This window comes from Pseudomonas sp., from assembly GCF_030690725.1.
Lineage (GTDB): Bacteria > Pseudomonadota > Gammaproteobacteria > Pseudomonadales > Pseudomonadaceae > Aquipseudomonas.
Window position 1 is genome coordinate 169907 of sequence record NZ_JAUYGD010000004.1, and the last position, 42505, is coordinate 212411.

Consider the following 42505-nt stretch of genomic DNA (forward strand, 5'->3'; position numbering starts at 1 on the left):
CGCTGCATGACCTGGCTGCCAAGTACAACGTGTCGGCCGAGCGCATCCGTCAGCTGGAAAAGAACGCGATGAATAAGCTCAAGGGCTCAATCGCCGCGTAAATCGCGCTACTGTCAGAAGCCGCACCCAGGTGCGGCTTTTTTCTGCCTAAGGAAAAGCCCGTGAAATTACCGCCCATACGCCCGCAGCACTGGCTGATCTTTGCCGTGGTCGCCGCCTTGTTCTTTGCCTGGGGGGCGTGGTTGATGCGCCCGCAGCCGGCTGCGCAGCCTCTGCCCTGGCTGGCGCAATGGCAAACCAAGGTGCTCACGCCTCTGGCCGATGATCGCTTGAGTCTGGTGCATCTGCATGACGCTCTGGATGGCGAGCTATGGCTGCAGCCTAATCTGGAAGGCGCACGCCTGCTGTATCGCGGCGACTTGCAGGATGCTGATGGCAATTGGTCGTTGGAGGCGGAAGTCGGTCTGGATAAGGCCGAGCGCGAGAGCCTGCTGGCCGCCGCTGGGCTAAAGCCGACGGACAAGGAGCAGCCGCTGGGCAGCCAGTTGCTGGTGCCATTGGCCAATCGCCCGATTATTGCGCTGACCTTGCTACCACCGGCGCCGCTTGATGTTGCGCGACTGGCCGCGAGCATCGGTCAACCGCGTCTGACCTTGGAGCTGGCCGAGGGGCAGGCCTGGGTCTATCCCGAGCTGGGCATGACCGCGCACCTGCAGGATGAAGAGCTGTACTTCCTTTATGCCGTGCCGCGGCATCTGCTTAAACAGCGCTGAACTAAACGCCTTTTAACCAGCTCGGCCACCATTCGGGGCGGCTGGGTTGCAGGCGGTTGAGGTAGTGACTGCCGCCCAGTTGCAACATCTGCTGGCGAATCCAGTTGGCCCGCCGGCTGATGCGCGCGCTCGGACGGCTGGCGCTCCACTCGCGCGGGTTAGGCAGTACGGCGGCCAGCAGACTGCTCTGCTGACGTGACAGGTAGGGCGCGCCGACCTTGAAGTGATGCCGCGCCGCCGCTTCGGCGCCGAACACGCCGTCGCCCCACTCGACGCTGTTGAGGTACACCTCAAGAATCCGCTGCTTGGACCAGAGCAGTTCGATTAGGCCGGTGAACCACACTTCCATGCCTTTACGCAGCCAGCTGCGCCCAGACCAGAGAAACAGATTCTTCGCCACTTGCTGGCTGAGGGTGCTGGCGCCGCGTAGCGAGCCGCCTTGCTGATTGTGCTCCAGGGCTGCCTGGATGGCCGCGACATCAAAGCCCCAGTGTTCGGCGAACTTCTGATCCTCGGCGGCAATTACCGCCATCTTCAGATCGTCAGGCAGTTCACTCCAGGGCCGCCAGCTGCGCTGCAGGTTGATGGGTTGATCGTTAAGCCAGGATTCGACCTTGCGCTCGACCATCAGCGCCGTGCCGGGTGGCGGCACCCAACGAAACAGTAACACCAGCAATACCGAGCCGAGGATCAGCCAGAGCAGGAGCTTGAGCAGGCGACGGGCGATGGATCGAAACATGCGTGCTTGGCCGGGATGATTTTGCCGGCCATTATAGCCAGCCCTGTCTTTATAGCTGGAGTGATGCATGGCTCGTCTGTGGTTATTGCTGTCTGCCTGCGCCGGTTTTACCGGTGTCGCCCTGGGTGCCTTTGCCGCGCATGGCCTGAAGAGTCAGCTGACACCGGCTTATCTCGCGGTATTCCAGACCGGCACCCACTACCAGCTGATTCACGCGCTGGCGCTGTTCGGCGTTGGCCTGTTAGCCGTGCTGCGACCGGCACCGTTGGTCAATTGTGCGGGCGCGCTGTTTGCCCTGGGTATAGTGCTGTTCTCCGGTAGCCTGTATGCGCTGACCTTGAGCGGTATCAGTGCCTTGGGCATGGTCACCCCCTTCGGTGGTCTGGCGTTTCTCGCGGGCTGGTTGTGCCTGGGCATGGCGGCCTGGAAGCTCGGCGCGCGCAACACCGCCTGACCCGTAAGTCAGAAAGCAGGACGAGCGGCAGCCTTCAGCCTTGGTCAACGCCCATGATCAGGCTAGAATGCCGGCCCTTTTCCCAGTTGTGACCGACCCGTCATGCATATTCAGTTAAACGGTGAAACATTCGAATTGCCCGACGGCGCCACCGTCGCCGGGTTGATCGACCGTCTGGATCTGGCCGGACGCCGCGTGGCGGTTGAGCTCAATCTGGATATCGTGCCGCGGAGCCAGCACGCCACCACCGCCTTGCGCGAGGGTGACCAGGTGGAAGTGGTACATGCGATTGGTGGCGGTTGAAACCAGTGTTAGCCCGCTGACTGCTCGAACACTTTACGAGGATTACCCATGAGCCACGTTCCCAGCGACAAGCCTTTTACCCTGGCCGGCCGTACTTACCAGTCGCGTCTGTTGGTCGGTACCGGCAAGTACAAGGATCTTGAGGAAACCCGCCTGGCCATCGAGGCTTCGGGTGCCGAGATCGTCACCGTGGCGGTGCGCCGGACCAATATCGGGCAGAACCCGGGCGAGCCGAACCTGCTGGATGTGATTTCGCCGGACAAGTACACCATCCTGCCGAACACCGCTGGTTGCTACGACGCCGTTGAGGCGGTGCGCACCTGTCGCCTGGCCCGTGAGCTGCTCGACGGTCACAAGCTGGTCAAGCTGGAAGTGCTGGCCGATCAGAAGACCCTGTTCCCCAATGTGATCGAAACCCTCAAGGCCGCCGAAGTGCTGGTCAAGGACGGCTTCGACGTGATGGTGTACACCAGCGATGACCCGATCATTGCCCGCGAACTGGCGGCCATGGGTTGCATCGCGGTGATGCCGCTGGCCGGTCTGATCGGTACTGGCCTGGGCATCTGCAATCCGTACAACCTGCGCATCATCCTCGAAGAGGCTACCGTTCCGGTATTGGTCGATGCCGGCGTCGGCACCGCGTCCGATGCCACCATTGCCATGGAGCTGGGCTGTGAGGCGGTGCTGATGAACAGCGCGATTGCCCATGCGCAGAACCCGATTCTGATGGGCGAGGCGATGAAGCACGCGATCATCGCCGGACGCATGGCCTACCTGGCCGGGCGCATGCCGAAAAAACTCTATGCCAGCGCTTCTTCGCCGCTGGATGGCCTAATCAAGTAAGGACTACGATTTGCTGCGCGTCGGCCCTGCTGCGTTAGAAACAGGCTCGGAATGCTCATGTACAAAAGTACACTCCGCTTCCTCTCCTGTTTCTGCCTTGCATAGCTCTAGCTCGCGAAATCGTAAAAGCACTTTAAGAGCACAGCATGACTGATTTGCCACAACAGCCTGAACCGGCTGAGGACACCTCCAAGCACCGCGCGATCAAGAGTTTCGTGATGCGTGCCGGGCGCATGACAGAAGGTCAGCAACGCGGCCTCGATCAGGGCTGGCCGAAGTTCGGCTTGCAACTGGAGGACGGCCTGCGTGATTTTGATCAGGTGTTCGGCCGCAGCGCGCCGCGCACCTTCGAAATCGGCTTCGGCATGGGCCATTCCACCCTGGAAATGGCCGCCGCATCGCCCGAGCAGGACTTTATCGGCGTGGAAGTACACCGTCCGGGTGTCGGCGCGCTGCTTAACGGCCTGATGACGCAGAACCTCAACAATATGCGCGTCTACAGCTGCGATGCGCTGGACGTACTGCGCAACTGTGTGGCCGACGCCAGCCTGGATCGGCTGCTGCTATTCTTCCCAGACCCGTGGCATAAGGCCAAGCACAACAAGCGGCGTATCGTGCAGCCGGCGTTTGCCGAGCTGGTGCGGCAGAAGCTCAAGGTTGGCGGTGTACTGCACATGGCCACCGATTGGCAGCCTTATGCCGAGTACATGCTGGAAGTAATGAATGTTGCGCCCGGTTACCAGAATCAGGCCGAGGACGGCCAGTATGTGCCGCGCCCGACGGAGCGCCCTACCACCAAGTTCGAGCGCCGCGGCGAGCGTCTGGGGCATGGCGTATGGGACCTGAAGTTCCAGCGCATCGACTGATTGATTCACGCGCTGAGGTATCGGCGCAGCAAGACCATAAGCACAGGGACGATTGCACAAGATCGGAATAATCCGACGCCCGCCAGGACGGCTCCTCACCAAGACGGCACATAAACCCGGGCAGCACTGCCCCGGTCATAAAAACAGCAGCCCTGCCTCAGGCCAGGCTGCGAGGAGATCGCTGTGTTGAGAACGCTTTCAATTCTGCTGCTGGCTACGTGCGCGTTACAGGCACAGGCCAAAGTCGACAGTACCCAGGCTGCACGTCTGGGCCAAGACCTGACCCCGCTGGGCGGTGAGCGCGCGGGCAATGCCGCCGGCACCATCCCGGCCTGGGACGGTGGCCTGGCGCAACCGCCGGCCAACTACCAGCCGGGCATGCATCACCCTGACCCCTACAGTGCCGACGCGCCGCTGTATCAGGTCAATAACCAGAACCTGGCGCAGTACCAGGCTCAGCTGCCGGCGGGCCTCAAGGCATTGCTGGAGAAGAACCCGGATTACTTCCTACGGGTATTCCCGACCCGTCGCAGCGCCGCCGCGCCGCAGCGTATCTATGACGCCACGCGCTTCAATGCGCAGACTGCCGAGCTGATTTCCGGCGGTAATGGTGTCGACGGTGCCGCCGCCGGTATTCCCTTCCCGCTGCCGAAAACCGGCCAGGAAGTTATCTGGAACCACATCATGCGTTACCGCGGTGACCAGATCAGCTTTGTCACCAACCAGGCGGCGGTACTGAGCAACGGCGCCTACAACCTGCTCAAGCTGGAGCGCGACATCTACTTCCTCTACGGTCGCGAAGGCGTCAGCCCGCAGGATCTGGACAACACCCTGTTCTACTACAAGTACAAGGTGGTCGCGCCGGCCAAGCTCGCCGGTTCGGCGCTGGTGGTGCAGGAAACCCTCGACCAGGTACTGGCGATCCGCAAGGCCTGGCGCTTCAACCGTGGCGAGCGCCGCGTGCGCCGCTTGCCGATGCTGGCCTACGACACCCTGCAGCCGGACAGCAACGGCATGGCTACTGCCGATCAGGTTGACTCCTACAATGGTGCGCCGGATCGTTACGACTGGCAGTTGGTCGGCAAGCAGGAAATGCTGGTGCCCTACAACAGCTACGCCGTGCACCAGAAGGGCATCCCCTACGACAACATCCTGCGCAGCAACACCGTCAACCCGGATCTGTTGCGTTACGAACTGCACCGTGTGTGGGTGGTCGAGGCCGAGCTGCGCAAAGGCTTTAGTCATCCGTATGCCAAGCGGCGCTTCTATATCGATGAAGACAGCTGGCAGATCCTCGCCGCCGATCTTTACGACAAGAGTGGCGAGCTGAGCGGCGTGCAGGAAAGTCACCCGATCAGTTACTACGACGTACCGATGTTCGGCAGCACCCTGGAAACCATCTACGACTTCAAAGGCAAGCGCTACTTTGTCGACGGCCTGGATAACAACGAGCCGATGTACAACTTCAACGCCAAGCTGGGCCCGCGAGATTTCACCCCGCAGGCGCTGCGCCGCGAAGGCAACTGAGCCTCGGTAGCACTGAAAAAACCGCCTCTTCGCAGGCGGTTTTTTTATGGCTGGAGATCCACAAGGGCTGTTCTGTGGGCAGCGCTTTGCCTGCGTCGGGCGTTGATACAGGACAAGTATGCAGGGTTGTCATCCAGCTACAGTCAGGGCTCTGTGCTAGCGCATACAAGGAGCCTGACCATGAGCATGATGAAAGCGGCAGTATTTATCGAGCCTGGGCGCATCGAACTGGTGGACAAGCCCATTCCGCCAGTGGGGCCCAATGATGCGCTGGTGCGGATCACCACCACGACCATCTGCGGCACCGATGTGCATATCCTCAAGGGTGAGTATCCGGTAGCCAAGGGGCTGACCATCGGCCATGAACCGGTCGGCATCATCGAGAAACTGGGCAGCAACGTGCAGGGTTACCACGAAGGGCAGCGGGTGATTGCCGGGGCCATCTGCCCAAGCTTCAGTTCTTACGCCAGCCAGGACGGTTATTCCTCCCAGGATGGCGGTTGCAGCTGTCATGGCTACAAACCCATGGGAGGCTGGCGCTTCGGCAACAGCATCGACGGCACCCAGGCCGAATATGTGCTGGTGCCCGATGCTCAGGGCAACCTGGCCCCGGTGCCGGATGGCCTGACTGATGAGCAGGTGCTGATGTGCCCGGACATCATGTCCACCGGGTTTGCCGGCGCGGAAGCGGCCAAGATCAAGATCGGCGATGTGGTGGCGATCTTCGCGCAAGGGCCGATTGGCTTGTGCGCCACGGCCGGCGCCAAGCTGCGCGGTGCGAGCACCATCATTGTGGTCGATGGTGTCGAGCAGCGCCTGCAGATCGCCCGCAAGATGGGAGCCGACGTCACCCTCAACTTCAATCAGGTGGATGTGGTCGAGGAGATTCTGCGCCTGACCGGTGGCCGCGGTGTGGATGCGGCCATCGAGGCGCTGGGCCTGCAGTCCACCTTCGAAAGCGCACTGCGGGTACTCAAGCCTGGCGGCACGCTGTCCAGTCTTGGAGTGTATTCGACGGATCTGGTAATCCCGCTGGGTGCTTTCCATGCCGGCTTGGGCGACCACAAGATCGTCACCTCGCTGTGTCCAGGCGGCAAGGAGCGCATGCGTCGGCTGATCAATGTGGTGGCTTCCGGGAGAGTCGACTTCGGCGCGCTGGTGACCCACCAGTATTCGCTGGATGACATCGTCGCAGCCTATGATCTATTTGCGAATCAGCGCGACGGTGTGCTCAAGGTGGCGATCAAACCGTTCCAATAGATTTTTAGTGGAAGATGCCAGGGAGGTGTTATGCGACGACTAAAACGCTATCTGCTGCTGGGGGTTGCACTGCTGGTCGGTTGCAGCACCCAGGGCGAGCGCAGCATTCAGGAGGTGGCCGGCAGTTGGTCGATCCGCCAATTCAATCAAAGCAGTTTTGCCTTGGGCAAGAGCAGCCATTACCGGGTCTATCACCGTGGTCAGCTGGTGCGCCTGACGCCGCCGCTGGTGCAGCGCGAAACCAGCGAGCTGCTGGCGGTCGGCCACTTCAATGCTGGGGTGTTTCCCTATCCGGACCTGATCGTCCTGGTGCATGACCGCTTTACCAATGCGCAAGGCTATGGCGATGCCAAGCTGCGGGCGTTTCAGCTGATCTCCAAGCAGGATCGGTTCGAGATCGTGCCGATCGAGATATCAGCGGCGGGTTTTTAGTTGCGGCTGCTGGCCTGACTAAGCAACCCGGTCGCGATGGGGTTGGCTGCAGGTGTAAGTGGCTGGCTGGGTTTGTCCGGGAAATGCAGGCTCTCGCGGCGACCCTGACGGAGCAGGGTGACATGCTGGCGCTGTACGCTCTCCAGAGTGACGCCTGGGGCGATGGTGGCACCGACCATAAAGCGCGCCGGGGGCAGGCCGGCCTGGCCAATAATGGCGCTGGAGCGGCTGCTTTGTGGATGGTTGAAGGCGGCCATCAAGGTCAGTTGCAAGGAGGTAGCCGGAGCCGGGCCGCCGCTGTCGAGTAGAGGGAGGCCGAACAGTCCCGCCAGTTGCTGCTGATCGATAACCGGCTGCACGGGGGCGTGCTGCACGGGCGCCAGGTTGATTGGGCTGTGCAGTAAGCGCCAGAACGCCGCGCCCTGATAGGCCAGGCTGAGGCTGCCAGCGAGCAGAAGCAGCAGGCACAGGCCCGTGATCAGATGCTCCGAGGCGACGGGCTGGGCTGGTTTATTGGGCTGCAGCATAAAAAATCCTTAATGAAAAAGCCCATGACTGCTAAGGCAGCCATGGGCTTGGGTACTACTGGGTGTTTACAGCTTGCCGATGCTGACGTTGTCGATAAACAGCGACTCGCTGCGTTGGGTGCCCAGGATCAGCAGGTCGACGCGGCGCAGCGTACCGGCTGGCAGCTGCACCTCGTGCTGCAGCTTGCTCCAACTGCCACCACGGGTGGAGCGCTGGCCAAGCGGCAGGTACTGGCCACGGCCATTGCTGTCTTCGACATACAGGTAGGCGTAGGCGATGGCGCTGACCGCGCTGCTGCGGCCAATGCTCAGGTCGGCCGAAACGCGGTAACGATTACCCGCCTGGACATTGCCGAGCAGGCTGACGCTGGCACCGGCGCCTTCGTACTGACGCTGATAGGCTTCCAAGGCCTGGCGGCTGCCGCTGGCAAAGGTGCTGGCGCGGGCGCTGCCATGGAAACCAGACCAGCCACCAATGCCGTTCTCGAAGTTCCAGCCGAACTGGGTTGGTGCAGGTGGTACAGGAGGCGCGGCGGCCTGGACTTCCTGCAGTTCGACTTCATCAACCAGCAGGCTGCTGCCGCTGTCGCTCCAGATCGCCACATACAGATTGCGCACGTTGCTTGGCGTTGTGTAGGTGAAGGCTTTTTCCAGGCGGCTGAACTCGTTGCCAGTTACGGACAGGCTGACCGTCTGCTCGGCGCTGTAGGTAAAGCGGCCGTCGGTGCTTTCCTGGAGGATCGCCACGCGCACGTTTTCACGGCTGTCGCGGGCCTTGAGCATGGCCTTGGCTTTCAGGCGATATTGCGTGCCAGCAGTCAGGCCAGTGACCGGTGTGGCCAGTACGTCGAAGGACTGCGCGTCCATTTGCAGCGCATTGTCGCGGCAGTTCAGTGCCACATTCACAAGGCTCAGCTGCGCCTGACCGAACAGCGCACGCCAGCCTTCGTTGCTGTTGAACTCGCCGTTGCTGACCAGGCCCTTGAGCGCTGGCTTGCTGCACCAGGGCAGCTCGGTCGGCGGCGTGGTTGGGTTGCCGGTACCGGGGTTAGTGGTGACTGGCACCTGGGTGGCGCGGAAGGCGGCAATCTGCCCGGCCATGGCGTTGAGCGCGCGCACGGCATCGGAGCGATCCGGCATGCCGCAGGGCTGGTTGGCGCAGTCGGCGTCATTCAGCCGTGGGTTGGAAAATACCGGCGCCTGACGGCGAGCATTGAAGACCTGCGGGTACGCCATGATGGTGCTGAACTGACCCTGGACACCGTAGCCACGGCTCCATTCGTGGGTGCCGTTGTGGCCGTTGGCGTTGTAGTAGCCTTCCTGCTGGTCCTGCTCATAGGAGTGGCGCAGGCCCATATTGTGGCCGGCTTCGTGGGCGAAGGTGCTGAGGCTGCAGTCGACGCCAGTCAGGCCATAGGCCATTTCCTTGGCACCGCTGTTGAAGCGGTCGCTGTTCTTCGCGCCAGTGCCCATCCAGGCGATACCGCAGATGCCATAACCCTGGCCTTGGGTGGTGCGATTGATCAGCTGTACCACGTCGGCGCCGTATTGCTCACGCAGGCGCTTTACCTGGGCGTCGTCGGTGAACTTGTTGAGGTTGGCGCCGGACACGTCGTAGTAGTTAGCCCAGTCGAGCAGCTGTTTGTGCACCAGGCGCAGGCGGATATTCACGCCGCTTTTGGCGTAGGCCGTGTTGGTGTATTCGATATAGCTGGCGATGCGTGCGTCGATATCACGGCCGTTGGGCAGGCTCTGCGCGTCTTTGGTGTAGAGCACCATGATGTCGACGGTTTGCGGGTTGGCCTGGGCGCTATGGGCGGTCAGGGCCAGTGCGAGGGCAGAGAGCCATTGCACTTTCTTCATATCAGCGTTCCTTGTGCGATTTGAGTAAGAAGGCGATCAGCCCTGGGTGGGCGGTGGCAGCGGGGCCAGTTCTTTATGGTCGTAGTGCAGGTGGTCATTGGGATCGGCGCGCAGTACCAGTTGGTTCTCATCGGTGATCACCGTCTTGCCCGTGGCGTTATCGATGATGATCGACAGGCTGCCGTCGAGCGTGGCGACGGTGATATGGGTCTCCAGCGCGCCCTTGACCAGGGTCATGCTTTCCACCTCGTCGCCATCGATCAGGCTGCCTTGCCATACGGCGCTGCCGGCGGTGTTGCGGGTTTCGCCGAGGCTGGCGCGAGTCGGGCTGCTGCGCCCCGGTAGTGCCAGGGAAACCACCTGACCGAGCGCCAGGTTGTTGAGTTGCTCAGGGTCGACCTGGGTCAGGTGCTGGGTAATGCCGTTGCTCTCGGTTTCCTGCAGTGAGCCGGCATCCCAGAGCGTGGCCTGCGCGGCGCTGCTGGTGGCCACGGGCGGTTTGGCCTGCAGGGTGGAGACGCTGCTGGCGCCTTGGCTGGCTGCTGGGCTGGCGGATGCGGCCGTGCTTGCGCTGGGCGCGGACGATTTGCTGTCGGGATTGTTATTCGATGCCGCTTGGCTTGGCTTTGGCTCAAGGTCAGCCGAGAGCACGACCCCCAGGACGCCGCCGACAATGGCGGTGGCGACTGCGGCTGTAATCCAGCGTTTTGACATGCGACTGCTCCATTAGTCTGGAAAGTTGAAGTCGCGCAGTCTAGGTAGAGCCTCTGTGGTTATTCGCTATGCAGTTCACAGGCAGAGGGTATGGGCAGGGCCAGCTTGTTTAATTTGAACGTTGGTCTCATATCCAGGGTGTGCCACGTCTCGCTCGGAATGGGGCACAGTTCCACGCCGCTCGGCCATGCCGTTGCGGCGTGGTGCCGCAACGCCTGGTTGCTTACTCGGGCAGGGCGCTGGCGCCGCGTTTGGGCAGCTGTTCGGGCAGGGCGGCCAGGGCTTTAAGCGCGGTCTCGCGGCTCGGGTAACTGCCATAGAGCACGACGTAGCGGGTTTCCCCGTCCTGCTCGCGCTCGGCCAGGCGCAGCGGTTGTTTGGGGTGGCGCTCCAGCAGAGCCTGCATAAATTCGCGGTTGCTGCCCTCGACCAGCTGGATGGTGTGGCGGCGCGCTGCAACCTGGGGTTTGCTCTCGCCGCCACGACCATCGCCGAGGGTGGCGGGGTCGACAGGCTTGGGCGTCTCGATCAGGGTCTTGCTCGGTTTTGCCGGGATGGCTTTGGCCGGCTGGCGCAGGTCGGTCGCGGGTGCCTCAATGCCCTGGTCGAACAAGGCGTGGGCCTGCTGCGGCAGATGGTCGTAACCGTTGGCCTGGCCGAGCAGGCGCAGGTCACGGTATTTGCCCAGGCTCAGGTTGGCCAGGCCGACACCGTCACGCGCCACGGTGGGACGCAGGAACACCATCAGGTTGCGTTTCTGCCGGGCTTCGCGGGTTGAACGGAATAGCCGGCCGACGCCGGGAATATCGCCAAGCAGCGGCACCTTGCTCTCACTGCTGGTGATGTCGTCCTGAATCAGGCCGCCGAGCACGATCACCTGGCCGTCATCGGCCAACACAGTGCTCTTGATCGAGCGTTTGTTGGTGACCAGATCCACCGCCTGGGCATTCAGTCCGGTGCTCGGGGCGATGGAGGAGATTTCCTGCTCGATCACCAGGCGCAGGGTGGCGCCTTCATTGATATGCGGGGTGACCTTGAGGGTCACGCCGATGTCCTTGCGTTCGATGGTGGTGAAGGGGTTGCTCGAGCCGGCGGCGTCGGTGGTGTAGGAGCCGGTCTGGAACGGCACATTCTGCCCGACCAGAATCTCGGCGGCCTGGTTGTCCAGGGTCAGCAGGGTGGGGGTGGAGATCAGGTTGCTTTTGCCGGTCGAGGACAGTGCGGTGATCAGCGCGCCGAAGTTGTCGTTGCCGACCCCGAAAATCGCCCCGTTGGGCAGCGCCTTGGCCAGCTCGGCGGGGTTCTCGCTGGCGATGGCGCCAAGCAGGGTGCCGACCGACAGCCCAGCATTGCTGAAATTGACGCCGCCCAGACCACCGCCGTTGCGGCCATCGATGGCCCATTGCACGCCGAGGGCGTCATTGATGTCGCCGGACATCTCGACGATGGCCGCTTCCACCAGCACCTGGGCGCGGGGTATATCCAGCTGGCGTACCAGGTCCTCGAACATATTGACGATATCGGCTTCGGCCATGATGACGATGGCGTTAAGGCTCTCGTCGGCGCGAATCATCAGCTTCAGCGGTGCGGCGTTTTCACTGCCCTGGCTTTGGCTCAGGTTGTCGCCGAAGTCGCCGAGGGTCTTCGCCATCTCCTTGGCATCACCATGGCGCAGGCGGATAACCCGGGTATTGGTCGAGCGCGAGCTGGGCGTGTCGAGGCTCTGCGCCAGCTTCAACAGGCGCGCGCGGGCGTCGCTGGGGCCGAGCAGCAGCAGGCGATTGGCGCGGGTGTCGGCGATCACCTGGGCGCCGCTGGCCTGAGCGTTTTTCAGTGAGCTGTTGATCACCGCCGCCAGCTCGTGGACCCAGGCGTGGCGCAGGTCATAAACGCTGAAGTCGTCCTGATTCTGGCTGTCCAGCTGGCGGATGATTTCGTCGATACGGGCGATATTGGCCGGGGTGTCGCTGATGATCAGGCTGTTGGATGAAGGCACGGCAGCCAGGTGGCCGTGGTTGGCCACCAGCGGACGGATCAGCGGCAGCAGGTCGTTGGCGGCGCCATGCTGCACCTGCAGCACGCGGGTTTCCAGGTTGCCGTGGCTACCGGCGGTGGTCTTGGCCTCGCTGCTGGGGATGATGCTCAGCTGATTGCCCTGCGGCATCACGGCGAAACCGTGGGTGCTCATCACCGAGAGGAACAGCTTGTAGATCTCGGCGATATTCATCGGCTGCTGGGCGATCACCGTGACCTGACCTTTTACCCGCGGGTCGATGATAAAGGTCTGCCCGCTGATGCTGGAAATCTGCTCGATAAAGTCGCGAATTTCCGCGTTCTGCATATTGATGGTCCAGCTGTCCTCGCTCTGCGCAGATGCTTCGGTTGAGGCATTGGCCTGGCTGGCGATGCTTAGCAACAGGGCTGTGTGCAGCAGTAGCAGGCGGAACAGATGGCGCAGGGCAGGCGTGATCATGGCAAGGGCATCAATATGTGTGGCCGTAATGCACTGCCGCAGCTGACGCGAAGTCGGGCAAGGGAAGGCTGGAGGCGCTGTTCGGACGGGAGAAACGGCTGCAACCAGTACTGCGAGCAGTGTTGGGGGCGCAAGGCTAATGAAAAAAGCCGGCGTATGTTGAGGCGTGATGGCGATCTGCGATGATCGTCACAGTCAGTCGGCGATTTGTTGCCAGGGCGTGATGCGCGCTTCAGTTGGCAACTGCAGTCGAGAGCCCGTGACCGGGCTGTCGATCAGTGGGCGCAGCTTAGCTGCGGTCGGCGAGGATGCCGATGATAAAGAACACCAAAATCAGCACCGGGGCCAGGGTGAAATTGTTGAAGAAACCCAGGCCCTTGGCCAGGTACGGCGTGGCGAAGACGATCAGCAGGCCGTAGCCGACCGCGCAGAGCAGCACGAAGATCAGCGTACGCAAGATGAAATTCATGCTGCTGGTATTGCGCTGCACCCAGGCATTGACCCCTGGCCCGAACAGCACCAACAGCGTCGCGATAATCGCCAGAGAGATGTCGTAGAGGTGGCTGCGGCTCCAGCGCGACAGGGTGACGATCAGGTCGAGTAGCAGGTCCATCAGGTTTCCTTAGCCGGGTGGGCGCATGCGTCAGGGTAGAAAGTGTTGCAGCAGATCATTGAGAAACAGCTGGCCTTCGCGGGTAGCGCTCAGGCGTGTCGGGTCGCTGTGCAGCAGGCCGCGTTGCTGGGCTTCGGCGCGCGCGGCAGCGAGCTGGCTGAGCGGCAGACCGGTGCGCTGAGTGAACAGCTCGCTGGCGACGCCGTCCGTGAGGCGCAGCACATTCATCAGAAATTCGAAGGGCAATTCATCGGCGCTAAGGGCGCGCTCGCCAGCGTTGAAGCGCTTGCTGCGGTCCAGGTAGTCCTTGGGCAGGCGGGTTTTCCAGCTGCGGCTGATGCGCCCGTCCGGCGCACTAAGCTTGGCGTGGGCGCCGGCGCCTATGCCGAGAAAATCGCCAAAGGTCCAGTAATTCAGGTTGTGCCGCGCCGCCTTGCCAGGCTGGGCGTAGGCTGAAACTTCATACTGCGCGTAACCTTCGGCGGCCAGCAGAGCCTGCCCGGCTTCCTGAATGTCCCAGAGAATATCGTCCTCGGGCATCACCGGCGGCTGGTTCCAGAACACCGTGTTCGGCTCAACCGTCAGCTGATACCACGACAGGTGCGTCGGCCCCTGGGCGATGGCGATGCGCAAGTCGCTGAGGGCATCCTCGATGGATTGATCCGGCAGGCCGTGCATCAGGTCCAGGTTGAAATTGTCGAAGCCGGCGGCGCGCGCCATATCCGCTGCGTGCACCGCTTCATCGCCGTCGTGGATGCGCCCCAGGGCGATCAGCTTGGGCGCCTGGAAACTCTGTACGCCAATCGACAGGCGATTGATGCCCAGGCTGCGGTAGTCCTTGAACTTGGCCTGCTCGAAGGTGCCGGGGTTGGCTTCCAGGGTGATTTCGATATCGGCGGCAAACGGCACACGCCGCTCCACGCCCTCAAGCAGGCGACCGAGGGCTTTGGCCGAAAACAGGCTGGGCGTGCCGCCGCCAAAGAAGATCGAACTCAGCGGCCGCTTATGCACCTGCGCCAGATCGGCATCCAGATCCGCCAGCAGGGCGTCGACGTACTCTTCTTCCGGCAGGGTTGGCCCGGCGGCATGGGAGTTGAAGTCGCAATACGGGCACTTCTTCACGCACCAGGGGATGTGCACGTAGAGTGCAAGTGGCGGCAGCTCGAAGCCGACGCCGGACGCCGTGGTCATGCCAGGCCCAGCCGCTGTTTCAACAGGGCCATGGCGCGGGCGCGGTGGCTGATCTGGTTTTTCTCGGCCGCTGGCAGCTCGGCGCTGGAGCAGTCGCGCTCGGGCACCCAGAACAGCGGGTCGTAGCCGAAACCTTCCACGCCCTGTGCGGCGTGCAGGATGCGCCCATGCCAGAGACCTTCGCAGATGATTGGCAATGGGTCGTCGGCATGTCGCACCAGCGCCAGGCAGCAGACGAACTGTGCGCCGCGCTCGGCATCTGGAACATCTTTCAGCGCGTCGAGCAGCTTGGCGTTATTCGCCGCATCACCCTGGCCATCGGCATAGCGCGCCGAGTAGATGCCCGGCGCACCGCCGAGAAAATCCACCGCCAGGCCGGAGTCATCGGCCAGCGCCGGCAAACCCGATAGTCGCGCGGCATTGCGCGCCTTGAGAATGGCGTTTTCGATAAACGACAGGCCGGTTTCTTCCGGCTCGACCATGGAAAATTCGCCGACCGAGCGCACGCGCACGCTGCTGCCGAGCATGGCTTGCAGCTCTTTAAGTTTGCCGGCGTTATGGCTGGCGAGTACAAGCTCGTTGAAATGCATCATGTATTCAGGGCCATCATTCGTCTGGGAAGAATTCCTGGTTGAAATTGAAGCTGTGCGCCACGCCATCGGCAGCGCGCACGTTGATGGTGAAGCGCAGCAGTTCCCGCTGGGTAAAGGGGAACTGGGCCAGGTAATAGATGGCTGCGCCTTCGTTGATCTGCTTGAAGGTCAGCGGCTGGCTGCGGCCGACCAGGTCCTTCACTTCACCACTGACACTGGCGCTGCTGGCGGTGCCGGCCTTGAGCACGGAAATGTTCACCACGCCCTGGGTCTTGCTGCGCACCAGGCCATTGGCTGCGGCGATATCCGGTTGCAGAAAGCCGGAATTGAAGGCGATGTAGTGCACGTCGAGATCGCCGAAGGTCTGCTTGCGTTCAGCCAGCGCCGGCAGGCTCAGGCACAGGGCGATAAACAGTAGTGCAATGCGACGCATAAGGTTCTCCTAGTAGCTAATCGTGCAGTGCAGCCGCCTAGTTGGCGATCTGCAGGTCTTCGGCCGTAGGCCCGCTGATCCGGTAAATGCCGATTTCACCTAACAGATTAGGCCAGATCCGGCTGGCCCAGCCGTGCCGGTGGTCGCGGTCTACGGCCAGGCGATCCATGACTTTCGCGCCCTGGTCGTGGCACAGGTTTTCGAAGTCTTCGAAGGTGCAGAAGTGGATGTTCGGCGTATTGAACCAGGTGTACGGGAGAAAGTCCGACACCGGCATACGGCCCTTGGTAGTGAGGTACCAGCGGCAGTGCCAGTGGCCGAAGTTGGGGAAGGTGATGATGCAGGTCTTGCCGACCCGCAGCATCTCCGCCAGCACCTTGTCCGGGTAATGCAGGGCTTGCAGCGACTGGGTCATGACCACCACGTCGAAGCTGTTGCTGGCGAAGTTGCCCAGACCCTTGTCGAGGTTTTGCTCGATCACGTTGACGCCCTTGCTCACGCACTGGGCGATATTCTCCGCATCGATTTCCAGGCCGTAGCCGCTGACCTGCTTGTGCTCGGCCAGCCAGGCGAGCAGCTCGCCATTGCCGCAACCCAGATCGAGCACCCGGCTACCCGCAGGAATCCACTCTTGGATGATTTCGAGATCCGCGCGCATGGCTACACCTTAATCCGTTTCATATAGCTGTCGAACGCCTGCAGGTAGCGCGGGATCGGCATCAGGAAGGCATCGTGGCCCTGGGGCGCGTCGATTTCCAGGTAGCAGACATTTTTCCGCGCAGCGGTCAGCGCATCGACGATTTCCCGCGAGCGTGCCGGCGAGAAACGCCAGTCGGTGGTGAAGGACATCACGCAGAAGTCAGCTGTGACATGCGCCAATGTCTTGGCCAGATCGCCATCGAAGGACGCGGCCGGATCGAAGTAGTCCAGCGCCTTGGTCATGAGCAGGTAGGTGTTGGCGTCAAAGCGCCCGGAGAACTCCTCACCCTGGTAACGCAGGTAGCTTTCCACCTGAAACTCGACGCTGTGGAAGTCGTAGTTGAGCTTTTCGCTTTTCAGGCCACGGCCGAATTTCTCGCCCATGGCGTCATCCGACAGGTAGGTGATGTGGCCGACCATGCGCGCCAGCATCAGCCCGCGCTTGGGGATTACGCCCTGTTCCTGGAAGTGCCCGCCGTGGAACTGCGGATCGGTGAGGATCGCCTGGCGCGCCACTTCGTTGAAGGCGATGTTCTGCGCCGATAGTTTGGGGGCCGAGGCAATCGCCAGGCAGTGGCGCACGCGCTCGGGGTAGCTGATGGTCCATTGCATAGCCTGCATGCCGCCCAGGCTGCCGCCGATCACCGCGGCCCACTGGCGGATACCGAGGTTATCGGCCAGTCGCGCCTGGCTGTGCACCCAGTCTTCCACTGTCATCACCGGGAAGTCGGCGCCGAAGGGTTTGCCGGTCGCCGGGTTGATGCTGCTGGGGCCGGTGGAGCCGTTGCAGCCGCCAAGGTTGTTCAGGCTGACGACGAAGAACTTGTTGGTGTCGATGGGTTTGCCAGGGCCGATACAGCTGTCCCACCAGCCCGGTTTACGGTCGTCCGCGCTGTGATAACCGGCGGCATGGTGATGGCCGGATAGGGCGTGGCAGATCAGCACGGCGTTGCTGGCCGTGGCATTCAGCTCGCCATAGGTTTCGAAGATCAGTTGGTAGTCGGCCAGGCTGCGCCCGCAGGCCAGCGCCAGAGGGTCTGCAAAGTGCAGTACCTGCGGAGTTACCAGGCCAACAGAGTCTTGGGGAAAGGCAGTCGACATCGACCCTGCTCGCAATAAAAGAAGGCCGCAGTCTAGGGTCTGTTCCCATTTCGTCGCAAGCCGCGTTGCTGCGCAAAATTTCGCCAGGCTAGGCGGAGGGCGCAGGTAATGGTTGTTCCCTTGCCAAGTCCTCCAACACCGCATGGCGAAATTTTTCGCGCAACCCGCAGGGCCGGGCCAGTTTTTACGCGATGCAGCGTTTCTCGACACTCATTTGGAACAACCAAACTTCGTGTCTCGTGCCTTGCCTCGCGTAAAAACTGGCTCCGGCGCGGCTGCGCACGAAACGGGAACAGACCCTAAAAGCGCCGCCCCAGGCGGCAAGCGCATGGGGCGGCTGGGGTACGGCGGATGTGGCGGTGCTGAAGTCTAGGGCTATTCGCCGATGCTATGCGGGCGCGCAGCCCCTGGCAGGTTGACCACCTTGCCCTGGCGCTGCACGGGTGCAGGGCGACGCAGGATGCGCAGCATGTCGTTGGCCTGCGCCAGTTGCTGCTCCAGCTCGCTGCTGTAACGCGCCAGTTGCTGGCCGCGCTGGCGCGACTGCTGGGTTTCCTGGGCCAGGGCCTTGAGCCGCAGCATGTGGGTTTCCAGCAACTGCTTGTGTTCCAGGGTGTGCTGCATCAGCGGCATCAGCGCATCGCTGGCCCACTGTTCGGCTTCCTGGCGCATGCGCTGGTGCAGGCCGATCACTTCCTGTACCAGGGTGGCGAAGAAGCGCTTGGTCAGGCTGCGCTGTTCGGTCAGCAGGGTTTTCAGCTGCAGGCGGAACTGGTCGGCCTTGGTCTGCTGCTGCTTGAGTTCACGCAGGTAGCGATTGACGTTGAACTGCGGGGCGTCGACGCCGTGCAGCGGGTTCTCTTCGTTGTGCCGACGGTAGATGGCCGCAACCATCTTGTTGGCCATCTCGGCTTCCTGCGCCAGGTTGTGCAGGTCCTGCTCCACGCTGCGGAAGAAATGCAGGATGGCCTGGTTGATACCCAGAGTGGTCCAGCTGCCGGTGAGATTCTTGCGCACCTTGTTCAGGTGTTCGTCCAGGCGCTCGCTGCGTGAGGCATGGCGCAGCAGGTCGCCCTGACGCTTGAGTAGGCGCTGGTTGGTTTTCAGGCCCAGCAGGCGTTTGTGGTGCTGGCTGTGGTCTTCTTTGGTCTTGGCGGTCAGCTCGAACAGCATCTGGCCGTTGTCGTGCTGATGGTTGCTCAGCAGCGCCTGCTGTTCGTTGACCTTTTCCAGGCGCAGGTTGAGCACGTGCTGGCTGTTCTGCAGCAGGGCGAGCACCTGATTGACCACGCGGTCTTCGAGCAGGCGTTCCTTCTGCGCGATGATGCGCTCGCAGAGCAGGTTTTCCAGGTTGCTCATCTGGCTGCGAGCCAGCAGCTCCGGATCTTTGCGCACTTTTGCCAGCATCGCCTGCTTGGCCGACAGCGGCAGTACGTCCTCGACGCGGATACCGAGCTGGCGCGCGGTGCTGGTCTGGATCTGGCGGATGGCGTTCTGCACAAAGGCTTCGCCGGCCAGGTCATCCCAGAGCACGTCGATCTTGTTCAGCACGGCGAACAGGCTGGTCTGGGTGTCTTCGTCGAGCTGGCGGATATGTTGTTGCCACACGGCCATATCGCTGGCGGTCACGCCGGTGTCGGCGGACAGCAGGAAGATGATCGCCTGGGCGCTGGGCAGCATCGACAGGGTCAGCTCCGGCTCGCTGCCCAGGGCATTCAGGCCTGGGGTGTCGAGAATGCGCAGGCCCTGGCGCAGCAGCGGGTGGTCGAAGTTGACCATGGCGTGGCGCCAAGCCGGCACCAGTACTTCGCCGGGTTTATTGGTGCTTTCCAGCATGTCCGGGTGGAAGCCCAGGGCAATCGCCTGTTCGACCGGCATGGGTTTGGTCCGTGCGACCTGGACAAAGGCCTGGACCATATTGTCCGGGTCGCTGAGGTCCAGTGGGATATTGACCCAGTGCCGTGGAATACGTTTGAACTGCGCCACGCTGGCCTCGGACACGCGGGTCTCGATCGGCAGCAGGCGGATATAGGAGCGCTCCGAGCGTGGGTCGAAGAACAGCTCGGTGGGGCACATGGTGGTACGCCCCGCCTGGGACGGCAGCATGCGCTGGCCATAGGAGGAGAAGAACAGGCTGTTGATCAGCTCGGTCTTGCCGCGCGAGAACTCGCCGACAAAGGCCAGGGTGATGTGGTCGGTGCGCAGCAGTTTCAGCGCGCGCTCAAGCTTGGCTTCCACGGCCTCGGAGTTCAGCCGATTGGTCACCAGCCAGCTGCGATAGCGGGTGATTTCGCGCATCAGCTCGCGCTTCCAGGTGACGTAAGCATCGACCTGCTGACTGAGACGTTCCATGCTCATCCTGGGCTTTCCTCCGGTTGGCGCATCCATTGTGGGGCGACTGGGGCTATACGGCACCCAGGTTGAGTCGGGCACACATTGAACGATGCCGCGCAGCAAGCCGACGCGGCAGATAACGCTTTAAAGCCTGTGGAATTACGCCAGATCCACGACGTTCGTGGATTGACCTGCTTGGCATTATGCGGGTCGCAGCTATGGCGTCAATTGCATGTCGTCGCACGCCCGCCTTATGGTCGGTCAGAGTGACCGAGCGGTCAGTGCAAGTTCGTCTGGCAGGCGCTGCGGTTGTCTGATGCGCACGCGCTTTTGCCGGCTTTGCTGGCCGCTTTCCAGGCTGACCTGGCTTTTGCTCATGGCAAACACGCTGGCGAGAAAGGCCAGCAACTGGGCGTTGGCCTTGCCATCCACGGGCGGCGCGGTGAGGCGGATTTTCACTCGATCACCGTGCAGCCCAGCGAATTCATCTTTGCTCGCTTTGGGCTGCAGGTGGCACTCGAGAATCAGGTCGGCGCCGTCCCAGCGAAAGTGGCTCATCCGCCGCTCGGAGTCAGATCGCCAGGCTCAGGCCTTTGTACATGCCGGTCATGATCGCCAGGTTGCGGATCACCAGCATGTCGATCAGGTTGAGCAGCAGGAACGCGACGATGGGCGACAGATCCAGCCCGCCCATGCTCGGCAGGATGCGGCGGATCGGCGACAGCAGCGGTTCGCAGATCTGGTTGATCAGCATGGCGGTGGGGTTATGACTGCCTTGGGCTACCCAAGAGAGGATCACGCTGATGATCAGGGCGAAGAAGAACACCTTGAGGAACAGCGCGGTGACGCCAATGATCGACCACACCAGCAGTTGCAGCGGGTTGTCCAGGCCATAGCCGAGCAGCAGCAGGGTTACAGCCATCAGCAGCAGCTGCAGCACAATCGCCAGCACCAGAGATGCCAGATCAAGCCCGGCCAGGCTCGGGATGATCTTGCGCAGCGGTTTCAGCAGCGGATGGGTGGCGCGCACGATGAACTGGCTGACCGGGTTGTAGAAGTCTGCCCGCACCAGTTGCAGGATAAAGCGCAGCAGCACGATCAGCAGGTACAGGCTGCCAATGGTCTGCAGGATATAAACGGCGGCGGTGTTGAGTCCGATCATTTTCGTTCCTTATTGACCCAGTTGTTCGGCCAGCTCGGCAGAGCGGTGGGCGGCGGCGTTCAGGGCTTTTTCGACCAGGGCTTCGAAGCCGTCGGCCTGGAAGGTCTTGATCGCCGCTTCGGTGGTGCCGGCCGGTGAGGTTACCCGGCGGCGCAGTTCGCTGGCATCGACATCGCTGGCCACGGCCATACGGGCGGCGCCGAGGGCGGTGTGCAGGGTCAGCTGGGCGGCGGTCTCGCGCGGTAGGCCAAGCTTCTCGCCGGCGGCGGTCATGGCTTCGATCAGCAGGAAGAAATACGCCGGGCCGCTGCCGGACACGGCGGTCACGGCATCGATCTGCGCTTCCTGATCCAGCCACAGCGCCAGGCCGACGGCGCTGAGCAGCTGTTCGGCCTGCTGGCGCTGGGCCGGCGAAACCTGAGCATTGCCATACAGGCCGCTAACGCCCTGACGCAGCAGCGCGGGCGTGTTGGGCATGCAGCGCACAATGGCGCGCGGGCCAAGCCAGCTTTCCAGGCTGGCGCAGCTGATGCCGGCGGCAATCGACACCACCAGCTGCTGCTCGCCGATATGCGCGGCGAGGTCTTGGCACACCTCTTTCATCACCTGCGGCTTGATCGACAGCACGATCACGTCCGCACCCTGAATGGCCTCGGCGTTGCTGGCAAAGGTTTCGATGCCGTGCTCGGCGCTGATTTTGCTGCGCTGTTCGGCGCCGCGATCACTGGCGCGAATGGCGTTGGCGTCGATGCCCTGGGCGCGCAGGCCGCCGATCAGGCTGGCGGCCATATTGCCGGCACCGATAAAGGCAATGCGGGGAGTGGTCATAACGGGCTTCCTTAATAAGGCTGAAGGCAAACTCAATCAGTTATTGCTGTAGTCGCGCGCGCCGAACAAGGCGGTACCGATGCGCACCCAGGTCGCGCCTTCGGCAATCGCTGCTTCCAGGTCATGGCTCATGCCCATGGACAAGGTGTCGAGGTCCAGGTTCAAGCCGTGTTGCAGCTCACGCAGGCGGGCGAAGGCGGCGCGTTGCTCGCCGGGGTCATCGGTGGGCTCGGGGATTGTCATCAATCCGCGCAAGCGCAGGTTGGGCAGTTGTGTAACCGCTTGTGCCAGTGCCGGCAGCTCGTCCGGGTTGCAGCCAGACTTGCTGGCCTCACCACTGACATTTACCTGCAGGCAGATATTCAGCGCAGGCAAATGCGCCGGGCGCTGATCAGACAGGCGCTGGGCGATTTTCAGGCGATCCACCGAATGCACCCAGGCAAAGTGCTCGGCGATGGGCTTGGTCTTGTTCGACTGGATGGGACCGATGAAGTGCCAGGTCAGCGGCAGATCGCTCAGTTCGAGCTGTTTTTCCAGGGCTTCCTGCAGGTAGTTCTCACCAAAATCGCGGGTACCGGCGGCAAACGCCTGGCGAATCGCTGCGGCCGGTTTGGTTTTGCTTACCGCGAGTAGGCCAACCGTCGCACAATCTCGCTGCGAGGCTTGCGCCGCCTCACGGATGCGCACTCCGACCTTTGCAATATTCTCTGCTATCGTGGACATTACTTGCGCCCGCCGCCTGGGTTTCGCGGCATTCTACCTGCTTGTCTGTCATTAGGGAGTCCCATGGATATCACTGAATTGCTGGCCTTCAGCGCCAAGCAAGGTGCATCGGACCTGCATCTCTCCGCTGGCCTGCCTCCGATGATTCGGGTCGACGGTGATGTTCGCCGGATCAATTTGCCTGCGCTGGACCATAAACAGGTGCACGCACTGATCTACGACATCATGAACGACAAGCAGCGCAAGGATTTCGAGGAATTTCTCGAGACCGACTTCTCCTTCGAAGTGCCCGGCGTGGCGCGTTTCCGGGTTAACGCCTTCAACCAGAACCGTGGTTCTGGCGCGGTATTCCGGACCATTCCGTCGAAAGTGCTGAGCATGGAAGACCTCGGTATGGGCGAGATCTTCCGCAAGATTTCCGATGTGCCGCGTGGTCTGGTGCTGGTGACCGGGCCGACCGGTTCGGGCAAATCGACCACCCTGGCGGCAATGCTCGACTATATAAACAGCAACAAATACCACCACATCCTCACCGTTGAAGACCCAATCGAATTCGTTCACGAATCGAAAAAGTGCCTGATCAACCAGCGTGAGGTGCATCGCGACACCCTCGGCTTCTCCGAAGCCCTGCGTTCGGCGCTGCGGGAAGACCCGGACATCATCCTGGTCGGCGAGATGCGTGACCTGGAAACCATCCGCCTGGCCCTGACTGCTGCAGAAACCGGTCACTTGGTGTTTGGCACCCTGCACACCACCTCGGCGGCCAAGACCATCGACCGCGTGGTTGACGTATTCCCGGCCGAAGAGAAGTCCATGGTTCGTTCCATGCTCTCCGAGTCCCTGCAATCGGTTATCTCGCAGACCCTGCTGAAGAAGATCGGCGGCGGTCGTGTGGCAGCCCACGAAATCATGATCGGCACCCCGGCCATCCGTAACCTGATCCGCGAGGACAAGGTGGCACAGATGTACTCGGCGATCCAGACCGGTGGTTCGCTGGGCATGCAGACGCTGGATTCCTGCCTGAAGACCCTGGTATCCAAGGGCATCGTCAGCCGTGAAGCGGCGCGCGAGAAAGCCAAAACGCCAGAAAATTTCTAAATCGACAGTACCCGGCCGGCAATCGCCTGTCGGGTTCAGCCCAGCGGCAATCCACGCACCTGCCGCTGGCCTTGCATAACCGCGTGATGCACATGGGCGAACAACGATGGAATTCGAAAAACTGCTGCGCCTGATGGTGGAAAAGGGCGGCTCCGACCTGTTTATTACTGCTGGCGTGCCGCCGTCGATGAAGGTCAACGGCAAGATCATGCCGATCACCAAGACGCCCATGTCGCCGGAGCAGACCCGGGAAACCGTGCATGCGGTGATGAACGAGCAGCAGCGCCGCGACTTTACTGAAAATCACGAATGCAACTTCGCCATCAGCGCCCGTGGCGTTGGCCGTTTCCGCGTCAGCGCCTTCTACCAGCGCAACTTGGCTGGCATGGTGCTGCGCCGTATCGAGACCAATATCCCGACGCTGGACGAGCTGAAACTGCCGGAAATTCTCAAGAAGCTGGCCCTGACCAAGCGCGGTCTGGTGCTGTTTGTCGGTGCGACCGGTACCGGTAAATCGACTTCTCTGGCGGCGATGATCGGCTACCGCAACAAGAACAGCAGCGGCCATATCATCTCCATCGAAGACCCGATCGAATATATCCACCAGCACCAGAGCTGTATCGTTACCCAGCGCGAAGTCGGCATCGATACCGAGTCCTTCGAAGTCGCGCTGAAGAACACCCTGCGCCAGGCGCCAGATGTGATTTTGATTGGTGAGGTGCGTACCCGCGAGACCATGGACCACGCCGTGGCCTTCGCCGAAACCGGCCACCTGTGCTTGGCAACCCTGCACGCCAACAACGCCAACCAGGCGCTGGACCGCATCATCAACTTCTTCCCGGCCGACCGGCAGAACCAGGTGTGGATGGATCTGTCGCTCAACCTCAAGGCCATCGTCGCCCAGCAACTGATTCCGACCCCGGACGGCAAGGGCCGCCGCGCGGTGATTGAGGTGTTGATCAACACCCCGCTGGCTGCCGACCTGATCCGCAAGGGCGAGGTGCACGAGCTCAAGGCGCTGATGAAGCGCTCCACCGAGCAGGGCATGCAGACCTTCGACCAGGCGCTGTACAACCTCTACAGCCAGGGTGAAATCACCTACGAAGACGCGCTGCTGTATGCGGACTCGGCCAACGACCTGCGCCTGATGATCAAGCTCGGTTCGGAAACCGATGGCGACCATCTGAGCAGCATGGCCCAGGGCTTGTCGCTGGAAGTTAGCGAAGAAGATCCGGGTCGGCGTTTTCGCTAAGCGGTGGCAGTTCCGCTCTGGTGTGGCGAATACGTTTGCCACCCTGGCGCGCGACTGCTTCGGCTTGGCCGTCACGTTGCGCCCCGGCGCGAGCCTGGCTCATCAGCCTTGGGATCAGCGGGCCTTCCGGTAGGTTTTTCCAGAAGCGCACGGGCATGCTGGTCTCCAGTACGCTGCGATTCAGCCGCGCCGGGTTGAAGGTGCTGCCGTAATAGGCCAGCCACAACGCTTCACCATCATCCTCAGGCGTTTGCGCCAGGCGTTGCCACTCACTCGGGCAAGGCCGCTGGTAATGCAGGCGCTGGCCATCCCAATACACGCCGTCATCCGGCGTGGCAATCAACCAGGTGCTGCGCCCCAGGCGTTCGGCAAAGTGCCCGCTGGCACTGGCCAGGATGTCATGGGCGGGCTCATGCCAGGCCACCAATTGTGGTCCTTCGGCGTGTTCCGGGCGCGGATGAAAGCGTAAAAAGGCATGCAGGTGGTGGGCTTCGCGGCGCACCGCCTTGAGCCGTTTGTGCAGCTGGCTGCCATCGATGTCCCCCGGCAGCATGGCGGCGCGATCACCCTGGGCGACCCGCCAGAGAATCCGATAGAGCAGGCTCCAGCGATCCTCGATGCGAAAACATGCAGCGTTCTGTAGCAGTTCCAGCAGCTGCTTGGGGATGCGTAGTAGCGGTTTCGCCACTGGTGGGCTGCTGGGTGCCGGCGCATGGTCGAACAGCCCGCCACTGTCGCCGTCACTCAGCCAGGTGATCTGATGCGGTGGCACGCCTTGCTGCAACAGGCTTCTGGCGACTTCACGCCAGCCGGCAAAGCTGCCGTCGAATGGGGCGCGGCGCATTACCAGAGCGCCATCTGTGCGGGTGTTTCGCTGAGCTGCTGGCGCAGCAGCAGGGATTCGCGGGTGGCCTGTTGGGGGCGGTAATCCTGGGTGATGATAAAGGGTTTGGCTTTTTCCAGGGCGCAGCGCAGCCGCGTCAGATCCTCGAAGCGGATGCGTTTCTGCCGGCGCAGGGCCACCAGGCGTTTCGCGCTGAGTACGCCGATGCCCGGCACACGGGCGATCATCGCGGGTTCGGCGCGATTCAGGTCGACCGGGAAGTGCTCGCGGTTATTCAGTGCCCAGGCCAGTTTTGGGTCGATATCCAGGGCCAGGTTGCCGGGGCCGCTGAGCAGTTCGCCGACCTCGAAACCGTAGCCGCGCATCAGGAAGTCGGCCTGATACAGGCGATGTTCGCGTAGCAAGGGCGGCGCTTCGAATGGCACGGTGTTGGGGCTTTGCGGGATCGGGCTGAACGCTGAGTAATAGACCCGGCGCAGACGGTAGTCGCCGTACAGCGAGGCGGCGGTGTGCAGGATGGTGCTGTCATCGGTGGCGTCGGCACCAATGATCATCTGCGTGCTCTGGCCCGCCGGGGCGAAACGCGGCGCACGTATTTCTGCGCGGGATTCGCTCTCGCCCTGATGGATCGAGTGCATGGCCTGCTTGATGGTAAGTACCTTTTTCTCCGGTGCCAGGCGGATCAGGCTGCTCTCGGTGGGCAGTTCGATATTCACGCTAAGGCGATCGGCATAGCGCCCGGCTTCGGCGATCAGCAGCGGGTCGGCGTCGGGAATGGTCTTGAGGTGGATATAGCCGCGGAACTCGTGCTCTTCGCGCAGCAGTTTTGCCACGCGAATCAGCTGCTCCATGGTGTAGTCGGCCGAGCGGATAATCCCTGAGCTGAGAAACAGTCCGCTGATGCAATTGCGCTTGTAGAAGTCGAGGGTCAGGGTCACCACTTCTTCCGGAGTAAAACGGGCGCGTGGCACGTCACTGGAGCGGCGGTTGACGCAGTACTGGCAGTCATACAGGCAGAAGTTGGTCAGCAGGATCTTCAGCAGCGCCACGCAGCGCCCGTCCGGGGTAAAACTGTGGCAGATGCCCATGCCGTTGGTCGAGCCGATGCCGCTTTTACCTTTGGAGCTGCGGTTGGGGGCGCCGCTGCTGGCGCAGGAGGCGTCGTATTTGGCGGCGTCGGCGAGGACGGTGAGTTTTTCGATCAGCTGCATGGTGCTGCCTGCTTAACTGGTTATGCATACAGTATTTAGCAATCACCGGCAGGCATCAAGCGTTGATATGGCTGATCGCGTCGCGGATTTCCCCGGGCGGCGAACCTTGCGTAGAGTGTGGCGTCAAAGCGTTACCAGCCACTAGGAGGCACATCTATGCAGCGACAGGACACGCACAGCAAACTTATCGGCTATCTGCTGTGGATTTTCGGTTTTCTCGGCGCGCACCGTTTTTACTACGGCAAGCCGGTAACCGGGACCATCTGGTTTTTCACTTTCGGTCTGCTGTTTATCGGCTGGATCATCGACCTGTTTCTGATCCCTGCGATGGATCGCGAAGCCGATCTGCGCTTTACCGCTGGCGATACTGATTACAACGTCGCCTGGATTCTGCTGACCTTCCTCGGCATTTTCGGCGTGCACCGCATGTACCAGGGCAAGTGGATTACCGGAATCATCTACCTGTGCACCGGCGGCTTGTTTCTGCTCGGCGTGTTGTATGACTTCTGGACGTTGAACACCCAGGTGTCGATCAAGAACGCCGAACGCGGTTGATTTCAGGCACACAAAAAATCCCGCCGCGGCGGGATTTTTTGTGGGGCCAGGTTTTAAGCCTGGTAGCTGACGTGCCCATCCACCAGGGTGAAACGCACGGCGCTGGGCAGGCAGTGACCGATAAACGGGCAGTTGGCGCCTTTCGAATACCAGGTTTCGCCGGCCAGGGTCGAGGCCTGGGGGTCAAACAGCAGCAGGTCGGCGGGTGCGCCCACGCTCAGGTTGCCGGCGGGCAGGCGCAGCGCTTGCGCCGGGCCGCTGCTCAGGCGAGCGAGCAGGGTAGGCAGGTCGAGCAGGCCATCCTGCACCAGGCTCATGGCCAGCGGCAGTAACAGTTGCACGCTGCTGATGCCCGGCTCGGTAGCGCCGAAGGGGGCCAGTTTGGCGTCGCGCTCGTGTGGCTGGTGGTGGCTGGAAATGGCCGAGATTACCCCGCTTTTCACGGCGGCGCGCAGCCCATCGCGGTCTGCAGCGGTGCGCAGCGGCGGTTGTACGTGGTACAGGCTGGAGAAGTCGCTGAGCGCTTCGTCGGTAAGGATCAGCTGATACAGCGCCACATCGGCGGTAACCGACAGGCCGCGGGCCTGGGCGTCGGCGATCAGTTGGGCGCCGCGCGCGCTGGTCAGCTGGCTGAAGTGCGCACGCACGCCGGTCTGCTCGACCAGCAACAGGTCGCGGGCCAGGGCCACGGTTTCCGCGCTTTCCGGAATGCCTGGCAGGCCGAGGAAGCTGGCAGTGGCGCCCTCGTGGGCCAGGCCGCCTTCGGCGAGGTCATGGTCCTGGGAATGGAAGATCACCGTCAGGTCGAAGGTCGCTGCGTATTCCAGAGCGCGGCGCAGGGTGCGGTTATTACGGAAGCTGTCCAGGCCGTTGCCGAAGGCCACGCAGCCGGCGTCGCGCAGGGCTACCAGTTCGGCCAGCTGCTCGCCTTCCAGACCTTTGCTCAGCGCGCCAATCGGGAACACCTTGGTGTGCCCGGCTTCGCGGGCGCGGTCGAGGATCAGCTCGGCCACCGCCGGGGTGTCCAGCACCGGTTTGGTAAAGGGTGGGCAGCACAGGCTGGTGACGCCGCCGGCCGCTGCCGCCAGGGTTTCCGTGGCGATGCTGCCTTTGCGGCTATAGCCCGGCTCGCGCAGGGCGACGTTAAGGTCGACCAGCCCGGGTGCGGCGACCAGGCCTTGGGCGTCAATGCTTTGCTCGGCGACGAAGCCGGCCGGTGCCTGGCCAATGGCGATGATCTTGCCGCTTTCGATATAAAGGTCGGCAAGTTGATCGAGGCCGCTGCTGGGGTCGATAACCCGGGCACCGAGGATACGGATGCGCATCAGTTCTGCTCCTCGGCATCTAGGTTGAGTTGGCGTTGCGCGGTCTGCCCGCTCATGGCCATGGACAGCACGGCCATGCGCACGGCGATGCCGTAGGTGACCTGGTTGAGAATCACCGACTGTGGGCCATCGGCCACTGCCGATTCGATCTCCACGCCACGGTTGATTGGGCCTGGGTGCATGACCAGCGCATCCTGCTTGGCCAGCTTGAGGCGTTCTTCGGTCAGGCCGAACAGGCGGTAGAACTCGCCTTCGCTGGGCAGCAGGCCGCCGGTCATGCGTTCACGTTGCAGGCGCAGCATGATCACCACGTCGACGTCCTTGAGGCCGGCGGCGAGGTCGCTGTAAACGGTCACGCCGTATTGCTCGATGCCGACCGGCAGCAGGGTTTTCGGCGCGATCACGCGGATATCCGGGCAGCCGAGGGTCTTCAGCGCCAGCATATTCGAGCGCGCCACTCGCGAGTGCAGGATGTCGCCGACGATAGCCACCGAGAGGTTCTCGAAGCTGCCTTTATGTCGGCGAATGGTCAGCATATCGAGCATGCCCTGGGTCGGGTGGGCATGACGGCCGTCGCCACCGTTGATGATCGCCAGGTTCGGGCACACATGCTCGGCAATAAAGTGCGCGGCACCGGAGTCGGCATGGCGCACGACGAAGATGTCGGCGGCCATGGCTTCAAGGTTACGCAGGGTATCGAATAGGGTTTCGCCTTTACTGGTCGAGCTGGTCGACACGTTGAGGGTGATGACGTCGGCGGACAGGCGCTGGGCCGCCAGTTCGAAGGTGGTGCGGGTGCGGGTGGAGTTCTCAAAGAACACGTTGCACACGGTCTTGCCGCGTAGCAGCGGGACTTTCTTCACGGCGCGTGCGCCGACTTCGAGGAAGGAGTCGGCGGTGTCGAGGATTTCCGTCAGCAACTCGCGGGGCAGGCCGTCGAGGGACAGGAAGTGGCGCAGTTGGCCTTGGTCGTTCAGCTGCAGCGGGCGCTTGGCGGCTATGGTCGTCATCTGGCGAGTCTCAGTGGGCAAGCGTCTGGAATTCGAGGGTCAGCGGCGTGGGGCCGGACAATTTTACCCGCTGGTCGCCGTCCAGCGACAGGGTCGCGCCGACTACGTCCGGGCGGATCGGCAGCTCGCGGGCATTCAGGTCGAGCAGGCTGACCAGGGTTACACTGGCCGGGCGGCCGTAGTCGAACAGCTCATTGAGCGCGGCGCGGATGGTACGGCCGCTCATCAGCACGTCATCGATCAGCACCAGGTGTTGGCCTTCGATCTCGAACGGCAGCTCGGACGGTTGCACCTGTGGGTGCAGGCCATTCTGGGTGAAGTCGTCACGGTAGAAGGACACATCGAGAATGCCCAGCGCGTCGTCGCGGCCGAGGGCTTCCAGCAGCGCCTGGGCGACCCAGACACCACCAGTGCGGATGCCGATAAAGCGCGGTTCGCTGATCTGCCGCTGATTCAGGTGGCTGGTCAGGGCGGCGGCCATTTGCGGTAGCAGTTCGGCCGGGTTGGGTAAGCTCATGGCAACACTCCAGATGCAATCTCAGTGGGGCTTAGCCCAGGCAATTTTCTTCAAGCCAGCCTTGCAGCAGCAGGGCGGCTGCGAGTGCGTCGACCGGGCGTTCGCGGTAGCCGCTGTTCTGCCCCTGCTGCAGGCGCTGGCCCTTGGCCTCGTAAGTGGTCAGGCGTTCGTCGTGGGTGTGCACGGGCAGGTTAAAGCGGCCATTGAGGCGGCGGGCGAATTTCTCGGCACGCTCGCTCATCTCGCTTTTCGTGCCGTCCATGTTTAGCGGCAGACCGACCACGATGGCGTCCGGTTGCCACTCCTTGATCAGCGCTTCGACCTTCTGCCAGTCCGGCACGCCGTTCTGCGCCTTGAGGATGCACAGCTCGCGGGCCTGGCCGGTGATCACCTGGCCGACCGCAACGCCGATCTGTTTGCTGCCGTAATCAAAGCCCAGCAGCAGGCGCAGCGGTTTTACATTCGCCTCGGCCATCAGGCGTGCCCGGCTTGTGAGGTGAGCAGGCTGAGATTGACGCCCAGGCGCGCGGCGGCGGCATTCAGGCGCTGGTCGAAGGGCAGGTCGAAGAGGATGGTGTTATCGGCTGGGCAGGTCAGCCAGGCGTTGTCGGCCAGTTCAGCTTCCAGCTGCCCAGCCTCCCAGCCGGCATAACCGAGGGTAATCAGGTATTTCTCCGGGCCAGTGCCATCGGCAATGGCGAACAGCACGTCCTGCGAGGTCGACAAGCCCAGCTCACCCAGCTCCAGGGTCGCCTGAAACTGCGGGCCGCTGGGATGCAGAACAAAGCCGCGGTCGGTCTGCACCGGGCCGCCGCTAAAGATCGGCAGGCTCTGGCACAGCACGGGCGGTTCATCATCCGGGCGCAACTGTTCGAGTACGTCAGCCAGGTTGAGGCCGTTGGGCTTGTTGATCACCAGGCCCATGGCGCCGAACTCGTTGTGATCGATCAGGTAGGTGACGGTCTGCGCGAAATGCGGATCGGCCATGTGCGGCATGGCGATCAGGAAGTGGTGCTTGAGGTAGCTGGGGCTGGCGTCTTTCATGGGCGTTAGTTTCAGGCTTCAGGCCATTGGCTTCAAGCGCTGCGCTTGTTGCGGCCGGTAAAATTCTGCCTGATCAGTTGCTCGACAGGCGGTCGCCGCGCTCGAAGCGCCAGGTGCGGATGATTTCCAGGCGGTCGACATCGGCCAGGTCGCCGGTAAACGGCGCGAACGGCGCGGCCAGGCGCACGATGCGCAGGGCGGCTTGGTCGAGCGTGCGCTGGCCGGAGGATTCCAGTACTTGCACTTCGTACAGGGTGCCGTCACGGTTGATCGACACCAGCAGGCGCAGGCTGCCGTAGATACCCTGGCGGCGCGCTTCATCCGGGTAGTTGAGGTTGCCGACCCGCTCGACCTTCTTGCGCCACTCATCCTTATACCAGGCGCCTTTGTCGCGCATGGTCGAGGCGGCGTTGAGGCGGTGGATCTTCGGCCGTTTGGCGTATTGCTGAACTTCCTGGGCCAGTTCGGCCTCCAGGCTGGCAATTTCCGAAGACAGCTGGGCGCTGTCGAACACCGGCGCTGGCCGGGCTTGCGGCGTGGGCTTGGCCTCTTCGCGCTTGACTGGGGTTTTCTGCTGTTGCGGAGTGCGGGTGGCGACGGCGGCTTTCGGTGCTTCCTGGCGCACGGCGGGCTGTTGCGGCGAGGCAGGCGGGGTGATGCGTTTGACCTCACTGTCCTGAAACAGCGCTTGCTCGGTGGTTTTCGGCGCGGCCTTGTGATCCAGGGTGCCGCTGCCTTGCTGGTTGTCCTGGGCGAGGAAGTCGGCCTCTTTAGGCTTTTCTTCGCTTTTGAAGGTGGAGAGGGTGATTTCCAGGGTTTTGCTGATCTGGCTCGGCTCGGCCAGGGTAAAACCCAGGCCGAGGATCAGCGCAGCATGCAGCACGGCGGCGAGGAACAGGGTAAAGCCCAGGCGGTCCGCCGGCTGTACGCCGGCGCTGGAAAGTTCAGGGAGTTGGGCTGCTGCGTTCATCGCGTGTCGGGTCTGCTCAGGTTGCCGCGCAGTCTGCCGAGGGCGCATGGAAAAGTCTATGAAGCACTGCGCGCATTGAGCTTCTCGGCAATCACGTCCATCAATCGTTCGCCGATGCGCGTATCAAAGGCCGCGTCGATCTCGCGAATGCAGGTCGGGCTGGTCACGTTGATCTCGGTCAGGTGCTCACCGATCACGTCCAGGCCAACGAACAGCAGGCCTTTCTCGCGCAGCGTCGGGCCGACGGCGGCGGCGATTTCACGGTCGCGCTCGCTCAGCGGGCGGGCTTCGCCGCGACCACCAGCGGCGAGGTTGCCGCGGGTTTCGCCAGCCGCCGGAATGCGCGCCAGGCAATAAGGCACCGGCTCACCGTCAATCATCAGGATGCGCTTGTCACCATCCTTGATCGCCGGCAGGTAACCCTGGGCCATGATCTGCTGCTGGCCGTGGTTGGTCAGGGTCTCGAGAATCACCGAAAGGTTGGGATCGCCCTCGCGGTGACGAAATATCATCGATCCGCCCATTCCATCGAGGGGTTTGAGAATGATGTCACGCTGCTCTTTGGCAAACTCGCGCAGAATGTCGGCCCTACGGCTGACCACGGTCGGCGGTGTGTATTGGCTGAACTGGGTGGCAAAGTACTTTTCATTACAGTCGCGCAGACTTTGCGGGCGGTTGACCACCAGAACGCCTGCTTGCTCGGCTTGTTCCAGTAGGTAGGTGGAGTAGACAAACTCGTTATCGAAGGGTGGGTCCTTGCGCATCAGGATCACGTCCAGCTCGCTTAGCGCGATATCCTGCTCGTTACCCAGTTCGAACCAGCGCTGTGGGTCGTTGTATACGCTAAGCTCTGAAAGTCGAGCGCGCGCTTCGCCCTTGGCTTGGTAAAGATCTTTCTGCTCCATATAGAAGAGGGTCCAGCCGCGCGCTTGGGCGGCCAGTAACATGGCCAGCGAGCTGTCCTTCTTGAAGGCGATCTGGGCGATGGGGTCCATGACAATGCCGAGGCGGACGCTCATGGCGGTGTTCTCCGTAAAATGGCAGCGATTAAAGTGTGCTAAGACGTGATGTGGCGTCAGGGTGGCGCTGACAAGTCGGGTGGTCAAGGAAAAACCTTGGCCCCGTGCGGCTTATAGATTGCATCTGGAGAGTGTGCTAAAAAGGCCCGACGATTGGGTTGTAGCCCGTCGGTGACAGGGCCTCAGGCGCACTGATATAACGCAAAAATAACGACTCACCGAGGCGATGGTAGGGCAAACATGGAACAGCATTCCGAGGGTTTGAGGGTGATGGTGATCGACGATTCGAAAACGATTCGTCGTACCGCGGAAACCCTGCTGAAAAAGGTGGGCTGCGAGGTGATTACTGCAGTTGACGGCTTCGATGCTTTGGCAAAGATCGCCGATACCCATCCGAACATCATCTTTGTCGACATTATGATGCCGCGGCTCGATGGCTATCAGACCTGTGCCTTGATCAAGAACAACAGCGCTTTCAAATCCACCCCGGTGATCATGCTGTCTTCCAAAGACGGTCTGTTCGATAAAGCCAAGGGTCGCATTGTCGGTTCCGATCAATACCTGACCAAGCCCTTCAGTAAGGAAGAGCTGCTCGGTGCGATCAAAGCCCATGTGCCTAACTTTGTACCGGTGGAACAAGCGTCCTGACGCCTGGCTGAACAGCTGAGCGCCTTTTTAAAGTATTGGGAAACACCATGGCTCGAATTCTGATTGTTGATGACTCGCCGACTGAAATGTACAAGCTGACCGCCATGCTGGAAAAGCACGGCCATCAGGTACTCAAGGCGGAAAATGGTGCCGACGGCGTTGCCCTGGCTCGCCAGGAAAAGCCGGACGCGGTGCTGATGGATATCGTCATGCCTGGCCTCAACGGCTTTCAGGCGACCCGCCAGCTGACCAAGGATGCGGACACCAGCCACATCCCGGTGATCATCGTCACCACCAAGGATCAGGAAACCGACAAGGTCTGGGGCAAGCGCCAGGGCGCGAAGGATTACCTGACCAAGCCGGTTGATGAAGAAACTCTGGTTAAAACCTTGAATGCGGTATTGGCCGGCTAATACCGGGTCAGTCCGCAATTAAAAAAGAATAAGGCCGCAGCTGGCATGTCGGACGCGCAAACACCTTTTCAAACCCTTCAGGATATCGACAGGCTCTGTCGTTCGCTGGCGGCTGGCTTGCCTTCGCAGCAAGCGGTGGTACAGACCTGGAGTGGTATCGGTTTTCGCATGGGCGAGCGTTTTTTCGTCGCGCCCATGGGCGAAGTTGGCGAGGTGTTACATGAGCCGCGCCATACCTTGTTGCCTGGTGTGAAAAACTGGGTCAAGGGCGTGGCTAACGTGCGTGGTCGCCTGCTGCCGGTGATGGACCTGTGCGGTTTCTTCGGCAGCGAGCTTTCGCCGCTGCGCAAAAAGCGCCGAGTGCTGGTGGTTGATCACCAGGAAGTCTTTGCCGGCCTGACGGTCGATGAAGTGTTCGGCATGCAGCATTTTCCTGTGGACACTTTCTCCGAGCAGCTGCCGCCGCTCGAGGCGTCCATAGCACCTTTTATCCACGGAGTATTTCAACGTGAACAGCCCTGGTTGGTGTTCAGCCCACACGCGCTGGCCCAGAACCCGGGTTTTCTCGACGTGGCGTATTAACAGTTTATCGGTGGGGTCGGCTTTGCCGGCCTTTTGGCGTTACATGGGAACCGTAGTGCGGTCGGTCCAGGCGGGGGCCAGTAAATGAAAAAACTAAATGCAGGTAATTTGTTAGCAGGTGCGCGCAGTAGCACGTTGATCGCGGGGCTGTTTATTGTCCTGATCGTTTCGATCGTGCTGTTGTTCGCCAACTTCGCCTACATCAACACCCAATCCAACTACGACACGGAATACATCGGCCACGCCGGTGAACTGCGCGTACTGTCCCAGCGTATCGCGAAAAACTCCACGGAAGCGGCGGCCGGTACGGCTGAAGCGTTCGCCTTGCTGCGCGATGCACGTAACGACTTCCAGACCCGCTGGGGTTATTTGACCGACGGTAACGAGGAGACCGGGCTGCCTGCAGCGCCGGAATCCCTGCAACCACAGATTGCTGTGGTGCAGCAGGACTGGGATACGCTGCGGCAGAACACCGACGCCATCCTGGCCAACGAACAGACCGTACTGTCGCTGCACCAGGTAGCTGCCACCCTGGCGGAAACCATCCCGCAGCTGCAGGTCGAGTACGAAGAAGTGGTCGACATTCTGCTGGAAAGCGGTGCGCCGGCGGCTCAGGTCTCGGTAGCTCAGCGTCAATCCTTGCTGGCAGAGCGTATTCTGGGTTCGGTAAACAAGGTACTCGCAGGTGACCAGGATTCGGTGCAGGCCGCTGACATGTTCGGTCGTGACGCCAGCCTGTTCGGTCGCGTATTGAGCGCGATGCTTGAAGGCAACGCCGCCATGGAAATCTCCCAGGTCAGCGATGCCGAGGCACTTGAGCGTCTGGCGGAAATTTCCGAACTGTTCGAATTCGTATCTGGTTCGGTGGACGAGATTCTCGAAACCTCGCCGGAACTGTTCCAGGTGCGTGAGTCGGCCAACGTGATCTTCAGCGTTTCGCAGACCCTGTTGGACAAGGCTTCCACGCTGGCTGTCGGCTTTGATGATCTGGCCACTGGCCGTGCGATCAACACCCTGATCGGTTACGTGCTTGGTGCTCTGGCGCTCGGTTCGATTATCCTCATCGGCCTGGTGATGGTGCGGGAAACCAACCGTCGTCTGGCGTCTACCGCCGAGAAAAACGAACGTAACCAGGCGGCGATTCTGCGACTGCTCGACGAAATCGCTGACCTCGCAGACGGTGACTTGACCGTGGCCGCGACGGTAACCGAAGACTTCACCGGTGCCATCGCTGACTCCATCAACTACTCCATCGACCAGCTGCGTGACCTGGTAGCAACGATCAACCTGACCGCCGTTCAGGTAGCCGGTGCGGCCCAGGAAACCCAGGCCACGGCGATGCACCTGGCTGAAGCTTCCGAGCATCAGGCGCAGGAAATTGCCGGTGCTTCTGCGGCGATCAACGAAATGGCCGTGTCGATTGACCAGGTATCGGCGAACGCCTCGGAGTCCTCCGCGGTAGCGGAACGTTCCGTAGCCATCGCCAACAAGGGCAACGAAGTGGTGCACAACACCATCACCGGCATGGATAACATCCGTGAGCAGATCCAGGACACCTCGAAGCGTATTAAACGCCTCGGTGAATCGTCCCAGGAGATCGGTGACATCGTTAGCCTGATTAACGACATTGCTGACCAGACCAACATCCTCGCACTGAACGCCGCGATTCAGGCCTCCATGGCCGGTGATGCGGGTCGAGGCTTCGCCGTGGTAGCGGACGAAGTACAACGCCTCGCGGAACGTTCGTCTGCTGCAACCAAGCAGATCGAGGCACTGGTTAAGACGATTCAGACCGACACCAACGAAGCTGTTATCTCGATGGAGCAAACGACTTCCGAAGTGGTGCGTGGTGCTCGTCTGGCACAGGACGCCGGGGTGGCACTGGAAGAGATTGAGAAGGTATCCAAGACCCTCGCGGCCTTGATTCAGAACATCTCCAACGCTGCTCGCCAGCAGGCATCGTCGGCGGGCCACATTTCCAACACGATGAACGTGATTCAGGAAATCACCTCGCAAACTTCCTCCGGTACCACTGCCACCGCCAAGAGCATTGGTAACCTGGCCAAGATGGCCAGTGAGATGCGTAAGTCGGTATCCGGCTTTACCTTGCCGGGTGGGGAACAGGCTTAATCAGGTGCTGCGCGGCAGGCTGAAAGGCCTGTCGCACAAGGACTATGGCCGTGAGCGAGGGGCACGACATGCAGTCAGGCGTCTGGGCCTTGCAGCCTCTGGCAGACATGACAGCCACGGAGTTTCGTGACTGGCAGACGCTGCTTGAGGAGCGTACCGGAGTCGTTCTCAATGAGCGGCGGCGGGCGTTTCTGCAAACCAATCTGAGTGCGCGGATGCGCGAGCTGGGCGTAATGGATTACGCCACGTATTACCGGCAGGTAACCGATGGTCCCCGCGGTGCGGTGGAATGGTCGACCCTGCTGGATCGGCTGACTGTGCAGGAAACCCGTTTCTTTCGTCATCGCCCGTCCTTTGAAGTGCTCGAAAGCTATTTGCGCGAGCGTTTACAGCAGGGCATGACGCAGCCATGGGAGCTGTGGAGCGTGGGATGCGCCAGTGGCGAAGAGCCTTATTCGCTGGCCATCAGTGCTGCTGAAGTTCTGCGTGAAAGTGAATATCCGGATCATTTCGGGGTAACAGGCACCGATATCAGCCTGAATGCCCTGAGCAAGGCGCGTGATGGCCAATATGGCGCGCGCCGTCTGGAACAGTTGGATGCCGATCTGTGCCAGCGCTACTTCCTGGCCCAGGACGATGGACGTTTCAAAGTGGTGCCGAATCTGGCCGCGCGCGTGTGTTGCGCCCGGCTCAATGTGCTGGAACTGGCCAAGGCACCGATGTCCGGAATGGACGTTATTTTTTGTCAGAACTTGTTGATCTATTTTCGTCGCTGGCGTCGCCGCGAGATCCTCAACCGCCTGGCCGAGCGCCTGGTGCCCGGGGGGCTGCTGGTGGTGGGAGTGGGCGAAGTAGCAGGTTGGCAGCATCCGGAGTTGATCCCGGTAGCCGACGAGCGAGTGCTGGCGTTTACCCGCAAGGGATAACAGGCTGTTGAAAATCGTAAGCGAGGCAGCCAGTGCAAGGCAAAAGCAGGCGAGAACGCGGAGTTTACGAGCTGTAAATGAGCAGTTTGAGCCTGCTTTTAACGCAGCAATGGCAACGCAGGTAGTTTTTCAGCAGCTTGATAAGGCAGAAGAGCCAAGTATATGAGTGGAGTGGCTATGGGTGATCGGCACGATTATGTCGCCCTGGAATGGGTTAAGGGCGAGATCGCGGAAACCCTGAAACAGGCGCGTCAGGCGCTGGAGGCGTTCGTCGAGAACCCCCAGGACGCTACGCGCATGCGTTTCTGCCAGACCTATGTGCATCAGGTGCTTGGCACCTTGCAGATGGTCGAGTTTTTCGGCGCGGCGCTGCTGGCTGAAGAAATGGAACAGCTGGCCGGCGCCTTGATCGACGGCCGCGTGACCAACCAGGGTGAAGCCCTGGAAGTGCTGATGCAGTCGATTCTGCAACTGCCGGTTTACCTCGACCGTATCCAGACTGCTCGCCGCGACCTGCCGATGGTCGTGTTGCCTCTGCTCAATGACCTGCGCGCCGCGCGCGGGGAAAAACTGCTCTCGGAAACCAGCCTGTTTGCCCCGGATATGTCCGGCCGCACGCCAGCGCTGCCCCATGAAACCATTGACCAACTGCGCACTGCCGAACTGCCGGTGTTGTTGCGCAAACTGCGGCAAATGCTGCAAATGGCCCTGGTCGGGGTGATCCGCAACCAGGACCTGCCGACCAACCTAGGCTATATGGCACGGGTGTTCGCGCGCCTGGAAAACCTCTGCAAGGACTCTCCGCTCGGCCCGTTGTGGCAGATCGCCTCGGGTGTGGTCGAAGGTCTGGCCAACGGCAGTGTGAGCAATGGCACCTCGATTCGGACGTTGTTGCGTCAGGTTGATAAGGAACTCAAGCGCCTGCTCGAGCAGGGCGCCGACGGTCTTAACCAGGCAGCCCCCGACGAGCTGAGCAAGAACCTGCTGTTCTATGTGGCCAAGTCGTCGGCGCAGTCGCCGCGCGTGCGCAACCTCAAAGAGCAATACCGCCTCGACGATGCGCTGCCGGATAACGATGTTGTCGACGAAGAACGGGCCCGCCTGGCTGGTCCGGACCGCGACGCCATGCGTTCGGTGGTCGCCGCTCTCTGTGAAGAGCTGGTGCGGGTCAAGGACAGCCTTGATCTGTTCGTGCGCAGCGACCGTACCCAGGTCGCTGATCTGGATGCGCTCGCCGCACCGCTCAAGCAGATTGCCGACACCCTCGCGGTGTTGGGTTTCGGTCAGCCGCGCAAAGTCATTGTCGATCAGCTCGATGTGGTCAACGGCCTGGCCAAGGGCCAGGGCGAACCGAGCGATGCGGTGCTGATGGATGTTGCCGGCGCTCTGCTGTACGTCGAAGCCACCCTGGCCGGTATGGTCGGTCCCGCGCAGGACGGCGGCCGCGAAGAAAGCCATCTGCCGACCACCGACGTGGCGCAGATTCACCAATTGGTGATCAAGGAAGCGCGCAATGGCCTGGAACAGGCGAAAGACGCGATCATCGAATTTATCGCCTCGCAGTGGAACCACGAACACCTGGCCCGCGTGCCCGATTTGCTGACACAGGTGCGTGGCGGCCTGGCGATGATTCCGCTGCAGCGCGCCGCCGACCTGCTCAATGCCTGCAATCGTTATATTCAGGAGCAGCTGCTGGCACGCAAGGCCGTGCCCAACTGGCAGAACCTCGACACCCTGGCGGACGCCATCACCAGCGTCGAGTACTACCTCGAGCGCCTGGCTGAAGACCACGCGACCCAGGGCGACCTGATTCTCGACGTGGCCGAGGAAAGCCTGGAAAGCCTGGGCTACCCACTGAAAGAAAAGCCATCGATTCTCGACCGTGTCGAGCCGCCCGTAGAGTCCTTCGCGCCACTGGCCGACCCGCTGGACGATATGGAAGTGCTTAGCGCCGAACCGGAGCAGCCAGCCGAAATCGAGCCGAGCCTGGAGCCGGAGCCGATTGTCGAAGAACCGTTGAGCCTGGAGCTGGCGGATGACTTCAGTGCCGAATTTGCCGATCTGGACTCGACAGCGATTGAAGCGCCATCCAGTGAGGCTGAGTGGGCTACTGAAGCGCCAGCTGGCGATCTTGAACTGATCGATTTCAGTATCGATCTGCCCGACGCCGAGCCTCTGCCGCTGGCTGAAATGCCTCAGGAACAAGCCTTTGCCGGTGAAGAGCTGCAACTTGGCAGCTTTGAACTGGACGAAAGCGACAGCCCGGCCAACTGGAATGAAGCCGAACTGGCTGCCCTCGAGTTGCCTGAGGTCGAGCTGCCCAGTGCCCCGCTGAGCGAAGAGCCCGAGCAAGCTGTTGCCGAAAAAGCGCTGTCGATGGCTGATGTGATGGCCGCTCCAGTTCAGGCGATCAACCCGCCGGCTCACGATGTGCCGCCAAGCCTGCTGCCGCCACCGGCTGATGAAGAGCCGATAGATGAAGAGTTGCTGGAAGTCTTTATCGAAGAAGTCGGTGAAGTACTGGAAACCATTGGCGAGTACTTCCCGCAGTGGTGCGCCGACACCGACAACAAAGAGGCCCTGACCGAAATCCGCCGCGCCTTCCACACCCTCAAGGGCAGTGGCCGTATGGTTCGCGCTCTGGTTATTGGTGAGCTGGGCTGGTCGATTGAGAACCTGCTCAACCGCGTGCTGGATCGCAGCATTCAACCTGGCGCCGAAGTGCAGCAGGTGATCGCCGATGTGGTCGCGCTGATGCCGGCGCTGGTCGAGGAGTTCGCCAATAAAGCGCAACGCCAGCGTGACGATGTTGACCACCTGGCCGCGACGGCGCATGCCTTGGCTAAAGGCCGAAGCCTCCCAAAACCTCAAGCCCCGGTTGAGCTGGTAGCGGAGCCCGAGGGCAGTCCAGTCGCTACCGCCGAAGTTGTTGAGGACGAGGACGGGCTAGACCCGCAGTTGCTGGAGATTTTCCGCAACGAAGCGGAGATGCACCTCGATACCCTGGTTGGCTTCCTGGCTGACTGTGCTCAGGTGCTGCCGCAGCCGGTTACTGACGACCTGCAGCGTGCCCTGCACACGCTCAAGGGCAGCGCCTCGATGGCCGGCATTCAACCGGTGGCCGAGATTGCTTCGCCGCTGGAAAAGCTGGTCAAGGAATTCAAGACCAACTTGATCCCGATGGACCTGGCCGAAGCGGAGCTGCTGAGCAGCGCCGAAAAACTCTTCCGTCTGGGCCTTGAACAGCTGGAAAGCCAGCCGCTGGCAGTTCTGCCGGGTGCTGCCGAGTTCCTTGAACGCGTGCAGAAGCTGCACAGTGACCGCCTCGAGCACGCTGAGAACAGCCGGCAGAGCGATCAGGGTGAGAAGCGCGACCCGCAGATGATCAGCATCTTCCTCGCTGAAGGTATGGATATTCTGCTGGATGCCGAAGACCTGCTGCGCAAATGGCGCGAGCATCCGTCCGAGCGTCAGGAACTGAGTTCTCTGCTGGACGAACTGACCACCCTCGGCCGTGGCGCCGAGATGGCTGAATTGCCGCAGATCGATGAGCTCTGCGAAGCCTTGCTTGATCTTTATGGCGCGGTCGAAGAAGGCCGCCTGGCGGTCAGCGAGCGCTTCTTCAGCGAAGCTGAGCAAGCCCACGAAGCGCTGATCGGCATGATGGATCAGGTTGCCGCTGGCCTGCAGGTCAGCGTGGCGCCTGAGCGCGTAACGGCCCTGCGCAACTTGCTGATGGAAGCGCTGGACCCTAACACCCTGGCCTTGTTGTCCAACAACGGTGATGGCGGTATCGAGATTGTCGAACTGGCCGACGCCACTGCTGCGCTGGAAGAGCTCAGCCTGGCCGAGCCGGATGAGCTGATTGAGCCGCTTGAGCTCGACGCACCGGATGTTGAAGAACTGCCTGCACCTATCGAGGCCCTCAGCGAACCGCTGGCCGAACCGCCGGCTGCTTCGTTGTATGAATCGCTCGACGAAGAAATGGTGTCGATCTTCCTCGAAGAGGCAGTCGATATTCTCGAGAGTGCCGGTCAGGCGCTGGAGCGCTGGTTGGCCGATACGGATAACAAAGCGGCGCTGTCCTCGCTGCAACGTGACCTGCACACCCTCAAGGGTGGTGCGCGCATGGCCGAGATCCGTCCGATTGGCGATCTCGCCCATGAGCTGGAATCCTTGTACGAAGGCCTGGTTGATCGCCGCTACAGCTTCTCGCAACCGCTGGCGAACCTGCTGCAGCAAAGCCATGACTCCCTGGCGCAGCTGCTGGAGCAGCTGCAGGCCCGCGCCGCCATGCATTCGCCGCTGGAACTGATCGAGGCCATTCGCAGCTTCCGTCAGAGTGGCGGGCAAAGTTTGCCAGTGGCCCCAGCTATCCCCGAGCCTGCTGCCGAAGCCGAAGCCGAAGCCGAAGCCGAAGCCGAAGCCGAAGCCGAAGCCGAAGCCGAAGCCGAAGCCGAAGCCGAAGCCGAAGCCGAAGCCGAAGCAGAAGCCGAAGCCTTGCCGATGA

At 61.7% G+C, this 42505-nt stretch carries 43 protein-coding genes (1 of these 43 only partly in view); 18 read left to right on the forward strand and 25 right to left on the reverse strand.

Annotation, left to right across the window (positions count from 1 at the left end; genetic code table 11):
• Together rpoH and Q8O69_RS01165 are read left to right on the forward strand one after the other, a co-directional pair.
• Positions 1-101, forward strand: the 3' end of a protein-coding gene (gene rpoH, locus Q8O69_RS01160; protein ID WP_167143438.1) for an RNA polymerase sigma factor RpoH. The gene continues 754 nt to the left of window position 1, outside the view; 101 of the gene's 855 nt are visible here — the last part of the coding sequence; its start codon lies off the left edge, out of view; its stop codon occupies positions 99-101.
• Between the two features lie 60 nt (positions 102-161).
• On the forward strand, positions 162-773 hold the full coding sequence (locus Q8O69_RS01165; RefSeq protein ID WP_305589064.1) for a hypothetical protein: 612 nt from the start codon (positions 162-164) through the stop codon (positions 771-773).
• A gap of 1 nt (position 774) precedes the next feature.
• Here the strand turns inward: Q8O69_RS01165 and mtgA are convergent, their stop codons facing one another.
• A complete protein-coding gene (gene mtgA, locus Q8O69_RS01170) occupies positions 775-1512 on the reverse strand; it encodes a monofunctional biosynthetic peptidoglycan transglycosylase (protein WP_305589066.1) in 738 nt (245 codons plus the stop codon).
• A 67-nt stretch (positions 1513-1579) separates the two neighbouring features.
• On the opposite strand from mtgA, the gene Q8O69_RS01175 reads away from it, so the two are divergent.
• The 7 genes from Q8O69_RS01175 to Q8O69_RS01205 all read left to right on the forward strand — a co-directional run bounded on the left by Q8O69_RS01175 (position 1580) and on the right by Q8O69_RS01205 (position 7197).
• Complete coding sequence (locus tag Q8O69_RS01175; RefSeq protein ID WP_305589068.1) at positions 1580-1966, forward strand: DUF423 domain-containing protein; 387 nt, start codon at positions 1580-1582, stop codon at positions 1964-1966.
• Positions 1967-2068: 102 nt separating this feature from the next.
• Entirely contained in the window at positions 2069-2269 is a 201-nt protein-coding gene (gene thiS, locus Q8O69_RS01180) for a sulfur carrier protein ThiS (protein WP_304870176.1), read from the forward strand.
• 48 nt (positions 2270-2317) lie between these two features.
• A complete protein-coding gene (locus tag Q8O69_RS01185) occupies positions 2318-3112 on the forward strand; it encodes a thiazole synthase (RefSeq protein WP_305589071.1) in 795 nt (264 codons plus the stop codon).
• Between the two features lie 146 nt (positions 3113-3258).
• Positions 3259-3978 carry a tRNA (guanosine(46)-N7)-methyltransferase TrmB gene (trmB, locus tag Q8O69_RS01190; RefSeq protein WP_305589072.1) on the forward strand — a complete coding sequence of 240 codons (720 nt, stop codon included), beginning with the start codon at positions 3259-3261 and terminating at the stop codon, positions 3976-3978.
• A 183-nt stretch (positions 3979-4161) separates the two neighbouring features.
• Positions 4162-5505 (forward strand): DUF1329 domain-containing protein, encoded by a 1344-nt coding sequence (locus tag Q8O69_RS01195; RefSeq protein WP_305589073.1) that lies wholly within the window; start codon positions 4162-4164, stop codon positions 5503-5505.
• Positions 5506-5685: 180 nt separating this feature from the next.
• Complete coding sequence (locus tag Q8O69_RS01200; protein ID WP_305589074.1) at positions 5686-6765, forward strand: NAD(P)-dependent alcohol dehydrogenase; 1080 nt, start codon at positions 5686-5688, stop codon at positions 6763-6765.
• Positions 6766-6795: 30 nt separating this feature from the next.
• Entirely contained in the window at positions 6796-7197 is a 402-nt protein-coding gene (locus Q8O69_RS01205) for a hypothetical protein (RefSeq protein WP_305589075.1), read from the forward strand.
• Here the strand turns inward: Q8O69_RS01205 and Q8O69_RS01210 are convergent.
• The 15 genes from Q8O69_RS01210 to Q8O69_RS01280 form a co-directional block, all read right to left on the reverse strand.
• The gene (locus Q8O69_RS01210; protein WP_305589076.1) at positions 7194-7724 is read right to left on the reverse strand and encodes a type II secretion system protein N; all 531 of its coding nucleotides are present in this window, start codon (positions 7722-7724) and stop codon (positions 7194-7196) included. The genes Q8O69_RS01205 and Q8O69_RS01210 overlap by 4 nt on opposite strands.
• A 66-nt stretch (positions 7725-7790) precedes the next feature.
• Positions 7791-9587 carry a zinc-dependent metalloprotease family protein gene (locus Q8O69_RS01215; RefSeq protein WP_305589077.1) on the reverse strand — a complete coding sequence of 599 codons (1797 nt, stop codon included), beginning with the start codon at positions 9585-9587 and terminating at the stop codon, positions 7791-7793.
• A gap of 36 nt (positions 9588-9623) precedes the next feature.
• Positions 9624-10301, reverse strand: a complete 678-nt coding sequence (locus tag Q8O69_RS01220) for a hypothetical protein (protein WP_305589078.1) — start codon at positions 10299-10301, stop codon at positions 9624-9626.
• Between the two features lie 223 nt (positions 10302-10524).
• Positions 10525-12774 (reverse strand): type II secretion system secretin GspD, encoded by a 2250-nt coding sequence (gene gspD, locus Q8O69_RS01225; RefSeq protein WP_305589080.1) that lies wholly within the window; start codon positions 12772-12774, stop codon positions 10525-10527.
• Between the two features lie 289 nt (positions 12775-13063).
• Entirely contained in the window at positions 13064-13387 is a 324-nt protein-coding gene (locus Q8O69_RS01230) for a DUF3392 domain-containing protein (protein ID WP_275960375.1), read from the reverse strand.
• 30 nt (positions 13388-13417) lie between these two features.
• Positions 13418-14578 (reverse strand): radical SAM family heme chaperone HemW, encoded by a 1161-nt coding sequence (gene hemW, locus Q8O69_RS01235; RefSeq protein WP_305589081.1) that lies wholly within the window; start codon positions 14576-14578, stop codon positions 13418-13420.
• A complete protein-coding gene (gene rdgB, locus Q8O69_RS01240; protein WP_305589083.1) occupies positions 14575-15171 on the reverse strand; it encodes an RdgB/HAM1 family non-canonical purine NTP pyrophosphatase in 597 nt (198 codons plus the stop codon). Before rdgB ends, hemW begins: the two co-directional genes overlap by 4 nt.
• Before the next feature lie 13 nt (positions 15172-15184).
• Entirely contained in the window at positions 15185-15604 is a 420-nt protein-coding gene (locus Q8O69_RS01245) for a DUF4426 domain-containing protein (protein WP_305589085.1), read from the reverse strand.
• A gap of 37 nt (positions 15605-15641) precedes the next feature.
• Entirely contained in the window at positions 15642-16262 is a 621-nt protein-coding gene (gene metW / locus Q8O69_RS01250; protein ID WP_305589087.1) for a methionine biosynthesis protein MetW, read from the reverse strand.
• Between the two features lie 2 nt (positions 16263-16264).
• On the reverse strand, positions 16265-17404 hold the full coding sequence (locus Q8O69_RS01255) for a homoserine O-acetyltransferase (RefSeq protein ID WP_305589089.1): 1140 nt from the start codon (positions 17402-17404) through the stop codon (positions 16265-16267).
• Between the two features lie 375 nt (positions 17405-17779).
• On the reverse strand, positions 17780-19762 hold the full coding sequence (locus Q8O69_RS01260; protein WP_305589090.1) for a dynamin-like GTPase family protein: 1983 nt from the start codon (positions 19760-19762) through the stop codon (positions 17780-17782).
• Positions 19763-19999: 237 nt separating this feature from the next.
• On the reverse strand, positions 20000-20296 hold the full coding sequence (locus tag Q8O69_RS01265; protein WP_305589091.1) for a DUF167 domain-containing protein: 297 nt from the start codon (positions 20294-20296) through the stop codon (positions 20000-20002).
• Between the two features lie 13 nt (positions 20297-20309).
• Complete coding sequence (locus Q8O69_RS01270) at positions 20310-20900, reverse strand: YggT family protein (protein ID WP_305589092.1); 591 nt, start codon at positions 20898-20900, stop codon at positions 20310-20312.
• 9 nt (positions 20901-20909) lie between these two features.
• The gene (proC, locus tag Q8O69_RS01275) at positions 20910-21728 is read right to left on the reverse strand and encodes a pyrroline-5-carboxylate reductase (protein WP_305589093.1); all 819 of its coding nucleotides are present in this window, start codon (positions 21726-21728) and stop codon (positions 20910-20912) included.
• A 36-nt stretch (positions 21729-21764) separates the two neighbouring features.
• Entirely contained in the window at positions 21765-22451 is a 687-nt protein-coding gene (locus tag Q8O69_RS01280; RefSeq protein WP_305589094.1) for a YggS family pyridoxal phosphate-dependent enzyme, read from the reverse strand.
• Between the two features lie 63 nt (positions 22452-22514).
• On the opposite strand from Q8O69_RS01280, the gene Q8O69_RS01285 reads away from it, so the two are divergent.
• Entirely contained in the window at positions 22515-23549 is a 1035-nt protein-coding gene (locus Q8O69_RS01285) for a type IV pilus twitching motility protein PilT (RefSeq protein WP_090240439.1), read from the forward strand.
• Positions 23550-23655: 106 nt separating this feature from the next.
• Positions 23656-24801 carry a PilT/PilU family type 4a pilus ATPase gene (locus Q8O69_RS01290; RefSeq protein WP_275960388.1) on the forward strand — a complete coding sequence of 382 codons (1146 nt, stop codon included), beginning with the start codon at positions 23656-23658 and terminating at the stop codon, positions 24799-24801.
• Here Q8O69_RS01290 and Q8O69_RS01295 read toward each other — a convergent pair.
• Together Q8O69_RS01295 and Q8O69_RS01300 are read right to left on the reverse strand one after the other, a co-directional pair.
• Positions 24767-25645, reverse strand: a complete 879-nt coding sequence (locus Q8O69_RS01295; protein ID WP_305589095.1) for a TIGR03915 family putative DNA repair protein — start codon at positions 25643-25645, stop codon at positions 24767-24769. The two genes, Q8O69_RS01290 and Q8O69_RS01295, sit on opposite strands and share 35 nt — an antisense overlap.
• Positions 25645-26856 carry a putative DNA modification/repair radical SAM protein gene (locus Q8O69_RS01300; protein WP_305589096.1) on the reverse strand — a complete coding sequence of 404 codons (1212 nt, stop codon included), beginning with the start codon at positions 26854-26856 and terminating at the stop codon, positions 25645-25647. Before Q8O69_RS01300 ends, Q8O69_RS01295 begins: the two co-directional genes overlap by 1 nt.
• Positions 26857-27012: 156 nt before the next feature.
• Between Q8O69_RS01300 and Q8O69_RS01305 the strand changes: the two genes are divergently transcribed.
• Positions 27013-27411: a TM2 domain-containing protein gene (locus Q8O69_RS01305; RefSeq protein ID WP_305589097.1), complete on the forward strand. Its 399-nt coding sequence runs from the start codon at positions 27013-27015 to the stop codon at positions 27409-27411.
• A gap of 53 nt (positions 27412-27464) precedes the next feature.
• On the opposite strand, the gene Q8O69_RS01310 is transcribed toward Q8O69_RS01305, so the two are convergent.
• The 7 genes from Q8O69_RS01310 to gshB form a co-directional block, all read right to left on the reverse strand.
• Complete coding sequence (locus tag Q8O69_RS01310) at positions 27465-28736, reverse strand: dihydroorotase (RefSeq protein WP_305589098.1); 1272 nt, start codon at positions 28734-28736, stop codon at positions 27465-27467.
• Positions 28736-29746: an aspartate carbamoyltransferase catalytic subunit gene (locus Q8O69_RS01315; RefSeq protein WP_305589099.1), complete on the reverse strand. Its 1011-nt coding sequence runs from the start codon at positions 29744-29746 to the stop codon at positions 28736-28738. The genes Q8O69_RS01310 and Q8O69_RS01315 overlap by 1 nt, the downstream gene beginning before the upstream one ends.
• A 10-nt stretch (positions 29747-29756) precedes the next feature.
• A complete protein-coding gene (gene pyrR, locus Q8O69_RS01320; RefSeq protein WP_305589100.1) occupies positions 29757-30263 on the reverse strand; it encodes a bifunctional pyr operon transcriptional regulator/uracil phosphoribosyltransferase PyrR in 507 nt (168 codons plus the stop codon).
• Between the two features lie 31 nt (positions 30264-30294).
• On the reverse strand, positions 30295-30738 hold the full coding sequence (ruvX, locus tag Q8O69_RS01325; RefSeq protein WP_305589101.1) for a Holliday junction resolvase RuvX: 444 nt from the start codon (positions 30736-30738) through the stop codon (positions 30295-30297).
• Positions 30738-31307, reverse strand: coding sequence for a YqgE/AlgH family protein (locus Q8O69_RS01330; protein WP_305589103.1), 570 nt, complete (start codon positions 31305-31307; stop codon positions 30738-30740). Before Q8O69_RS01330 ends, ruvX begins: the two co-directional genes overlap by 1 nt.
• Before the next feature lie 73 nt (positions 31308-31380).
• Positions 31381-32277, reverse strand: a complete 897-nt coding sequence (locus Q8O69_RS01335) for an energy transducer TonB (RefSeq protein ID WP_305589104.1) — start codon at positions 32275-32277, stop codon at positions 31381-31383.
• Between the two features lie 56 nt (positions 32278-32333).
• Positions 32334-33296 carry a glutathione synthase gene (gene gshB, locus Q8O69_RS01340; RefSeq protein ID WP_305589105.1) on the reverse strand — a complete coding sequence of 321 codons (963 nt, stop codon included), beginning with the start codon at positions 33294-33296 and terminating at the stop codon, positions 32334-32336.
• A 240-nt stretch (positions 33297-33536) separates the two neighbouring features.
• Between gshB and pilG the strand changes: the two genes are divergently transcribed.
• The 6 genes from pilG to Q8O69_RS01370 form a co-directional block, all read left to right on the forward strand.
• Entirely contained in the window at positions 33537-33944 is a 408-nt protein-coding gene (gene pilG / locus Q8O69_RS01345) for a twitching motility response regulator PilG (RefSeq protein ID WP_275960399.1), read from the forward strand.
• Positions 33945-33991: 47 nt separating this feature from the next.
• Positions 33992-34357: a twitching motility response regulator PilH gene (pilH, locus tag Q8O69_RS01350; protein WP_108485952.1), complete on the forward strand. Its 366-nt coding sequence runs from the start codon at positions 33992-33994 to the stop codon at positions 34355-34357.
• A gap of 45 nt (positions 34358-34402) precedes the next feature.
• Positions 34403-34939, forward strand: a complete 537-nt coding sequence (locus tag Q8O69_RS01355) for a chemotaxis protein CheW (RefSeq protein ID WP_160012894.1) — start codon at positions 34403-34405, stop codon at positions 34937-34939.
• Between the two features lie 84 nt (positions 34940-35023).
• On the forward strand, positions 35024-37069 hold the full coding sequence (locus tag Q8O69_RS01360; protein WP_275960400.1) for a methyl-accepting chemotaxis protein: 2046 nt from the start codon (positions 35024-35026) through the stop codon (positions 37067-37069).
• 68 nt (positions 37070-37137) lie between these two features.
• Positions 37138-37995, forward strand: a complete 858-nt coding sequence (locus Q8O69_RS01365) for a protein-glutamate O-methyltransferase (RefSeq protein ID WP_305589120.1) — start codon at positions 37138-37140, stop codon at positions 37993-37995.
• A gap of 177 nt (positions 37996-38172) precedes the next feature.
• On the forward strand, positions 38173-42505 hold a 4333-nt coding region (locus Q8O69_RS01370), incomplete at its 3' end, for an Hpt domain-containing protein (protein ID WP_305589121.1).

Bases quoted from the DNA above. Each gene is read 5' to 3' on its own strand.
- mtgA (WP_305589066.1), bottom strand. From the start codon at position 1,512: ATGTTTCGATCCATCGCCCGTCGCCTGCTCAAGCTCCTGCTCTGGCTG.
- Q8O69_RS01175 (WP_305589068.1), top strand. From the start codon at position 1,580: ATGGCTCGTCTGTGGTTATTGCTGTCTGCCTGCGCCGGTTTTACCGGT.
- thiS (WP_304870176.1), top strand. From the start codon at position 2,069: ATGCATATTCAGTTAAACGGTGAAACATTCGAATTGCCCGACGGCGCC.
- Q8O69_RS01185 (WP_305589071.1), top strand. From the start codon at position 2,318: ATGAGCCACGTTCCCAGCGACAAGCCTTTTACCCTGGCCGGCCGTACT.
- trmB (WP_305589072.1), top strand. From the start codon at position 3,259: ATGACTGATTTGCCACAACAGCCTGAACCGGCTGAGGACACCTCCAAG.
- Q8O69_RS01200 (WP_305589074.1), top strand. From the start codon at position 5,686: ATGAGCATGATGAAAGCGGCAGTATTTATCGAGCCTGGGCGCATCGAA.
- Q8O69_RS01205 (WP_305589075.1), top strand. From the start codon at position 6,796: ATGCGACGACTAAAACGCTATCTGCTGCTGGGGGTTGCACTGCTGGTC.
- Q8O69_RS01210 (WP_305589076.1), bottom strand. From the start codon at position 7,724: ATGCTGCAGCCCAATAAACCAGCCCAGCCCGTCGCCTCGGAGCATCTG.
- Q8O69_RS01215 (WP_305589077.1), bottom strand. From the start codon at position 9,587: ATGAAGAAAGTGCAATGGCTCTCTGCCCTCGCACTGGCCCTGACCGCC.
- Q8O69_RS01220 (WP_305589078.1), bottom strand. From the start codon at position 10,301: ATGTCAAAACGCTGGATTACAGCCGCAGTCGCCACCGCCATTGTCGGC.
- gspD (WP_305589080.1), bottom strand. From the start codon at position 12,774: ATGATCACGCCTGCCCTGCGCCATCTGTTCCGCCTGCTACTGCTGCAC.
- Q8O69_RS01230 (WP_275960375.1), bottom strand. From the start codon at position 13,387: ATGGACCTGCTACTCGACCTGATCGTCACCCTGTCGCGCTGGAGCCGC.
- hemW (WP_305589081.1), bottom strand. From the start codon at position 14,578: ATGACCACGGCGTCCGGCGTCGGCTTCGAGCTGCCGCCACTTGCACTC.
- rdgB (WP_305589083.1), bottom strand. From the start codon at position 15,171: ATGATGCATTTCAACGAGCTTGTACTCGCCAGCCATAACGCCGGCAAA.
- Q8O69_RS01245 (WP_305589085.1), bottom strand. From the start codon at position 15,604: ATGCGTCGCATTGCACTACTGTTTATCGCCCTGTGCCTGAGCCTGCCG.
- metW (WP_305589087.1), bottom strand. From the start codon at position 16,262: ATGCGCGCGGATCTCGAAATCATCCAAGAGTGGATTCCTGCGGGTAGC.
- Q8O69_RS01255 (WP_305589089.1), bottom strand. From the start codon at position 17,404: ATGTCGACTGCCTTTCCCCAAGACTCTGTTGGCCTGGTAACTCCGCAG.
- Q8O69_RS01260 (WP_305589090.1), bottom strand. From the start codon at position 19,762: ATGAGCATGGAACGTCTCAGTCAGCAGGTCGATGCTTACGTCACCTGG.
- Q8O69_RS01265 (WP_305589091.1), bottom strand. From the start codon at position 20,296: ATGAGCCACTTTCGCTGGGACGGCGCCGACCTGATTCTCGAGTGCCAC.
- Q8O69_RS01270 (WP_305589092.1), bottom strand. From the start codon at position 20,900: ATGATCGGACTCAACACCGCCGCCGTTTATATCCTGCAGACCATTGGC.
- proC (WP_305589093.1), bottom strand. From the start codon at position 21,728: ATGACCACTCCCCGCATTGCCTTTATCGGTGCCGGCAATATGGCCGCC.
- Q8O69_RS01280 (WP_305589094.1), bottom strand. From the start codon at position 22,451: ATGTCCACGATAGCAGAGAATATTGCAAAGGTCGGAGTGCGCATCCGT.
- Q8O69_RS01285 (WP_090240439.1), top strand. From the start codon at position 22,515: ATGGATATCACTGAATTGCTGGCCTTCAGCGCCAAGCAAGGTGCATCG.
- Q8O69_RS01290 (WP_275960388.1), top strand. From the start codon at position 23,656: ATGGAATTCGAAAAACTGCTGCGCCTGATGGTGGAAAAGGGCGGCTCC.
- Q8O69_RS01295 (WP_305589095.1), bottom strand. From the start codon at position 25,645: ATGCGCCGCGCCCCATTCGACGGCAGCTTTGCCGGCTGGCGTGAAGTC.
- Q8O69_RS01300 (WP_305589096.1), bottom strand. From the start codon at position 26,856: ATGCAGCTGATCGAAAAACTCACCGTCCTCGCCGACGCCGCCAAATAC.
- Q8O69_RS01305 (WP_305589097.1), top strand. From the start codon at position 27,013: ATGCAGCGACAGGACACGCACAGCAAACTTATCGGCTATCTGCTGTGG.
- Q8O69_RS01310 (WP_305589098.1), bottom strand. From the start codon at position 28,736: ATGCGCATCCGTATCCTCGGTGCCCGGGTTATCGACCCCAGCAGCGGC.
- Q8O69_RS01315 (WP_305589099.1), bottom strand. From the start codon at position 29,746: ATGACGACCATAGCCGCCAAGCGCCCGCTGCAGCTGAACGACCAAGGC.
- pyrR (WP_305589100.1), bottom strand. From the start codon at position 30,263: ATGAGCTTACCCAACCCGGCCGAACTGCTACCGCAAATGGCCGCCGCC.
- ruvX (WP_305589101.1), bottom strand. From the start codon at position 30,738: ATGGCCGAGGCGAATGTAAAACCGCTGCGCCTGCTGCTGGGCTTTGAT.
- Q8O69_RS01330 (WP_305589103.1), bottom strand. From the start codon at position 31,307: ATGAAAGACGCCAGCCCCAGCTACCTCAAGCACCACTTCCTGATCGCC.
- Q8O69_RS01335 (WP_305589104.1), bottom strand. From the start codon at position 32,277: ATGAACGCAGCAGCCCAACTCCCTGAACTTTCCAGCGCCGGCGTACAG.
- gshB (WP_305589105.1), bottom strand. From the start codon at position 33,296: ATGAGCGTCCGCCTCGGCATTGTCATGGACCCCATCGCCCAGATCGCC.
- pilG (WP_275960399.1), top strand. From the start codon at position 33,537: ATGGAACAGCATTCCGAGGGTTTGAGGGTGATGGTGATCGACGATTCG.
- pilH (WP_108485952.1), top strand. From the start codon at position 33,992: ATGGCTCGAATTCTGATTGTTGATGACTCGCCGACTGAAATGTACAAG.
- Q8O69_RS01355 (WP_160012894.1), top strand. From the start codon at position 34,403: ATGTCGGACGCGCAAACACCTTTTCAAACCCTTCAGGATATCGACAGG.
- Q8O69_RS01360 (WP_275960400.1), top strand. From the start codon at position 35,024: ATGAAAAAACTAAATGCAGGTAATTTGTTAGCAGGTGCGCGCAGTAGC.
- Q8O69_RS01365 (WP_305589120.1), top strand. From the start codon at position 37,138: ATGCAGTCAGGCGTCTGGGCCTTGCAGCCTCTGGCAGACATGACAGCC.